The organism is Paenibacillus sp. W4I10, assembly GCF_030816325.1.
In the GTDB taxonomy this organism is placed as follows: domain Bacteria; phylum Bacillota; class Bacilli; order Paenibacillales; family Paenibacillaceae; genus Paenibacillus; species Paenibacillus amylolyticus_B.
This window is the reverse complement of record NZ_JAUSXX010000001.1, coordinates 4,037,006-4,094,676: the sequence shown is the minus strand read 5'-3', so window position 1 is coordinate 4,094,676 and position 57,671 is coordinate 4,037,006. Positions and strand designations below refer to the sequence as shown.

Here is a 57,671-nt window from a genome sequence, read left to right as displayed (position 1 = left end):
ATTCCGTCGCAGAAGGAAGGACTTCGACTATTCAAAGAAGCGCGTGAGGTATACATGACGGATCTTCCGGTAGGAGAGGGTGTTACCCATTCAGAACATATGCCGCAGCTACCCAAGGAGCTTCAGGTGAAGTTGACCAATGTGACAACAGCGATCAACGATATTTTTACCCGTTCCATCATTGGCGGAAGCAAATATACAGTCGAACAGGCTGCAACGGAAGCACAGCAGAAGTGGGAGCAAGGCGGTGGCCCAGAGATTGAAGCATGGTACAAAGACTGGTGGAGCAAGGAAAAGGATAATGTACTCGTCTGGGACGATTTCTATGAAATCTATGAACAACAACAGGCTGAATTTGAAAAAGCAGAGTGAATTCATGGATTCAAATTATTCATAAAATTTATAATTTTGGTGTTGGTAGAAATAAGCGCTCTGATCCCTGATCAGAGCCTTTTTATGTTTGGGCTTCAAATAGGGGAATATTTGACTGAAAAATGAAGTGAATAGAAAGTTCTCGCATCTCGCTTGAAACCATATCCAGAACGATGCGTATCATAAGGTATTAATTGTTTTTTAATGTAGAATATTGCCGTATTTCAGAGTATAGTTAAGGAATAATTTAACTTATATTCAATCATGATGTAAGGATGAAAATTACTGAAAACCATGAAAAAAAGTGAAGAGCACCATGTATGAAACTATTGGAGGTTGAGTATGAGTTCATTTAAAAGTTGGTTAAATTCAACAAAACAAGGACTTGAAGAGCAAGTCAAAAAGTTTAAAAATAAAGATTTTATGGATGCCGTGGTTGCAGGTTGTGCACTGGTTGCTTTTGCAGATGGTTCCATTGACGAAGCTGAGAAGAACAAGATGGCCGGTTATATCAATCTGAGTCAGGAATTGAAAGTATTCGATATGGCTGAAGTGATTACACGCTTCAATCATTATGTCGCGAACTTTGAGTTCTCTCCAGAGATCGGGAAGCAGGAAGCACTGAAGGCCATTGGGAAATTCAAAGGTAAGCCAGATGTAGGACGCGTTATTGTGGGCGTATGCAGTGCAATTGGTTCAGCGGACGGCAACTTTGATGATCAGGAGAAAAGAGTTGTTGCCGAGATCTGCAATGTACTTGGACTGAACCCGGGTGAATTCAATCTCTAAGTAGAGTAGATATTTTACATGTGAAGGGAGGTGAAAATCAGTGGCAAGCATTAATTTGGTCAAAGGACAGAAGATTGATTTAACCAAAGGCAATGCAGGACTTACGCAGGTGATTGCTGGTCTCGGTTGGGACCCGGTAACTGCCAAAGGGTTCTTCGGAAGAAAAAAACAAGCGGATATCGATTGTGATGCATCGGCGATCATGTTGAATGAAGAAGGCAAGTTGGTTAAGGACTCCAACCTAGTTTGCTTCCACAACAAGCAAAGTGCATGTGGTTCGGTTATCCACTCAGGTGACAATTTAACAGGACAGGGAGACGGTGACGATGAACAGATCAAAATGGATCTGTCCCGTATTCCTGCTGATGTTCATAAAGTATTAATCGTTGTTAATATCTACGATTGTGTCAATCGCAAGCAAGATTTTGGCATGATAGAGAAGGCTTATATTCGTATTCTGGATGGTAAAAACTCCAGTGAGCTCGTGAAGTTCAATCTATCCGATAACTACACAGGTTCAACAGCGTTGATCTGTGGGGAATTGTATCGTCATGGAGGCGAATGGAAATTCTCGGCAATTGGAGAGGGTTCCCATGCGGTACATATCAATGAACTCGCTCGCAGGTACTCCTAAGTACAAGATTTAACCTAAATCGACAATAATCCTGATATTCATATGTCACGATAACTACAATACACTTAAATAAGCGAGGATGATCATACGATGGCAATTAATCTCTCTAAAGGTCAAAAAATCGATCTGACTAAAACGAACCCAGGTTTGACAAAAATCACAGTAGGCTTGGGCTGGGATACCAATAAGTATGATGGTGGAAAAGACTTTGACCTGGATGTATCGGTATTCTGTGCCAATGCAAACGGTAAAGTAGAAGGCGAGAAAAACTTCATCTTCTTCAACAATCCACAAAATGAAAATGGTTCTGTTGTTCACACTGGTGACAACCGTACAGGAGATGGCGATGGTGATGATGAGCAGATCAATATCGACCTGCCTAACGTACCCGCCAATGTAGAGAAGATTGCATTCTCCATTACGATCTACGAAGCTACAGAACGTAGCCAGAACTTCGGACAAGTCTCTCGTGCTTATGTGCGAATCGTTAACGAAGCAAACAACGAAGAACTGATTCGTTTCGACCTGGGAGAAGACTTCTCCATCGAAACGGGTGTAGTTGTTGGTGAATTGTATCGTCATAGCGGCGAGTGGAAGTTCAGTGCCATCGGTAGTGGTTACCAGGATGGATTGGTTGGATTGACACGCGATTACGGTTTGCAATAGGACGTACAGAACGACTTACAGGATGGGAAGAACCGTCTCCTGGGCGGTTCTCCTTTTCATTTAATCACATATCTTGGAAAGGTGGAAAAACAAATGACGATCAGTCTTGCCAAAGGACAACGTATTGACCTGACTAAGACGAATCCGGGCCTTACCCGTGTGGTAGTTGGTTTAGGTTGGGACACGAACAAATATAGTGGTGGAGTCGATTTTGACCTGGACGCTTCGGCTTTTTTGTTGTACGAAGATGGAAAAGCCAAAGGTACGGATGACTTTGTTTTTTACAACAATCCAAGCGGCGGTGCGGGTTCAGTGACACATACCGGTGACAATCGTACGGGTGAGGGTGACGGCGATGATGAGCAAGTTGTCGTTGACTTCAGCAAAATCCCTGCGCACATTCACCGGATCGGTATTACGGTAACCATCTATGATGGAGATGGACGAGGGCAGAATTTTGGACAAGTCTCCAATGCTTTTGTTCGTGTTGTAGATGCTGCAAGTGATCGGGAAGTGCTTCGGTTCGATCTCGGAGAAGACTACTCTACAGAAACAGCAGTAGTGTTCTGTGAGTTCTACCGTGCAGGTGCGGACTGGAAATTCCAGGCGGTAGGCAGCGGCTTCACAGGTGGACTATCTGCTTTATGCAAAAATTACGGACTGGATGCACAATAACTTGGCATAGAAAGGTGATTCTGCTATGGCGATTTCTGTCGTGAAAGGCCAGAAGAGTGATCTGACCAAAACCAATCCAGGCTTGTCCCGTCTAACGGTAGGCATTGGTTGGGAGGCAGCCTCGGTTGTGGAGCTGGACACATCAGCATTCCTTCTGGGTTCAGACAATAAAGTGGCTGGAGATGAGGATTTTATCTTCTATAACCAGCCCTCTACCGCGTTTATCACGTATATGGATGGTGGGCAGGTTAGCGGTGAGAAGAAACAGTTCGCCATTGAACTTGGCAAAATCCCTGCCCGAATTGAGAAAATCGCCTTCAGCCTGACGATTCATGACGGTGAAGCACGACGCCATCATTTTGGACAGGTTCAGCATGGTTTTCTACGGTTTGCCAATGCAGCTACAGGTCAGGAAGTGATGAGATATGATCTGGGAAGCGGTTTTACAGTGGAGACCGCGATTGTCATTGGTGAATTGTATCGCCATAACGGAGAATGGAAGTTCAATGCAATAGGATCGGGTTTTGCAGGAGGTTTGAATGCACTCTGTGCTAACTTTGGTGTGGATGTGGATGGTGGATCAGACGCTGCGCCAACCACATCAACCGTTCCCCCGACAGCTGCACCGACTCCACCACCCCCGGCACCCGCACCAGAACCGACGCCTGCTCCTGTCAATTCGATCAATTTCAGCAAAATTGAATTGAAGAAGAAGGGCGACACCATTAACCTCAAGAAAAATGCGGGGGGACTTGGTGAAATCCTGATTAACCTCAACTGGAATCAACAGGGTAGCAAAGGGTTATTTGGTCGCAGCAAGAGTGTGGATCTGGACTTGGGCTGCCTGTTCGAGATGAAGGATGGTACACGAGATGTGATTCAGGCATTGGGACAGACGTTTGGTTCACTCAACCGTTTCCCTTATATTGCACTGGATGGGGATGACCGGACGGGATCGGTTAAGACCGGAGAGAATCTACGGATTAATGGTGCCCGTATCTCGGAAATTGAGCGCATCTTGGTATTCACCTATATTTATGGTGGTGTGGCCAACTGGTCTCAAGTAGACGGTGTGGTAACCATCCAGCAGAAGGACGGCCCGGATATCATTGTCCGAATGAATGAATACGGGAGCCCGCTTGGCATGTGTGGCATCGCGATGTTACGCAATGTGAACAATGAGACATTCAGTATTGAACGAATCGTGCAGTTCTATAATGGGCATCAGGCGTTGGACGAGGCTCATGATTGGGGAATGCAGTGGGTTGCGGGAAGAAAGTAATCATTCGTATTTATTGAATATATAAACGCTGTATCGGTCAGCACCATTGCAAGGATACTGTTGACCAACGTTATCCTCGATAATAGACCATCAATCCCTCCAGACTAAGGAGGGATTGGTTTTTATGCCCCGACAGCTGGAATCAACTATTGCAGATTGGCTATTGCCAAAGGTGCGAGGAGGAGACAATCCTGAAATATTTTAACTTTTTGAGTCTGGAAGAAGAAGATACTTTATTTTTCTCTTCACCCGTCTCGTTCAATCACCGGACTTCCAAAGATCTACTGGCATATGCTGTTGGGGCTGCTTTATATATGCCCGCGACGCGCACACATATCGCGGTCGACATTATGAATGGTAAACATGAAGGTCTGACGACCATTATTATTGATCTGGAGGATGCTGTGGGTGACGACCAAGTGGAGTTCGCCGAGCAGTGTCTGGTACAGCATCTAACTCAACTGATGACTTATATGGAGACAGGCATGCTGAGTCAGGATCAAATGCCTCTTTTGTTTGCTCGTGTACGTTCACCACAACAGTTGGAACGTCTCATTGATACGTTGGGAGAATTGGTGTCCATGCTGACAGGCGTGGCATTGCCCAAGTTTTGTGTGGGCAATGGAAGAGACTATTTTGACCAGATCCGCAAGTATAATCAACGGAAACCGGATCATTATCCCGTTCTCTATGGAATGCCTATATTGGAAACGGCTTCAATTATATATCGGGAGACACGTTGGGAGACCTTACTGGGCCTTCGAAACATCCTCGATGAAAATGTTGAATATGTGCTCAATGTACGCATTGGTGCGACCGATTTCTCCAGCCTGTTTGGACTACGCCGAAGCCCGGAATTGACCATATACGATATCGCCACGATCCGTGACTGCATCTCCGATATTATCAATCTGTTTGGACGAATGGACAAGCCGTATGTGATCTCAGGTCCTGTCTGGGAATATTTCAGTCAGCGGGAGCGTGTGTTCAAACCTCAATTACGACAGACTCCATTTGAAGAAACCCTGGGCAAATCAGGGCTACATCTGAGAATGAAATATATTACGAATACAATGGATGGATTGATGCGTGAAGTCATGATGGACAAGGAAAATGGAATTGTAGGTAAAACGATCATTCATCCTTCTCATATTAAGCCCGTACAAGCCATGTACGTTGTTACACATGAGGAATATTCCGATGCCCAAGACATCATCGCCCGTAATGACGGTAGCCTGGGTGTGTTCAAAAGTAATTACTATAACAAAATGAATGAGATTAAACCACACTTGAGCTGGGCGAATCGAATTCTAATCCGATCACAAATATATGGGGTGTTACATGAACAGCAGCATTTTGTCGGGCTCTTGCCCAAGCACGAACAACAACATAACTACGTTCCCAATTCTTGATCAATTCAGTCTGAACGTTCAGGTTACACATAACCCGCTGCAACTTCCACTAGAATCTCTATTTTCCATGGCTGCACGAATCAATAAGAAACGTTCATTTCTGTTTGTAAGCAGACTGCTGGGCAAGCACATCCCGGTTAACCCGTATACCTCGCTTCTGAGCGGCGCAGCATTGGCTGTTCTGTTATATGAGCACCTGACTGAGGAGACGGAAGAGACCAAAGATCAGATCACCGAGTGGAAACGTGAAATGGTCGAAGGATTGATTGATCCCCAGCAAGCTCGGCAAGTGTACAACATGCTGTTGCAAGAAGGCTTGAGCTTGCCGGAAACGATTCGTTTTGTTGGTTTTGCGGAGACAGCGACAGCGCTGGGCCACAGCATGTATGAGATGTTTGCTGATCAAGCTTCCTATATTCACACCACTCGCGAATATGTTCCAGCGATGCATCCAGATATTCAATTTGAAGAAGAACATTCCCATGCGATGGCTCATCGTTGTTATGCGCTGGATCATGAAGCCTTTGCAGGAGAGGGCCCGATTGTTCTGGTGGACGACGAGATTACGACGGGCAAAACGACGTTGAATATCATTCGGGATATTCAGGCCAGATACCCCCGGAAGCAATATGTGATTGCTTCGCTGTTGGACTGGCGTACGGAAGCGGACGAACTTCGGTTTGCCAAGCTGGAAGCTGAATTGGGGATTACCATTACACCGTTAAGCCTGTTGAAGGGCCGCATTGAAGTGGTGGGTACTCCACAGTTGGAACCAACACAGCAAGATGAGCAGCTATCTCATCCTGCCGTAACGCTTCATACCTCTACCGTTGCAGATGCCTTCGATCAGCTGCATGCCACTTCGGAGGATGGAGAAGGTAAACGTAGCACAGCGAGCTACGTCCAACATACGGGCAGGTTTGGTATGCAATCCCGACATAATGACGTATTGCGTGAAGAGATTAGCCGGATTGCAGAACGACTTCGGTCACAGCGTACGGGAGAACGGACTTTGGTGATGGGAACAGGGGAGTTCATGTACATTCCGATGCGTATTGCTGCCGAGATGGGAGAAGGCGTGTTGTATCAATCCACTACTCGCAGTCCAATCCATACACATCCAGCTCCAGCATATGCTGTTCGTAGTGGTGCCGGATATGCTTCACCGGAAGACGCTTCTGTTCGTAACTTTATCTATAACATTGCCCCGGGACAATATGATGAAATCTTTGTTTTGCTAGAGAGACAGATGTCCGAAGAACGAATGGAACCGATGTTGAAGGTACTGGGTCAGTTGGGATGCGGACACATTCATATCATATATTGCGGTTTGCCAGAGAAGACAGGGGACAACGAGCAATGAACTTAACTACACTAGAGCTAATCAGACAACGTGAGATTCCGTCTCCCCAGCCGATGGGTAGTTATGCTGCATCGGACGTTGTTTTCCTACTGAAGGATATCAGCCATGTGGATCTGGAAAAGGGAACGGGTGAACGGGAGCAAGCAATCCAATCCGGGGTTCATTATTCGGAGATGCTGCCCGTGGAATATCAGCCCACAGCAGAATACATCGAGCTGTTCCATCAGACGCTGGAACAATCCGCTGCAAGAATCGCACGTCATACCGCCATTGTGGCTGAGAAGATTGTAGAGCGCAGGGGACTGAATCTGGTGCTGGTATCTCTGGCTCGAGCCGGAACGCCTGTAGGCATCCTGATCAAGCGTTATATTGAATTGAAATACAAAGTGACGATTCCGCATTATAGCATTTCAATTATTCGTGGCAAGGGTATGGACGAGAACGCAATTTTATATATTTTACAGCAGCATGGTCTGGAAACAGCCATTCAGTTTGTAGATGGTTGGACAGGAAAAGGGGCTATTCGCAAAGTGCTGAAAGAGTCCTGTGACCAAATGGAACGGACTTACGGTGTAAGCCTCGATGATGATCTTGCCGTGTTGGCAGATCCGGGGCAATGCTCAGGCACCTTTGGGACGAGGGAAGATTATCTCATTCCTAGCGCTTGTCTGAATTCCACTGTCTCTGGACTGGTTAGCCGTACAGTACTTCGCGATGATCTGATTGGGCCGGCAGATTTTCACGGGGCCAAATGGTATCGTGAATGGTCCTCTGCGGATGTGTCGACCCAATACGTGGATACTATTGCTCAGCATTTTCCGCAAATGATGGACCTGGCGGAAATTCAAACGGAGGACAATGCTACTGGTACTTCGGAAATTACCTGGAAAGGCTGGCAGGATATTGAGTCCATCCAGCAATCCTTTGGCATTACGAACATTAATCTGATCAAACCTGGAATTGGAGAAACAACCCGAGTGTTATTACGCCGGGTCCCCTGGAAAATTCTCGTTGATCGACTGGACAATCCGGATTTACAACATATTATGATGCTCGCCAGGGACAGAGAGGTTCCGGTTGAGGTATACCCGGGATTAACCTATTCCTGTTGCGGTATTATTCAATCCCTGGGAGGTGGAGGAGAATGATGATCTACGCAAGTGATCTGGACCAGACGCTGGTGTACTCCCGTCGTGCGCTCCGTATTCCCGAAGATACACCGGGACTTGTTCCCGCAGAGTGGATTAACGGCAAGTTGTCCGCTTTTATGTCAGCATATGCACTGGAGCGGTTGCAGTCTTTGCCACAAGACATTGTATTTATGCCTGTGACGACACGTACCGTGGAGCAGTACCGACGTATTCATATTTTTCAGAACGAATGTATTCCAAAATATGCGGTGACGAGTAATGGTGGCAACATTATTGTTGACGGTCAGGTAGACGATGAATGGAATCTGCATATTCGTTCTTTGCTTCGTCAGCAGGCAGCTGCTCCCGAAGAGATCCTGGATTTATTTGACGATGTACTGAGCCCGGAATGGGTGATTAACCAGCGATTGTGTGATGAGCTGTTCTTTGCATTGCTAATCGAACGTGACAAGCTTCCTATGGAGCGCATTGCCGACAAGATTCGGGTGTTAGAGACACTTGGATGGGAGAGTTCGATTCAGGGGCGGAAGCTCTATCTGGTGCCTTCGGCCGTGAACAAACGAGCTGCAGTGGAGCATATTAGGCAACGCATTGGCGATGTGCCTGTGATTGCTTCGGGTGATTCCTTGCTGGATCGTTGTTTGCTGGACTTTGCGCACCACGCCATTGCTCCGTCTCACGGAGAGTTACATGTGGAGAGACAGCGTGTACCTGAGCAGGTACCGTATCAATTTACGAAACAATTCGGTGCTTTTGCAGCAGATGAGATTCTCGATTACGTTCACCGTATTCATAACGATCAACAGACCCAGATAGACCATGCCGACATAAGGGAGACCGTATAAATGAAAAAAATGAAGATTTACTTCAACCGTTGGTTCTCTGTAACGTATCATTATATGAATGCGATTCGGGACAATGAGGACGGCATGGAATTTGAGATCTACGGTACTCATCCTGATCCGGGACACATGGCATTACAGGGCTGTGATGTTGCAGAAGTTGAACCGCGTGTAACGGGACGGGAATATGTTGATTTTTGCCTCGACTTTTGCCGCCGTCATCAGATTGATGTATTTATTCCACGCTGGAACATGCTGGACATCAGCAGACATATCTCCCTGTTCGAAGAGATCGGTACACGGGTTATCGTATGCTCGGACACGGAATTGCTGGAACAATTGATGGAGAAAGACCGGTTCTATGAATCGGTGCGTGAGAAAGGCATCATGGAGATTCCGGATTATTTCACGGTTAGTAATGCTGCACAATTCCAGCAAGCCTATGAGGCGCTGCGTGCACGTGGACATGATGTATGCTTCAAACCATGTAATGGTGAGGGTGGTATGGGATTCCGAGTGATTAACAATGAACGTGATCCGTTGCAGGAGTTGTTCGGGTATGCGCTTAACTCGATTTCATATGAAGATGCCCTGCGTGCGTTCTCTTCTGCTCCGTCCTTTCCCAATGTCATGGTGATGGAGGTACTGGAAGGATATGAATACAGCATTGATTGTCTTTCGGATCGCAATGGGAAACTATTAACGGCTATTCCGCGTAGAAAAGAAAGAGGACGTTTGCGCTTGCTCGAAGAAAACGAGGAATTGCTGGCGATTGCCCGTAATGTGGCAGAAGTATATCGGATTCCTTATAATTTTAATATACAGATGAAATATCGCAAGGATACACCGAAGCTGCTGGAGATCAATCCGCGTATGTCGGGTGGGTTGCACATGTCTTGCCTGTCGGGCGTGAACTTCCCTTATCTGGCGGTCAAGTCTGCACTTGGCCATGATATTGGACCACTTCATCCGAAGTTTGGCATACTGGGAAGTCATATCGAACAGCCATTTATAATCGACGTTCAGAAGGTAAGCGGAGTACACCACGTCTAGCTGAGAATTTCCCTCAACATTGACACCTTCTGGATGGTTTTTTTACAATACGGATATGTGTTGTTAAGGCAGGAGGACAAGTAATGTTACGGAAAACGAAGATAGGTATTGGCGCATTGGTCGGTTATGGTCTCGCGGCCATCTCGAGTCCCTTTCTACCGGATGTCATCACGTGGGCAATTCCGGCACTGGCAACTGTGGTCGGGGGACTGATTCCTTCACGATCCACGTCACGTACACAGGTTCAGGGTTCGTCTTCAGCCCCTGTACCCATTACAGATATCGGAAATGAACCATCCCGCTTGAATGGTGGACAAGCACCGAGCGCAGTGCCAACAGGGGCAAGAGAAGCTTCTCTGGTACAGCCTCATTCGAGCTCCACTCCCGCACAACATGCGGGCTCAGAACAAGCGAAGCCTTCCCGCACCGAACCAGATCCTGTATTTGATCCGGTGATTGAATACCTGGAGGTTCTGGAGGACATGATCATCTCCGAAGGTCAGAAGAACGAGCTGGATAATGAGATCGTGGAAAAATCACTGGCTTTGTTTGCCCGTCTGCAGCGTGTGATTCCTTCTCTTCAGGAGCTAAACAACGGGGATATCAACCATACGGTGCGCAGACTGATTTTGAAAGACCTGAACGGGTTTATTAATCCATTTCTACGTTTAAGTGGAGAAGCCAAACGCAATAATCGGCGTATGCTTCTGAATGGTCTTCGAGACGTAGATTCCAAGATATCGGATATTGTTTCAACGATTGAACATAAAGACTTAATGGAGCTCCAGAACAAAGCGGAACTAATACATCAACGGTATAACAGCTCTGAATTATAGGAGGGATTGGCATGGCAACGGAATGGGCTCAGTTGAAGCAGGAAGATGAGCAACGGATTAACCAGGAAGCAACGCAGCTTATTCAGAAAGTGTCCCAAAGTGATCCGGCTCATCTGGATACCTTAATGGATGATATCGGCAAGTTGGGCGTGAAAACACAAGAGAGAGCAGGACAGACTCTCAAGCTGCTTGATCGTCCAGTCAATGAACTGATGTCCGGGAATCGGGCAGAGGTATCCAACATGATCCTGAAGCTCCGTGATGAATGTGAGAGTTTGCAGCAGAGTAAAAATGTGAGTTTTGTCGGGAAGTTGTTACGTAAAAGCCCACTGAAAAACTATGTATACCGTTATCAATCCGTTCGCACGAACATTGATGCCATCATTAACGGGTTGCGGGACGGCAAGGACAACCTGGAAGAAAGTATCGTGAACATGCGTCAATTGAAACGTTCTTCCATTCAGGAGATCTACAATCTGCAGACCAAAATCTCTTTTGGTAATCAATTGAAAGCATTGTTTGAAACCGAGATCGCCAAGCCGGAGAACGAGAATCGTAAAGCACATCTGGAGCGTGGGTTGCGCAAAGTGGTAACACGTACCCAATCCATGACAGAGATGATCATGCTGTACAATCAGGCGATTGCAGCTACCGACATCATTAATGATAACAATGACAAGCTGATTGATTCCGTTAATAACGCCATTGATAAAACAGCGAATCTGATCACCGTTTCGGCCATGATTGCGATGGCTCTTAATGATCAGGAGAAGGTTATTTCCGCTGTGGAAGCTACGAATAAGACGATTGAAGATCAATTCAAGGAGAACGCCAGATTGTTGAAGACAACAACTGAGAAAACGAATGAACTGTTGTCCAAACCGGCCATGTCCCTTGAAGCGGTCAATCAGGCGATGGGTGATCTGATGTCTGCACTGGATCTGTCCGAGCAGTCTAATCGCCGGATCATCGAGAGCTGTAATGACTATACCAACAAGATGACAACACTTAACGCCAAAATGAGTGATCGACTGGGTCTGGAAGGGCCGAAAGCTGCTGCCATTCCGGAGAAAAATAAACCGGATTCCAGTGCATTAGGATCTTTCCTGGATTAGTTAATAGAGTAGGGACTCGCTGCATATGGCATGGACATCACTACATGTATTTATTTTCTACGAGGGACGCTGAGTGCGTCTCTTTGTTTCATTTGTTTGATAAAATGAAGTTAAAATCTGGGGATGTGCAAAGGAGCTTGCTGAATATGCTGGACTTTTCATTCGAGATTATTGATGAGACCAAGATTAATATTCAATACAAATATGGCAGTGAGTTCTTTAACTTTAACCTGTATTATGCAAACGGGGAGTGGACACTGCATCCATTTGACGGCATACTGATCCAAAACCGTGAAATGTGCAGTCTGATTGTATCTGAGCTGCTTCGTAACAAAGATTTCCATGTCATGCTGGCCAAAGAGAAAATCATTTTATCCCAACTACGTACGAGTGTTAATCTCCAGCCCGACGAGCCGGATGAATGGGTTGCAGATCGGAGAAACGCAGATTATTCCAGACATGATGATGAGTTGATGGATTACATAGGGAACCACAGTTTCGAAGACATATTACAGCTTGAGCAAGAACAGCTTGAGGCCAGAGTGCAATTCTTCCAACAGATTATTCAGAGAATGTTTATGGAGGGACTTGGACCGGAGGATGCCGATTTTATCAGAGTTCAGGCCGTGATACGGATATATAAAGAGACATACGATCGCCTGGGAGAGTTGAATGATGACTATCGGGGTGAGCGTGGACGTAGAAGATGGTAGTAAGTAAAGTTGAAAAAAAGGTTCATCAGCCATAGGCAGATGAACCTTTGTGTTCTTCTGATACTCAAGGGAGATGAATGGTTTGGATATGATCGGTATGCATAATTAAAGAAGTCCCATCTGCTTCTACCAATGCAAGCAAGTGGCTGTCTGCATTCTTTAATAACCCTGCTCGGTAAGGCTTGCAACCGAGGTTGAGTACAACAAGTTCACCTATCATTTTATGAAGTTGCTGATCGAGTGTACGGGAAAGTGACATGGACGAAGGTTGCATAGGGAAATGTTGCTGACTAAGGGAGTAGGGTGTGCTGTTAGTAGGGCAGGGGATAATATACTTCAGATGATTGATCGAAACGTAGATAGAATGATATAACGGAGAGTAGAACATAAAGTAGTCATTCATAATATTCGTGACATAACCATGCAGCGTGCGCCCTGCGATGGAGATTTCGCTGAATCGTCCACGGGCATTCATCAGCATTTTGCGGTATGAAATGTTGTTGTGATCCATCTCCGGATCAGGCATCGGCACAGCCGCAGTTGAATCATCTGATGTGAGGATATGCATGGATTGAATATGATGAAGTGGAACATAGATAAATCGCTGGTTTCCGTAGACTACAATCAGATCCTGGCCTACATCAATGATCTCACCCTGGATCGGTAGTTTACAGCCAGACAGCTCCAATTCGATGGATTTACCCAGCCAATGCGTAACGAGTTCCACAGTACTCCTCCTCTCAATAGAGTATAGATGTCCAAATATATAATGAAATTAGGCTAACAATCAGACTGATGGGTATCACAATGATGGTAACTTTCATATACTGTTTCCAGGAGACTCGAATTTGATGTGTCTTTAATATATACATCCAAATTAACGTTGCCAGAGTACCTATCGGTGTCAGCAATGCTCCGATATCACTTCCCAGAATGTTGGCAAGATATGCAAGATGCAGTTGAGATTCACTTAGTGGAAGATCTGTAACAGCAAAGGTCCCAATCATGACGGAGGGCAAATTGTTGAATAGATTGGAAAGCAGAGTGAGCATTAACCCTGACACAGCAATGATGCTGGCATTTCCTCCTTCTATTATAGGTTTCATCCACTGAATGATCGACGCGGTCATGCCTGCCCGGTGAAGACTATCCACAATAACATAAATGCTGAAGGCGAAGAGTAGAATGTGCCAAGGTGTTTGTGTTATAACATCTTTGAGTCCAGTCCGGGTGCGATACCAACGCACAGCGAGCATGAGAATAACACCAGTGATAGCGACAACCTCCATGCGTATACCGACTTGCTCAGCTAGAAAATATTCCTGCACGGATAAATACAACGATGCCTATACAGACACGGAACAGCCACCAGTCTACTTTATTCTCGGATTCAGCCGTCTGTAGCGGATGATATCCTGAACCTGATGAAGACTGCAGGGATACAGGGAAATGATGAATAACTTTGGGAATACTTCTGCGAAAATAATAGAACAGTAGTACGGTCATCACCATAATCGCAAGCATGGATGGCACAAACATCATCTGAGTATAAGTATTCAGATTTAAGCCTACCATTTGCAAAGCAATCAGATTAGCCAGATTACTAAGTCCAATTGGCGCACTGGAAGCCGTAGCGATGAGCGCACCGGAGATCAGGTATGGCAACTGTTGATGCATTTTCAGACGAAGCATGGAACAGATTCGAATAATAATCGGAGTTGTGATCAGAATACTGCCATCATTGTTGAAGAAGATGGTCATGAGAAAACAAAGTAATAGAATTAGCCAGAACAATCGAAAGCCGGAACCTCTCGCTTTCTCAATCATATTGAAGGCGATCCAGCGAAAAAAACCGATGCTATCAAGAATAATCGACATGACAATGGTAGAGAGAATTGTTACGGCTGCACCAGATACGATCCCGAAGATTCCAACAATATGAGCATAGCTGCTCACTCCAGTTATAATAAGAAGAAGGGCGCCAAGCGAGGTAGGTACAGATTCGTTTAATCCGCCAGGACGCCACATCAGGAAAATGACAGTGATGATAAAGACCCCGAAGGTTAACCACAACTGGTAGTCAGGCATTTACTGTGATTCACCTCCCAGGGGGAGAAGTCCTGACGAAGCCTGAAGCAGATGTTCATGGGATGGAGTGGGCCTTCCGGGTGCAACGATCCAGTAAAAAGGTACACCAATCAAGACTAATGCGACGAAGATCAACATGATAATTCCCCCCTTTAAGCTGGTAGATAACTTAAGTTGTCAGTTTATTTTAGTTACTTCTTTTTACCGCCGGATTTGTTACCACGGGATTGACTGCCTTGATTTCCTCGTGACTTGTTGCCTCCTGATTTATTGCCTTGGGATTGGTTCCCTTGAACTCGTTGCCCCTGAGAACGATTGCCTTGATTGCTCCGTGACTTGTTGCCGCTGGACTTATTACCCTGGGATTGGTTACCTTGAGTCGCTTGGTTGCCTTGAGAACGATTGCCACGAGACTGGTTGCCTTGAGCCGTCTGATTACCTTGGGCTGCTTGGTTCCCTTGACTTGTATTACTACTGTTATTGTTATTGTTATTGTTATTGTTGTTGTTCCCACCACCACGTACGAGGGATACAGACTTCACATGTTGCATCGGAATACGAACAATCTCCTGATTTTTCAAAGTCATGATCAATTGGTTCTGGTTGGCATCGGCCAGAATGCCTTCCACTTTTTCAGGTCCTCCCCGGTTAATCTGAACACGGCGGAAGCGGAGTGCTTGCATAACGCCCAGAAACGTGTTGGAAGGGATAGGGTTCCCCATGGCTGCATTTCTGTTACCACCGGAACGGCCTGTATCTGTTATGCTTTTAACATGTGATTCATTAACGTAGACAATCCCTTCTTTGCAGTTCATTGCCATATAGTCCCAGCGAACGTCCGTAAGTGTACCTTGTACTGAATCAGGTCCTCCCCGGTTAATCTTAATCTCTCTTCCCAACAAACCTCTCATTCCTTGACCATTCATAGACATTGTGTTTTACCCCTTCCATGATATAAGTTCAGATGGACAAAAATGGTGGATGTAATTGTGATCCCTTCCATTCGTCATTCGTGTCTGTCTGTAGTTTAAGCATATGTGACATGCTTCTTGGAGGGACTAGCCAGGTAACCATTTTTATATCATTTTGGCTATAATCTATGAAAATGGTGTAAATTTATAGATTAATAACTCGGTTTTCCGCTTATGACAAGTGAAGTTGGATGTGATAAGTACCAGGACTGTGCATTCGCCCGTACGACTTTCTGTGCTTCTGCATAGGATGATGCAAGAGCCTACGGGCGAATCTTACAGGTACTCGAAAGGCGGATGGAAATGGCTCTACCTGTCTACCATATCAGCTTGTCTCCAACCGAATATCAACAGTTAACGTCCAATATATGGTCAGAGACGTTTGTAAACAGCACGATGCAGATGGACGGCAAGCCGTTTCCGATCCGGATTCGATACCGGGGAGGACATACACGTGGCTATGTGAAAAAATCATTTGAGATTCGTACATCCAGCCGGACGTATCATTTTAATGCGGAGTATGATGATCCTTCGTTGCTGCGCAATGCACTTTCTTTTCGTTTTTTTGAGTCGATTCGTGTACCCGCACCGTCTACACAACACTGCGTACTCTATCTGAACGGGCAGCTTTTGGGTGTATACCTGCGGATTGAAGGGGTGAAATCCTTCTTTTTTCGCCAAAGGAAAATCCCTGTGCGCAGTATCTTCTATGCGGTGAATGATCATGCTGGTTTTACGGTAAATTCGGATAACTCCTCAACAAGTACCGATCTATTGTCCGGTTACAGCTTAATTCGGGGCAAAAATGTGGATCGCACAAGGCTGCGTAATTTTATTCAGCAGTTGAACACTAAGTCCAAGCTGGAATTGTTTCGTTTTTTACAGTCGAGGGTGGATACGGACAATTATTTACGCTGGTTAAGTGGAGCTGTGCTCACAGGGAACTTCGATGGATTTCATCAGAATTACACATGGTATGAGAAAATCAAAAGTGGGAAATATGGCATCCTGCCTTGGGATTATGAGGGTACATGGGGGAGAAACTGTTATGGAACACGAGTTGACGCCAATCTTGTTCGTATTCAGGGGTATAACAGACTTACCGGACGATTGCTGGCATTTCGTAGTTTCCGTCAACAATATAAGAAGCTGATGCGCCAGCATCTGATGAATGCTTTTACAGAGAAGCGAATTATGCCTTTAGTCCATCGGTTACACAATGAGATTCGGGAAGATGTCAACAAAGATCCTTACATGAAATGGCCCATGGATGTATTTGCGGGTGAACCGGAAAGAATTCGCGAATATGTGGTGAAACGTCGGGAGTATCTAAGTGAAAAACTACATCAGCTGTAAGCACTTAACTAACGTGGGGAAGGGAGACCTTCCTTTTTTTACTGCCAAAATGAAGAGGAGTTTATTGTATTGGGAAAAGTAGGGTAATAAGAATAGAAGCGGCATTGTAAAATACGCTATAATAACCATATGTGTACATAGAAATGATTATATATTGGACGCTGTGGAGAAAACAACATGTCTAATGGAGGCTCTGAGCTGGAACGTGTTATCGGTTTAGGGTGCTCCGAGCCGGAGGAATGCTTATGATCAAGCTGTTGTACCACCTGAAGAAGTACCGAGTTGCCGCAATTGCAGCCCTGGTCATGATGTTAATTGAGCTGACGGTTGAGTTGGCTCAGCCTTACTTGATCTCCAAGATCATTGATAACGGGATTCAGCAGGAAGACCTGTCAGTCGTCTGGTTGTGGGGCGGCGTGCTCGTGGGCAGTGCTGTTGTGGCTTTTGCTGCCGGAATTGCAAGTTCGTTCTTTGCATCCCATGCGAGTTTGGGGTTCGGATACGATCTGCGCGAGAAGTTATATGAGAAAGTGCAAACGTTCTCTTATGCCGTATTCAATCGTTTCGCAACGTCGTCTCTGATTACGCGATTAACGGGGGATGTGACCCAGGTACAGGACACCGTCTTCATGAGTCTGCGCTTCATGACGCGTGTACCGCTGGTGGTGATTGGTAGCATGATTATGGCAGTGATCGTGAACCCGAGGTTGGGTCTGCTGCTGGTTGTCATGGTGCCTGTACTGCTCATTGTTGTGGTGTGGATGATCAAAAAGGCAGCGCTGCTGTTCCGCAATGTGCAGCGCAGACTGGATGCCGTCAATGGAGTCATCCAGGAGAATCTGACAGGCATCCGGCTGATCCGTGTTTTCGTACGGATGGGCCATGAGATTGAACGCTTTGCCGGATTCAGCGGCAAGCTGATGAAAGGCACAATCTCCGCGCTGCGCCTGACGGAGACCACGATGCCGTTCATGCTGCTGATGATGAACGTTTGTATCATCGCCGTGTTATGGTTTGGACGAGTCGACATTGCCTCCGGTAATGCAACCGTGGGTGAAGTGGTCGCCGTCATTAACTACCTGCTTCGCACAATTGGTGCCATGTCTGCGTTGTCATGGATTCTGGTAACCTTCTCGAGAGCAAGCGCTTCGGCGCAACGACTGAATGAAGTGTTTAATACGGAGGATACATCGGAGACTGAACAGACGAAGTCGTTATCAACGTCTGCACCATCTGCTGGATCTATGAAATCTTCGCATTTTCCGCAATCTGTATACCCAGCGAAGAAACAGCGGGCTGTGCAGGGAGCGGTTGAATTCCGCAGTGTGGGCTTCAGTTATCCGAATAGTGAAATTACAGTACTGGATAACATCACATTCACGGCAAAAGCGGGGGAGCGCATTGCCATTATGGGAGCAACTGGCTCAGGCAAATCTTCACTGGTGCAGCTTATTCCGCGGTTATACACAGAGGATCAAGGAAAGGTACGGATTGATGGTGCTGATGCATCAGAGCTGGATCTGTCCATGCTGCGTGGTGCGATTGGTTATGTGCCTCAGGAGGTTGTCCTGTTTACCGGTTCCATACGGGAGAATATTGCCTGGGGTCAGGAAGATGCTACCTTGGATGAGATCGTGGAAGCCGCGAAGCGCGCGCAGATCCATGAAACAATTGAGAATTTACCAAACGGTTATGATACATTGCTCGGTCAACGGGGAGTGAATCTCTCCGGTGGACAGAAGCAGCGACTTTCCATTGCACGAGCACTGGTACGTAGACCAAGAATTCTGATTCTGGACGATAGCACAAGTGCGCTGGATGTAGCTACGGAAGGCAGACTGCTCGATGCGCTGGAGGAATTGTCGTGTACCACGTTTATCATCACCCAGAAGATCAGTTCGACCACTTCGGCGGACCTGATTCTACTGCTTGATGATGGACAACTCATTGGGCAAGGAAAACATGAAGACCTGATGGAGTCGTCAGAGCTGTATCGTCGAATCCATGAATCACAATACGGGGAGGGTGCGCAGCATGTTCAAAGCATTCATTGAGCCTTTCCGTCAGCCGCCACCGCCGATTGATCCGGAGACGTTACGATCAGGCGGTGGTCGCAAACCCAAGGCACGGGCGAAGAACTGGTCAGGTACGCTAGGTCGTATCTGGACCTATCTGGCACGGCGCAAGGTTAAACTGTCCATGGTACTGTTGATGGTGTTAGCCAGCTCCGCACTTGCTTTGCTTGGCCCCTACATGGTAGGAGTGGCCGTAGATGATTTCATCGCGGGTGAAGCCGGCTCAAGCTGGACTCGGTTTCTGATTGGATTAACCGCAGTGTATGTCTTGTTCTCTCTTACATCCTGGTTACAAAATATATGGATGATCGAAATTGCACAGGAAACTGTGTTCCGCATGCGGTATGATCTGTTCTCCCATCTGCACAAGCTGCCGATTCCATTCTTCGGTAAACGCCAGCAGGGGGAGATTATGAGTAGGGTGACCAATGATATCGAGAATGTCAGCGGTACGTTGAACAGCTCGGCCATCCAGATTTTCTCAAGTGTATTGACGCTGCTCGGAACGTTTGGGGTTATGCTGTGGCTCAGTCCGCTACTGACCCTGCTTACCTTTATCGTTGTGCCTTTGATGGCCATCGGCATGCGTTGGATTACGCGCAGAACGGGACCTCTCTTCAAGGAGCGGCAGCGCAATCTCGGTGAACTTAACGGTTACATTGAAGAGACATTATCCGGGCAGCGGATCATTAAGGCTTTCTCGCAAGAGGAACGGGTGATTCGCGGTTTTGAGGAACGAAATACCCGCATCCGGATTTCCGGTTTCTGGGCACAGACGATCTCCGGTTTTATCCCGAAACTGATGAATGGGTTGAACAACCTGAGCTTTGCGATTGTTGCGGGTATTGGTGGTATTCTGGCGATTCAGGGTTCTGTTACCGTCGGGGTGATTATTATCTTTGTGGAATATGCCCGTCAATTCACCCGTCCACTGAATGATCTGGCGAACCAGTGGAATACGTTATTGTCCGCGATTGCGGGGGCTGAGCGCGTATTCGAGGTGCTGGACGAAGATGAAGAAGCGAAGGACGAAGGGGCAGCGGTATCTCTGGATAAGGTGGAGGGAGCCGTTCGTTTCGACAAGGTATCCTTTGGATACGATGAAGGACGTAACATTTTGCATGACATCAGCTTTGAAGCCAAACCTGGTGAGATGATTGCCCTTGTAGGTCCGACCGGAGCGGGGAAAACAACATTGATTCAGCTATTATCCCGTTTCTATGATCCGACAGGTGGCATATTAACGGTAGATGGTCGCGATATGACCACCATTCGGCGTGAGAATCTGCGGTCACATATGGCATTTGTACTACAAGATTCATTTCTGTTTCAGGGTACGATTCGAGAAAATATTCGGTTTGGCCGTCTCGATGCGACGGATGAAGAGGTGGAGGCAGCCTCCCGGCTGGCCAATGCTCACTCCTTCATCGTGCGGATGAAGGACGGGTACGACAAAGTGCTCCAGGCCGACGGGAGCGGCATTAGTCAGGGACAAAAGCAATTACTCGCCATTGCCCGGGCAATTCTGGCCGATCCATCGATACTCGTACTGGACGAAGCGACGAGCAGTATTGATACCGTCACAGAGATCAAAATTCAGGAAGGGCTACAACGTCTGATGCAAGGCCGCACCAGCTTTGTCATTGCCCACAGGCTGAACACGATCCGTCAGGCTGACCGAATTCTGGTGCTGAAGGATGGACATCTACTAGAGCAAGGATCGCATGATGAGTTGCTGGAACAAGGCGGTTTCTACAGCGAGCTGTATTACAGTCAGTTGCGTAAAAAGGCTCAATAAGGCAATAAGGTGCAGTAAGGGAAGGCAACGTGACGAAGGAATGCAGGAATTGGTCCTGCTGACGATCCCTTTGCGCTCAAGTTTGGGAAATGACTTGAGCAGTACCTTTTATTCTGGTGAGGACGTTAACGTGGACAAGGCTCAAATATTGAAAAAAAGGATTGGAGACCCCAGACGGGGCCCCAATCCTTTTTGTTGATATGTGCGATATGAAGTGGAGATCGTTCGCGGTTGTCATATAGTCAACTTGCCCGATGGTATTGTAATGCAGACTCAGCAAGGGTTGTACCAACTTTAACGAACATGACAGACGCTATTTGGCGAAATAAAAAGGTTGTGATATTCTAACGAACCTCAGAGATGCTATTGACCTGAAGGAGTCCTGTAAATTTGAATATAAGGTTTCTGGTGTTCGTTACATTTTGAGATCATGCCCAAAACCCTCGAATAAGGTGCCTGATGTTCGTTAGCGTTCGGACCTACCCGCGAGTTGCCCTTGTCGGAAGCTGAAGCTGAGGAAATAAAAGTATACGTTAAAAAGGGTTGATTGAGGGAAAGCGAGCTGCCGAGCCGTCGGGGAGTTGGTCACTCGTGCAATCAAAGGGAGAGCAGGAAGGAGGGCATGGGGAGTTATGCCTTCTTTCCTGCTCTTGTAATTTACACGTACAATGTCGAGTGCATTGCATCATACAACGTAGCACCTGACATTACTTCGTTACACTGCTCAACTTGAATGATCCGTCCGTCAGCTTATTCGTATTGGCGAAGTCCACGCCAGGCTGATTTGTTGATGGATCGATGATCGTAATCGCGATATCATAGGAGCCAGTAGCAAGACCGGAGACCGAAATGGAGTCGGTCAAGGTGTAGGTACCCGTTTTCCATGTGGTCAGATTAACGTTTGTAGTTTTCTTCGCAACAACGGTATTGCCGCTGCGGAGTTGAATCTCAACCGGCCAAGCAAACGGGAAATGCTGTACGCCTTTATTTTCCACCTTAATCGTTGTGGTAAACGTGCTTCCGCTAATGGTGGATGGATGCGATATTTCCTTCACGACAAAGTGGTAACCCATTCGTTTCTTGAGTGCGTCAATATTGGCCTGTAATGCATGATTCAGAGGAAGCGAAGCAGGGGAATTCGGTCCCAGCCAGCTTGGTTTACTAAGCTCAGTTTGACGCAGCGTTTCCGTGAAGCCGCTACCGGTGGTTAATGCCGCAAGCATGCCGGAAGCTCCCCCATAAAATTCACCACCAGAGATTCGGGTTTCCCAGAAGTTCGGGTGTCCTGGTTGCTGCTGGCCGATGTCATCCCAATAGCCATTCTGGGTGCCCGTGTACCAACCCCAATCCGCATCGAAGCTGTCTTTATGTCCAAACACATCGTTGAACATGCCCATAACCATGCCTTTATTGTTGGTTTTCGCCAAGGCGATACTACGGCGGATCAGAACCTGCATTTTGTCCTCTTTGCCAGCAAAGGCATCAATGTAATGCTGAACATACTTGTTCGAGATGTCATTGGTAGGGAAAGCGCCTGTGTAATTGGTTTCACCATTGGGTCCGACATAAGGCCACGTATGGAACTCTCCCCAGTGTCCGAGGGAACCAATCTGGACAAAAGCGACCGGACGATCATTGGTGTTGTACCTTGCCGCAATGGCTTCGATGGCTAATTTGTGCCGGTCTTGCAGATAGGTGGAGTTGTAGTTGGGGGAGAAGCCCATGTTGTTGCCTGTACCCATGCCTCCGGTTGTATCGTTGTATACGGTTCCGGGTGATTCTCCACGGGCAACCATGTCATTGTAGAGCCAGTCGGGAATATCCCGATGAGCCTGCCCTGTCGGGCTGTCCAGAATGAAGCGAAACACCACTTTGACGCCTTTACTTTTCCAGTAGGCAAAATTATTGGTGGCTTCAATTGCACTAAAATCATATGTGCCTTTGGTGGACTCTAGCTCCTTCCAGGTTACACCGGCATATACGAGCCTGTGTGGCTGTGCATATGTCGTGCTCTTGGCCGAAGGCGCCCAGCCTTTGAATGGATTGTTGAGTGGGCTGTCCAGCTCTACAGGATTCACCACGGTATTGTTCCCCGTACCCCCACCCGATCCAGACGAGGTCAGGAGATAAGCGGGCAGTGTTTGTCCAGCGGCGGGCAGTCTGGATGTATCCGAGCTGTTATCGATATACCCGACTCGCACTGTACTGCCTGCACTGATTTGCAGTGTTGAGAGAGGAATAGCAACCTCGATGACGGAGGAGCTACGGTAGAATTGGGAGCTGGTTAATGTGCTGTTGAAATTCCAGTGCCAGTCGGTCCCGCTGCCGCCATAGCGGTATAATCCCGTATTTTCAAGGAGCCACTCCACACCTGTAGTCCCCCAGCCCGCAGCCTGGTAACCGGTTGAAGTATTGTTATCGGTGTTAATCCAGAAGTTGCCCATCGCTGTACTCAGACCTGAGCCTTGAACGAGCAGATAGAGGTTGGTCCCATCATTAGTTACTTTGAGCGTCTGGGCTGTGCCACTATTGGTCGTGAGCGCACTAACGCTGCTCCAGTCGCTCACATTGCCATCAATGGTGATGGTTGCAGCAGAGGCTTTGGGTAAGGCTCCCGCAGGCAAAAGCAGGGTAATCATGAGGACAAAAGCCAAAAACAGTCCAAAACTCCTCTTATTTCGATCAAATAATCTTGTCATGGTATACCTCCTGAATAATGGATTATGGATGATTAACTCGTTCTGTCACACTTGCATGTCATGAGGGAAAGTTAGGGAAGTTCAACTCCTTTCGAATCCGCATTGAGCGGTACGATAATGACGTTGTATGTAAGAATCATGGTAGTAAGTGAGGATAAACAACTGAAAAGATGAGGAAATTAGTTTGCGGCAAATATAAAATATGATATTAGTTCTTGAATTCCGCGTCTAAATTGCATTATAGGGGATGAATAAAGGAGATTCAACAGATTTTTTTCCAGAATTTATTGAGTTTTCTATTGAAAATAAGAGTGTCTGATTGAAAAATAAACAGAAATTTTTATAAGTTTAATGTCATTTTTGCCGCAAAAAAAATATAATTACATTAAATTATATGACATAAAAGTAAAAATGTAAACGCTTAATTTGCGATAAGTGCAGAGTTAAATAGTTTATTTGTATACAAAAACTCTTAAAAATATGTTGCGGCAAAATAATAAAAAAATTAGCCAAAACCAATTGACAAGCAAATAAAACTATTTTACTATCGTTACATAGTCATCGTCTTGTTAGATTTCTTTACATCGAATTGGTGTCAAGGTATTTGCCGCAAATTTACGAGCAACGGAGAGTGTAAGCATGGGGAAGATAAAAATGGCTTTTATCGGTGTAGGAGACATGGGGTCACATCATTGCATTGGTTTTGATTTGCTCGAAGAGAGTGAGGTTCGTTATATCTGTGACATGAATGAGGCCAATGTGGCACGTACGCTGGCTGAACTTAAAAACAGTAACCCCACTATAGTTAGTGATTATCATGAACTGCTTGCCAATGAAGATTTGGATGCGGTGGTCATCAGTGTGCCGAACTATCTGCATCGTGAAGTAGCGGTAGCTTTTTTGGAAGCAGGCAAGCATGTATTTCTGGAGAAACCCGTCGCCCATACCATTGAGGACTGTGATGCCATTATAGAAGCGGCTGAAGCCTCGGGACGGGTATTGCAGATCGGATTGGTTTATCGGTATTCGAATCTGTATCGCCGAATGGAGAAGGAATTGGAGAACGGCCGTCTTGGTGACGTGAAATTGATGTGGTGCAAAGAATTCCGTGACCCGTTCCCACCTGCCGATTGGTTCTATGACAAAACCAAGTCCGGGGGAGCGATTGTAGAGAAGGATTGTCATCACTTCGATATTTTCAACTGGATGATCCAGGCGAAGCCTATCCGCGTGTTTGCCTCTGGAGGCCAGCATGTCATGAAGCAAGGAGAACGCAATCAGATTCAGAATTCATACAGTCACTATCCGACAAAAGAAATCTCGGATACCTCCATCGTCGACCATGCCTTTATCACCATTGATTATGACAACGGCAGCAAAGCCAATCTGGGTCTGTGCATGTATTTGAAACCACGCAATCTGATGGAAGAAGGGCTTGAGATTGGCCTGATCGGAGAGAACGGCGGACAGATGGTGGCTCGCAATGACAGAACGATTGATATCGTTGGTGGGCAAGACTGGACGAAGGATCATCTGGAGATTGATGTGACGTCGGATTCCATTATGGGCGGTCATACTGGCGGACAGACTCAGCGTATTGATTTTCTGAAATGTGTACAGGAAGGCAAGCAGCCTTTTGCGAGTGCACAGGTTGGTCGTAATGCGTTGCTTATTGCCCTGGCGGCAGAGAAATCCATTTTGGAAGAACGGTATGTCTATTTAGAAGAAATTTCAGGCTGAGGGGTGTCATCATGAACAGGTTGAGAAAATATGACACGCTGCTGTTCTTTCTCTTCATTTTGCCTTGGATCATTGGATTTATCACCTTTTTTATGATTCCTTTTGGAACCTCGGTATTCTATGCCTTTACGGATGCCAGACTTCCTGGAGCGACTAACTTCAACTTTGTCGGGATCGATAATTTTACACACATGATGGACGATCCCATCTTCTTGAAAAGTCTGCTGAACACGATGTATTTTGTAGTATTTGGTGTTCCGATTGTAACAGCAGGCATGCTTGGTCTGGCAATGCTGCTTAATTTTAATGTCAAAGGAATTGCCTTGTTCCGCACCTTCTTCTATTTGCCGACCCTGGTGCCGATTGTGGCAACGGTCATAATCTGGCGGCTGGTATTCAACTCCGAATTTGGCATCTTGAACGCTGGACTTGGCGCACTTGGTATAGGCAAAGTGGACTGGATTGGCGGAGAACATACGATTAAGCCGGTCATCATCATGCTTCAGGTCTGGATCTCCGGCAGCGGGGTACTGATCTTCCTGGCTGCACTGAAGAATGTACCCAGACATTTGTATGAAGCGGCAGCCATCGATGGTGCCAGCGGGGTTCGCCGATTTTTCCAGATTACGCTGCCGATGATCAGTCCTTCCATTCTGTTTGTCATCATTATTCAGACAATGTATAACTTTCAGATGTTTACGGAAGCACTCCTGTTATCCAAGGGTGGTCCGAACTACTCCGCCTATACATTTGTCTACAATATCTACAAGTCGGCCTTTACCGATCTTAAATTCAGCATGGCGATGACACAGTCCATTTTCCTGTTCGCCGTGATCTCACTTGTCACCCTGATCCTGATGAAATTATCGAACCGCTTTGTGTATTACGAGGGAGAACGATAGGAGGAGAGTTACATGAATAGCCGAAAAATAGCGGTTAAAACGTCCCAATATACGTTGCTGATCGCAGCGTTAATGCTATTCGCAGGGCCTCTTGTATGGATGCTCTCGACCATGCTGAAAACCAAAGCGGAAACGTATAAGGTACCTCCAACCATCCTGCCAGACACATTCAGTCTGGAAGCCTTTGAACGGTTGTTCGCTGTACAGCCGATGATGTGGCAGTGGATTCAAAACTCATTTATCATTTCCTTTTTTGTTGCAGCGGGAGCGGTGGTGTCCAGTTCACTTGTCGCTTATGGTTTCTCCCGCTTTGTGAACAGATACCGTAATATTTTGTTCCCGGTTGTACTCGTTACGTTGATGATTCCCCCGTCCATTATGATGATTCCCTCGTACGTCCTTTTTTCCAAGTTAAACTGGATTGACACCTGGTTGCCGCTCATTGTGCCGGCCTGGCTCGGAGGCGCCTATTATATCTTCTTGTTTCGCCAATTCTTCATGACCATTCCCCAGGAGCTGGATGAAGCTACATATCTCGATGGCGGCAATCGCTGGACGGTATATGCACGAGTGATTATGCCGCTGTCCAAACCCATTATTATGACAACCATCATTTTTGCCTTTGTGAATTCCTGGCTAGATTTTCTGGGGCCCTTCCTGTATATCAAAAATGCAGAAATGTTCACCCTGAGCGTAGGCTTGCAGCTCCTGATTGGTCAGACGAGCCAGGATCTGCCGGCACTTGCGGCGGGAGCATTCATCAGTATTGTTCCGATCGGTCTGCTATATCTGTTTGCACAACGTTATATCGTTGAGGGGGTGGTGCTCACGGGCACCAAAGGGTAGAGAGGCTGCCTGCTTTCCGGTTTTCAGGTGAACAGGACTTATTGATATGACTTAAAGGGGAGCTGTGTATATGAGAGCGAAGAGCAAACGGCTATTCAATGTGTGGGCACTTGTACTTGCTACAATGGTGGTCATCAGTGGATGTGCGAATGGAGGATCGTCGGAAAATGCCAACTCTGGAGGTTCCGGTAGCAGTGAAGGCTCAGGCGAGCCGGTAACTATCACGTACTCACAATGGGGGACGGCAGAAGAGCTTCATCGTACACAGGAACTGCTGGATCAGTTCATGAAGGCCAATACCGATATTAAGGTCAAACTGGAAGGTAAGGATTGGGGCAGTTACTGGGACGGACTGACAGCGAATGCGGCGGGGGGCACACTTCCGGACGTGTTCAAAACGAGTTATGCATACGTGGAGAAATACGCCGAACTGGGTATTTTCAAGGAATTGGATGGCTTGCTGGCGGAAAATCAGTTTGATCTGAACAATGTGGACAAAAGTCTGCTGGGTCTCCACCAGTATCAGGGTAAACAAGTATCCTTACCTATCGATGCCAACGTCATCGTATGGTATTACAACAAAGCGATCTTTGAGAATGAAACCACGAATCCTCATGATGCTCCCGTTCCTTCGCTCGAGCCCACATGGGATGAAATTACCGATATTGCAACCAAGCTAACGCTGGATAAGAACGGGAAAAGCGCAGACGAAGCGGGTTTTGATGCCGGAAACATCAAGCAGTGGGGCTTGTCCATTTCACCAGGATCAACGATGGATTGGTTTCTGGAGCCGGAACTGTGGTCCAATGGTGCGAAGCTGGTGAATGATGATGGTTCCCTTGCGCTTGAGACACCTGAAGCGATGGAAGTGCTGAACTATTTTATCGACTTGACCAAAAATAAAAAGATCAACACCACACCTGCACAGATTGAAGGTTTAGGTGGACAGGTGAATCTTGCGATTACGACATCCAAAGTAGCCATGAATCCGGGTGGAAGCTGGAATACAACCAACTACCAGGAGGCTGGCGTAGATTACGGCATCTCATATTTGCCAAAATTCAAAACAAACCAAACTGTTGTTCAGCCGGCAGGTCTTGCGATCAGTTCCAACACAAAGCATGAAGAGGCAGCATACAAGCTGCTTGCCTGGCTTGCGGGTCCGGATGGACAGACTGAACTTGCAAAGCAAGGATATTCCATTCCGGCTAACAAGGCCGCAGCGGATGCTTATATCGCTACTGTAGGTGAAGATAATAAAATCTTCCTGGATGCGCAGCAGTATGGCATTGTATCCCCATTTACAACCAAGAAAACTGATCTGGTCTGGACGTACGGCGAGCAATCGCTTAAACTTCCACTTGCCGGAGATGGTGATCTGAACGCAGCGCTTAAGGATTTGGCCTCCAAGATGCAATAAGCAGATAAAGAGGTGGAAATGCGTCATACGTTTTCTTAAAAAGGGTTAAAATTGCGGCAGTTATGGGGTACAGCAGGCTCCCTGACTGCCGCTATTATTTTATAAAAGACTGCGCCCGTGCACCATTTCATTGACTTCTGGTCAGTAGAAATATAGAATTATATTTGCCGCAAATTTGTGTTATCAGAGATGAAATTGCCCCAATACGAATGGGGTTTAAATACATAGTTAGAGGAAAGGTGGGGACTTCACATGGCAAAATTGAAGGATATTGCAGACCGAGTTGGTGTATCGATCTCTACCGTTTCGCGCGTGATGAAGAACGATGTCAATCGATCGGTCAGCGATGAAACCCGCAAAAAGATCTGGGACACCGCTGAGGAGCTGGGTTATCGCTCACAGCGTCCGGCCAAGAAAAAGAAGATTGAACCTAAAACGGCTTATGCAATTGGTTGTGTGGTCGCCATTCCGCAGAACAAATACAACAGCCCTTATTTTTCAGTCATTATGGAAGGTATTGAGAAGCAGCTTGCCGAGGCGGGCATGCGGCTGGAATTTGTGTATAGCATTGAGAACGATGGAGATACCGTACAATTGCAATCTCTGGTGAAGGAACATCGGATTGATGGCATGATTGTAGTGGAACGAATTGACCCGGAAGCTTATCGCTGGCTCAAAGCCAATGTACGGACTGTTGTTGGAGTGGACATTACGGACCCAGACATTCCAGTCGTTGGTTATGACCGTGAAGAGGCGGCGAGAGAGGCCACGAATCATCTGATTGAGCAAGGACATCGGATCATTGCCTACATTGGCGGTGCGGAGTACAAGAATGATTTTCGTGAGGAAAAACGTTTCCTTGGTTACCAACGTGCGATGAATGGTGCGGGATTAACGATTGATGATCACTGGGTCATTGATGTGAAATGGGATGTTTCGCTGAGTTATGAATTGACCAAGCAGGCATTTACCAATAATGCAAACAGGCCTACAGCTATTTTTGCTGCCAGTGATATGATGGCGATTGCCGCCATGCGTGCTGCAACAGAACAGGGACTCCGCATCCCGGAGGATATCGCCTTTTTTGGGGTGGATAATATTGAAATATCCGAATTCACCTCTCCGCCATTATCGACCATTCATGTACCCAAGTTGGAGATGGGTATGTTTGCGGTTAAACAGTTGCTCGATTACCTGGATCATCAGTATGAAGTTGCTGTCAAAATGATCGTCCCATACCGCTGCATATTCCGCCAATCTTCCAATGGAAAAATAGAATAGCTTTTAACCCAAGAGTTCCCTTGTCCAAGTTGGACGAAGGGGACTTTTGGTTTAAGAGATTAATCGTAGATCACATTTTTCCCTTCTTCACTTAATTTTTTCAAAGATGTAAGCATATGATTGATCTCTTCATCGGAGTGTCTTTCCCAGGAAGCTAATTCCGCTACTATTTTTAGAGGTGATTTAGATCTATATGAGCGTGTTGGGTTGCCGGGGAATCTTTGATCCGTTAAGTTAGGATCATTTTCAAAATCTCCTAATGGTTCTACAATGTAGATTCTTTCTTTGGCATTCGTTTTTGCTAATTCAGCACCCCACTTGGCAGCATTTAATGTTCCCGTAAAGTAAATATGGTTAGATTTTTTATCTTGGTAGTTGGATAAGTATTGCGGTTCTAATAAATCTCCAATGTTCAGTTCTGCTTTAGTACCATGAAAAAAGGGTCCATGATCTAAGAGATTTTTTTGGTCATCCATACTGATGCACCTCTTTTTTTAGATTTGTATTTAGCAGTATAGTGTAGGAATCGCCAAAAAAACAGTCTATAAAAAACATGAAAATAACGTTACAATATAAATAGAGAGAATGATATTGAGCGGAAATTACCTATATAGGCTGAATTAGGGGTATGGTTTTGGTACGGAAAAATGAACTATTTATGTTGTTAGCGATATTTTAAAAAGCAAGGAGCAGACTGCACTCGGCAGTCTGCTCCTTTTTTATAGCATTCTGGACAACTTCCGGTATTCCCGGGGGGAAATGCCTTCATATTTGCGGAACATGCGGCTGAAATAATGAATGTCCGGGTAACCGCTTTGTACACCGACCGCCTCAATGGAATGATCGGTTTCCCGCAGCAACTTACGTGCCTCGCTTAGACGGATGGATTGAATGTATTCATTGGGCGGCATGCCCGCAATCTGTTTGAACAATTTGGCCATGTGATCCACACTCAGGTTTAATTGTTTGGCGATGCCCGAATTGGTCCACGGATTGGAAGGGGCGCTCTCTATACGTTTCATGAGCTCAAGCAGCTTCTCTCCGTGTACCGAATCATGGCGTGACGAACTTCGCCAGGATGAACGCAGCAGATGGGTCAATATCTGAAGCATCAAGGCTTTGCATACCAGTTCATATCCCGGTGGGCGCATCGTAAATTCATGGACTAATTGTTCCATAAGCTGCACGGCAGCTGGAGAAGGGGTATAGGTCGGGTTGAAGGATAGCGGCGTCATGCCCTCTGCGCAAGCTTCCACTGCGAATTTATGAGGCAGAACAGTCTCTTCGTTCACAACCATATCTGCCTCGGTCTGAATGGTCAATTCGTTGAAGAAATCAAAATGAATGCCAATGAAACGTGCTTCCGGGCTGGAAACCACCTCATTCTGATGATAGACACCGGCAGGCAGCAAGATTAGCTGACCAGCCTTCAGAACATGGTGTTTATCGTTCATATAAGTTGCAGCTTCGCCTTGAGAGACGTACAGAAGTTCAAAATCATACAAACGCCGCTTTGCCAGCTTGCCGGGAGGAAGGCTTTGAAACTGAGCATAATGCACGTTGGGGGACCATTCCTTGTAAGTGGCGGTTCGTTGCAGAGGATATATCGCTTGTTGCAGAGACATAAGTTCCATCTCCTTTTTCAATGAGATTGGGCCAAATAGATCTAATTAAAACTGAACGGAATTGTGCAAATAATCTCTTTATCTTCTAAATAAATAATCACGTAATTTATTTATAATATATGTATTATCACATGTTCTTACGAGAGAGACAACATCACGGATTAAGCTAAAAAAGGAGAGGATGGACATGAACTCTCTCCCGGTGGAACGGAGCACGAGTTATCGCTGCGAACGACTCAGGTCCGTTGCACAGAATGGATTTCCCACGGCTGCGGATTGGGAGCGATGTGTTCCAGTGGAACTGGTGGACACGGTAACAGGCAGAACACCTCATCAATCTACAGAAGTTCGATTTGGCTGGAGTCCCGAATACTTGCATATTCGTTTTGTATGCCAGGATGATCACGTCGTATCTGATTTCACGGAAAGGAATCAGCCATTGTATGAGCAGGATGTGGTTGAACTATTCATTGATGAACAGGGTGATGGTAGAAACTACATGGAACTTGAGATCAGTCCGCACAACGTGATATTTGATGCACTCATTCACAATAACGACGAAGGTTCAGCATTCCAGGCAGATGTAACCTGGCAGCTGAAGGGGTTGCAAACGTCTGTAGAAGTGGATCATCAGGGCCATCGGGTGTATCTGATCCATATTCCCGCCAGTAACTTCAAGTTTCCCCTGACTAAAGGGATGTGCTGGAGGGTCAACGTGTACCGTATTGATGAGAATGTGCAGGGAGATCGGGAGTATCAGGCATGGCAGCCCACGGGGGCTGTAAACTTTCATTTGCCTGCCCGGTTTGGTTATTTTCAATTGGGATAGCTGTGCATCACTGAAGAACAGGTTTGTATATTTTGGAGGAGGGTATTCGGATGAAAAAAGGGATTAATATATGGTCGTTTCTAGGAGATGTCTCTATTACGGATTGTATTCAGACAGCGAAGTCAGCTGGCTTTGAGGGGATTGAACTGTCGCTTAATGGAGAAGGTGAACTGAGTCTGTCTGCCACAGATCAGGAGGTTCGTGACATTCAGGGACGTCTGGAGGAAGCTGAACTCGAAATCGCGGGACTTGCAACCGGGTTGTACTGGGATTACCCGATGACGAGCGCCCGCCCGGAGATTCGCACGAAAGCACTGGATGTGTGTAAAAAACAGTTGGAACTTGCTGCGGCATTTGGTGTGGATACCATTCTGGTCATTCCGGGTGCGGTTGGTGTAGACTTTATTCCAGACAGCGAAGTGACGGATTATGAAGTTGCCTATGAACGGGCGCAAGAAGCCCTTGCGTACCTGCTGCCGTATGCGAAAAGTGCAGGAGTATCCATTGGCATTGAGAACGTATGGAACAAGTTTTTGGTATCACCGTTAGAACTGCGTGCCTTTATTGATTCTTTTGGCTCAGAGTATATAGGTTCGTATTTCGATGTGGGCAATGTCGTGCAGAACGGTTACCCGGAGCAGTGGGTTCGCATTCTGGGTCATCGGATCAAAAAAGTGCATTTCAAGGATTACCGCCGTCAAGCGGGAGGGCTTCATGGATTTGTGGATCTGCTGGCTGGAGATGTGAATTATCCGGCGGTGATGCAGGCATTACAGGCTATTGGTTACGATAACTACGTGACGGCCGAGATGATTCCACCTTACACTCATCATTCGAAGCAGATCATATTCAATACATCCAAAGCGATGGATGCCATTCTTGGAAGTTCTCAGTAATAAATTCGGATAACAACGTTTTTGGAGTATTCATTCTATTTTGATATGGGAGGTAGAAATATGTTAAAAGTGGGATTGATCGGTTTTGGGTTTATGGGACGTATGCATTTTGATAACTATGTACGCCTCGCCTCAGAAGGGGAACCCGTTGAATTGGTAGCCATCTGTGATCTGAGAATAGAGGAACTGAAGCGCGGTAAAGCTGCCGGCAATATGGCAACAGAGCAAGAGGTATATGATCTCACACCTTATCGGTTGTACGACAATATTGACGCGATGCTGGAGCAAGAGGAACTGGATATCATTGATATTACGTTGCCTACACCATTGCATGCTGAACTAACGTGTTCCTTGCTGGAGAAAGGTTATCATGTGTTGTGTGAGAAACCGGTTGCGCGCCATTCGGCGGAAGGCTGGAAGATGGCAGAAGCCGCCAAAGCGACAGGAAAAACACTGATGATTGGGCAATGTTTACGCTTCTGGCCAGCCTATAGCTATCTGAAATCCGTAGTAGAAGACGGTCGTTACGGAGCGGTCAACGCAGGTTATTTCTTCCGCGGTTCGGGTTTGCCTCAAGAGTGGTTCCTGGATGGGGAGAAAAGCGGGGGCTGCATATTAGATATGCACATCCATGATGCGGATATTATTCACTGGGTGTTTGGCAAACCGGATCAAGTATCCACGCTCGCTCGTAATGTTATTCCGGGAAGCGGCTATGATACCGTGTCTACCAATTATGTGTATCCTGACGGAAAAGTGCTGAATGCCCAAGCCGACTGGACGCTAGGGGGAGACTACGGTTTCTCGATGACGTATCGGGTTAATTTGGAGCAGGGGAATCTGGTCTTTGAGAATGGTGAGCTGAAAGTAAATCCGAACCATGCTCCAGGCTTTGTCGCTGAGCTGTCACCCGACTCAGGATATTATCACCAACTTAAATATTTCATTCAATCCGTTCAAGCGGGTACGCCTGTATCTGTATGTACACCAGAGAGTGCAACAGGCACGCTTGAGTTAATTGAAGCCGAGATACGTTCAGCAGATGAGCGTGGCACATTGGTTACGGTAAAGTAGGAGTAGATTGAGAAGTGATGCAGCATGAATATCGTAAAAATGAAGAAGGGGCTGTCCCATTGTCATGAATATGACGGGACGCCCCTTTTAAGCATCAGTGTAATGACTCGTCGCCTCATTCGAGAACCTCGTCTTAATTCTGCCCGCCAACAACCTGCCAGTTATTCGCCTGCTCCACCGTTAACGGTTGGTGTCTGCGGATGTAATCCTCCACCAATGTAGCCATATCCATGGCGCCTTCATGCAGTACCTTTTTGCCCGGATACATCGCATAATCCCCGCCGCCAGCAGCGCGGTAACTATTCATTACTACCGAGTACATGCCATCCATGTCCATTGGCTTGCCTTCATGTTCCAGCTTCACAACTCGACTACCTACAGGTTTGGAGATATCCAACTCGTATTCAATACCAGCCCACATATCGTAATTATAATGCTGGGGTTTCGGTTCCATATAAGCCGGATTGACTGCCACCTCACCAGAGGCATTTACTTCAAAATAACGTGCCGTTTGTTCCAATGCCTCCCGGATATCCTGACCACTCAGCTCCAATACGGTCAGTGTATTAGGGTAGATGAAGTTGGATAATACGTCTCGAACAGTGATGTGACTCCCGAATCCTCGTGCTTCTTCACTCAGCATGGCGGTATTGGAGAGCTGCGCTCCAGTCGCTTCCATCTGCACTTGATGTACAAAAGCAATGAATGGATGTGCCTTGAGTCGCAGGGCCGTAGCATTGGTGATGGATAAATCCCCAGCCACCTGGCCAATGGGTTGATCAAGCCATGCTTGTGCCTCAGTTTCCAGATCATCTGTCAGTTTCATGACGGTTGCATCAGGTTCAATCTCATTATGTTCATCCAGAAGTAACAATCGAGCCTTCTTATCTGTAATCTGCCATTTCCCGCCCGATGATTGTTCCAACTGAACGGATACATGCCCCGCACCATTTCCGCTGAAGCCCGGCTGAATGACTGTTACACCATGAATATTAGCGGTAAGCTGACGATGCTGGTGTCCGGTAAGCAGCACATCGATACCTTCGATGTCCCGGCAGATGGCATAACCTTGATTTTCTCCAGTTAACCGTTCGGTGGGCTCGCCTGTCTCCAGATCACTCTCGAATCCGCCGTGATAACTGACAACCATTACATCTGGTTGTTCATGCTCATGGATATAGTTAACCCATGCACGAATAGTCTCTAAGGCATCAAGGAACTGTAACCCCTCAATATTTTTCGGATGCTCCCAGTTTGGAATGTAATGCGTAGTTGCGCCCAAGAGTGCAATTCGGACCCCGGAGGAGAGTGTCTTGATCAGATATGGAGGCCCGAAGGCTGGTAGACTTGCACCTGGTGGAAGATCTGTCCGAGATTCTGATCCATTGGCTCTGTCGTGCTCACCATGAACAATATTGGCTGACAGCCATGGGAAATTGGAAGCGCCAACTGCTCCGTGCAACAGATTCTGACCATAGTTAAACTCGTGATTGCCCATCACCGCCGCATCATAACCCAGTTCATTCAGTACTGTTATGAATGGATGCACTTCGTTGTTGGAAACCTGTGAAGCTGCATAGGAGGCCAAGGGTAATCCTTGCAGCAGATCCCCGTTATCCACCAGCATCAATTCAGGTGCACGTTCACGTTCCTTACGAATCAGGGAAGCCAGCAGGGCAAGTCCAGCCGGGCGGTAGGCGTTGGTATTGTAATGAATGGGACGGATGGCCCCGTGCAGATCACTGGTGAACAGAATGTCGAAGCTTGCCGTATGGTTTATGGATGTCATTTTACAATCTCCTCTAATATATAAGTTCAGATATATGGAATTACCATAAAACGGAGAAGACAGAATAGGCTGAAGAACCGAAGTATATGCCGTTATCTCCGATGTTCTTCCTAATATCTTCAACCATAATGAGCCTATTCTAACAGATACAAGTCCCGCTGACAGCCTGACAGGAAACTTTACAAAACTCCAAATTTCGTTTCACATCGCGCAAATATTTGGCAATTATAGTAGACAAGTACTGAAAAATAGAAACTCTTTGGAGGGTGTTCGTTTGAAGAAGTCTGCTTTATTTTTACCATTGTTGATTTTGGTTCTGTTTCTGAGTGCTTGTGGGTCTAGCAGTAGTACAACAGGTTCGGCTAACGGGGAAAATGCGAGTTCGAATGCATCCGGTACGTCTACGGCAGAGACAGAGAAAGCTGTCGAAGGTTATGTGCCAACTGAATTGACGGTTCAATTTGTTCCTTCCCAGAATGCAGATACGCTTGAAGCCAAAGCGAAACCGCTGGAGAAGCTGCTTGGTGACAAACTGGGCATTCCGGTAAAAGTCAGCGTATCCACCGACTACAACACAATTATTGAAGCAATGGCTTCCAACAAAGTAGACGTAGGTTTCTTGCCTCCGACAGCTTATGTACTGGCTAAAGAAAAAGGCGCTGCACAAGTTATTCTGCAAGCACAACGTTTTGGTGTTAATGATGAGACTGGAGCTCCTACAGAGCAACTGGCAGATTCATATAAATCCATGTTCATTGTAAAAAAAGATTCTCCGATTCAATCCATCGAGGACCTTAAAGGTAAAAAAGTCGCTTACCAAAACGTAACGTCTTCCGCAGGTTATGTATGGCCAGCAGGTCTGTTGCTGGACAGAGGGATTGATCCATTAAAAGATGTAACACCTGTAACGTTGAAAGGTCATGACCAAGGTGTTATCGCTGTATTGAACGGTGACGTTGATGCAGCAGCTATTTTCCAAGATGCCCGCAACACGGTAGCCAAAGACTATCCGACTGTATTTGAAGATACACGTGTACTGGCGTTCACTGAGCCTATTCCTAACGATACCATTGCCGTTCGTACAGACATGAATGCAGATTGGACTGCGAAGATCAAACAAGCCTTCATCGATATCGGTAAAGATACTGAAGGTCACCAGATCATCAAAGAAATCTATACGCATGAAGGTTATGTAGAGTCCGATGATAGCAAGTTTGAGATCGTTCGTCAGTATGGCGAAAAAGTGAAAGGTGAATAACTCTGATCCAAAAGTAGTTCGGGATCTGTTCACTTTGTAGTAGCTTTCTTGGATGGGAACAGCTTAATCGTAGCAATGGACAGGCCAGTTCAGCGTGATCTACGCTGCGCTGGCTTGTGCCATTATAGCAAGGACTCATGTATGGTTGATCATTATGAATGAAAGAAGGATATTGTCATGATTGAGCTTCATAACGTTACCAAAACTTACGCTAACGGCACCAAAGGCCTGGATAATATTAATCTGAAATTTGAGCAGGGGGAATTCATTGCTGTAGTGGGTCTGTCGGGTGCGGGTAAATCAACTCTTCTGCGATCCATTAATCGGCTGCACGACATTAGTGAGGGCGAGATTCTGATTAACGGAAGTTCCATCACGAAGGCGCAAGGCAAACGGCTACGCATGATCAGACGTGACATCGGCATGATCTTCCAGAGTTTCAATCTGGTGAAACGGTCCAGTGTACTTCGTAATGTACTCGCTGGACGCGTTGGATATCATTCCACCATGCGTACCATTCTGGGTCGTTTTCCAAAAGAGGATATTGAACTGGCATTCACTGCGCTGGATCGTGTGAATATCTCGGAGAAAGCTTATTCCCGTGCAGATCAGCTGTCTGGTGGACAACAACAGCGTGTGGCTATTGCCCGTGTACTGGCACAGGAAGCAAAAATCATTTTGGCCGATGAACCGGTTGCTTCACTTGACCCGCTTACAACAAAACAGGTCATGGATGACCTGAAACGCATCAATCAAGACCTTGGGATCACGACCATCGTCAACCTTCACTTTATTGATCTGGCGAGAGAGTATGCGACCCGTATTGTCGGATTGAGAGCAGGCGAGGTCGTATTCGACGGTCCGGTGGAAGAGGCAACGGATGAGCGCTTTGCAGAAATATACGGCAGACCGATTCTGGCTGACGAATTGTTGGACAAGCAGGCTGTGCATGAGCAGGGAGAAGTTGTGGTATGAAGGGGCAGTCCAACGTTCCATTTCAGAATTCAGGCGGAGTGGGGAAGGAACCTGGTTCCAGCCCGGCTCAGGTTGTGAATCGCCCAAAACCGCCTGGGCGTACGAAACATCTGCTCACCTTAGTTATCATTCTGCTCTTATTGTGGGCAAGTGCGAAACAGACGGATGCCAGCTTTACGGAGTTGTTTGAAGGTTTTCCCAACATGTTGGATCTGCTGAAGGAGATGTTCCCACCCCGGTGGAGTTACTTTGATAATATCGTGCAAGGCATGCTGGAAACGATCCGAATGGCCCTGATTGGGACAACCATTGGTGCGATTATTGCGATTCCGGTCTCGATCATCTGTGCCGGTAACCTGATGCCAAGTCGCTGGATCTACTATCCGGCACGTTTTCTGCTGAACCTGATTCGGACCGTGCCAGATCTGTTGCTTGCTGCTTTGTTTGTTGCTGTGTTTGGTTTGGGGCCCATCCCCGGAATCTTGGCACTGGCTGTGTTCTCGATAGGTCTGATTGCTAAGTTGACCTATGAGACGCTGGAAACCATTGATCAGGGGCCACTGGAAGCGATGACGGCTGTTGGTATGAATCGGATTCAGCTCATTGTATATGGCGTGGTGCCGCAACTGGCTGCCCAGTTCACATCGTATGTGCTGTATGCCTTCGAAATTAATGTACGTGCTGCTGCCATTCTGGGACTGGTGGGAGCCGGAGGAATCGGGCTCTATTACGAGGCCACACTTGGATTCCTGGAGTATGACAAGACCAGTGTAATCATTCTGTTTACCCTCGTCATTGTTCTAATCATTGATTATGTAAGTACTAAGCTGCGGGAGAAATTGCTATGATGAAAAATGAAACAAGCCGCATCCGGCCTAAACCACGGAAGAACCCACTTCGTTGGGTCATTGTGTTACTGCTGATCCTTGTGTATGTCTGGGCGCTTGCTGGTGTACCGTTTACTGGTTTCAAGGAAACCGCTGCTCAGATTATGAAGGCCATTGTAGCCGGGATTTTCTCACCGGATTGGGATTTTGTATATTTGCCTGAGGGGGAAGACCTGCTGCGAGGACTGCTGGATACACTGGCGATTTCCGTGCTGGGTACCGTAATCTCGGCTGTGCTCTGTATTCCATTTGCCTTCTGGTCTGCCCGTAACATGAGTGGGCATCGTTCCATCTCGGGCGCAGGTAAAATGGTACTGAGCTTTATCCGCACGTTCCCTGAGATTATCATGGCCTTGTTGTTCATTAAGGCAGTAGGTCCCGGATCGTTTGCAGGCGTACTCGCCCTTGGATTACACTCCATCGGCATGTTAGGCAAATTGTACGCGGATGAAGTTGAGAATATCGACTATGGCCCATCTGAGGCGCTGCTTGCCTCCGGAGCCAATCGTATGCAGCAGTTGTGGTTCGCGATCCTGCCGCAGGTGATGCCTGGATTCTTGAACTATACGTTGTATCGGTTCGAGATTAATGTACGTTCCGCGACCATACTGGGTGTAATCGGGGCAGGGGGGATTGGTACACCGTTAATCTTTGCACTTAGCACACGGAACTGGCCGCGAGTAGGTATTATCCTGTTGGGTATTATCGTGATGATCACGATCATCGACTTGATCTCGGGGTATATTCGTAAGAAGCTAGTGTAGAGTTAATGTGGAACTACGAATATATTAGATGATAAATTAAGATAAGTTGATAGAGGAAGAAGAGAGGGCTATTCGGTGCCAGAATATTGGCAGGGATAGTCTTTTTTTGTGTCTGCAAAAAAACAAAGGTGCATTCTTGTTGCTCAGCTAACCGTCGAGGAATAAGAGTGTTCAAAGAATATGCATTACAATGATTGAATTGTTTTCCAAATCCATGTAATATTAATAGGTTTCTATATAAAGGGAATTAAGGATATTAATTAATACTCCTCTTAGATACCCATACAAAAAATGAGTTTTTTAAAGGAAGGTGACCTATGGAAACATTTTATTTTATATGGATTGGGTTTATGGTGCTCCTATTACTGTACAGAATGATCTTTCAGAAGTTTAAAAAACATAACAGAGAAAATATTGGGCTCAGTGCAATTCTGATTATTTTTACAGGAAGCAGTTATACTTTTACACACATGAACTTAATTCTTGTCATTAGTGTCATCGCCGTGGCCGCTTATTGTGCTGTATGGAACAGCATTCTATTTGTTAGAAATGGATATGAGCCGGAACGATTGAAATGAGCTTATACTATTACCAAAAAACCGAAACCGATTTGCCCTGTGAATCAGGCAATGTTGGTTTCGGTTTTTTAGTTGCTTGGTTAAACGTTAGGCTTCTTTATTGAGACTTAGCTAGCCAAAGGCAATGCTTTGGTAACTTGGACTGTAATCGTCTCGGTGCTTGTTACGCCTGCGGCGTTGATCAGCTCAGCACGGTACGTATACGTTCCGTTAGCGCGACCGGACAATTCAGTTGTAGCACTTTGAGAAGCTGGTGTTGCTGCGTTCAACGCTTGTGTATCAATCAACACATCATTCTCATAGAGACGGTATTCGGTTGCGTTTGTACCCCACCAGAGGTTCATGGATACGTTATAGTTGCCATCACCATCCCAGTTGTTTTGGGACAATGTAGCTTTGCCTGGAGCGGCATTGGTTACTTGTACCGTCAGCACGTCACTGCGTGTTGTACCTTTGTCATTGGTCAGCTCAGCTACATAAGTATACGTGCCGTTGGCTTTGCCTGTAATAGCTGTTTTGGAGGACTGAGCCGATGGTGAAGCTGCAGTCAACTTCTGCGTATCGATCAGAACGCCGTTCTCATACAGTTTGTACTCGGAACCATTTTCGCCCCACCAGAGGTTCATGCTTACGTTATACGAACCTTCGAACAGGCCAGTGGTATATCCATTATCAGAAGAAAGCACCGGTTTACCCGGTGCTCCTGCAGCTGGAGTGGAAGGCACTTCGCCGCCACCTTGCTCTTCAGCAGGTACAAAATCATTCAAGCTTCTAGGTTTCAATTGATATACGTCTTTGAAAATAGCGGAAATGCCTGTGATATCGATTTTATCACCAGCAGCATAAGGGAAGGAAGTCTCCGTCACACCTGTACGGGTATCTACACGGATATGTGTGCTTGTTCCGTCTGCTGCTACGGCATCGAATTCAAATGATCCAACTGGTGTAGCACTGATGATATTCTCGATCGTTACATTTTTCAATTGAACCAGTTGACCCTGGTTCGCATCTGTAATTGCAGTAACTTCGATTGGCGCAGGTACGGAAGCCGTACCTGTTTTCTCAATCGCAACGATATCGGTAAGCTCGAACTCGCTGTTATAGATGGTTGTTGCTGCCGTTACTTTCACCTTGTCACCTGCATGGAAGCCGCTAGTATGCTGGAATACGTAGATTCCAGCAGTTTCATCTTGAAGATAGAAGGCTTGTCCACCAAATGCACCCGGCTCTGTCGTCACAACACCTTCGATAGTTACGGTAGTGCCAACGGCTTTAGTACGTGCTTCAGCAACTGTGATAGCTGCTGGAATCGGTCCTTCTTCTTCCGGAAGCTGTTCTGCTGGCACATTGCCAACAGTCACGGCATTGGTGATCAGGTTGCTGCCATTCAGACGCAGACGCAAGCTCGCAGCGCCAGTTGTACCTGGTTTGATACGGACGTTCAGATCTTTGATCCCACGACCTTGGCTGTCCGAGGTTACACTGAATGTGGAGCTATAACCGTACGAAGTCGGCCAAGTACCACTTTCATTCTGTATCATGGCTACCTGTGTTCCGCCAGTCAGATAGATGCCGGCACTATAACCGGATACGGTTGTGTTTGGAGCCATGTTCTCCACAACGACACGAATCTGGAAGTCTTCTGCGTTTGGAAGTGTATCCTGTTTCACGAAGCTGTAAGCAGCGTTCGCGCTGGATGCAGGTCCACCGTAAGAACCAGCCTTGAACGTGGAACGATCGTACCACTTATATCCGGCAGCAGGTGCAGACCAAGGTTCAGCCTGTGGTTCTGTGGAAGCAGCCGGCTCTTCGAATGGCAACAGCGCTGTAGCTGTGTCCAGTTCAAGTCCGTTCACTTCAGTTAGGCTTGTGTAGTTCTCTTGTGTAGCAAGCCAGTTTACGGTGTTCACGAGCAACACGGCATCATCGGCTTCTTTAAAACCATCATAGGTCGTTTTGCGTGTGCCTGTCTCTTCACGCAAGTATTTTGGTGATGCATCTTCTACTGGAGAGGAGTCACCGATGAAGGCAGCTTTACCTGCGCCCAGTTTGGATACAGCCACATAAGGACCTTCTTCGATCCCGCCACCGTTGTAGACACCTTGGTCTACCGCGTTATTCCATTTTGCGTTGGTTTTTGGCAAGTATACAATACCTTTTGCCTTTTCCGGATCAGTGATTGCGAGGGTTGAGCCGGCATGCATGGCTACACCCGACACCCCTTCTGTGATGCCGAAGGCTTGATCTCCCGGTACTACGATATTGGCGTTGATATCGCCAAGTGCGTTATAGCGGAATCGTACGCCGAAGTTATCGGACAACCAGTCCGAACTGGTTATATTTTGCATCGCTTCAGAATTACGCTCATCTGTGCTCATGCCTTTGGCCGGATCTTCGAATGCTCCCCGACGATAGCCGTTGATGACTTCAGAGCCATCCCAGCGGTTTTTGTTACGGTCTGCATTATAGTGATCTCCCACAAAGAAGATGCTGCCACCCGTTTCAACATATTGTTTCAGTGCTGCTTGTTCGGATGTTTTGAAAGGAATTTGAGGCTCTGCAATAACGAATACGTTATACTCTTTCAGATCATCATAGGTAAATGGAGTTGTCTTGCGAAGTTCTTTGACATAGTAACCATCATTCGCGAGTGCATTCCCGAAGTCGGAGAAACCTCCATCAATGACCCAGTCTGCAGCTCCAGCCGTTTGGCCGTGAGAGTTGTCGAATAATACTTTCTTACCTGCATTTTGGTTCACAACCTTTGCCTGGATGAACGGTGCCGGGTCTGTCGGTCCTTCCGCATGAACCGATGCATCTCCGTTCCATAATCCGATCTGAAGCGGCAAAGCCATGGACAATGCCAGGAGTGATTTTAGAAATACTCCTCGCATACCTGTTAATTTACCCAACCAAATCCCTCCCAAATATTAGTTGATTCATGAGTTCGTCCATATTCTACCACATGAAAATCTCACATAGTCATAACAATTTGTAAAAATTAACTCGATATTTGTAAAATTGGGTCTTTTGACATATCCAAAGATAATTCGGTCCCGTCATAATCCATTCATTTCTGCGTGCATATTGATTTCGGCATAAAAAAAGCCATCTCTTATGAGATGACTTTGGCCCGAATTCGATTGACGGCATGGAAGACAGAGGATTTAATCATACCTTCACTGCGATTCACCAGTTCTGCCGTTTCCTTAATGGAGTATCCGTGGATGAGGCGAAGTTCTAATATTTTACGATGTTCGGTGTTGTTAATATGGGAAACAAGATCATGAACACCTTCGCTAATTTCAAGGTGGGATGTATCGACGTGATGGGTAGGCACCTCCAGACGACTGTCTCGTCTGAGTGTACGGGTCCGCCTGCGGAAGCTGTCCATCGCCAGGTTACGGGCAATGCGTTTGAGATAATAGAGAATGCGATCTTCAGGGATATCCACGGTAACGTTCATTAGTCGAATGAAACAATCCTGTGCCAGATCTTCTGCATCTTGCGGTTGTTTGACGATATGGGATAGATACCTTGTGATTTCTGATTTATAGTTGACATAAGCATCATTAATTTGTGTGCTGTTCATATGATGTGAATCCCCCTTGGATACAGATCAGGCTTGGGTCCGGTCTGGTATGAGTCTCTTATGATCCAAGTATATCGGGAGGTTGTTTCCAAAAGGTCCAGAGTTGTATCGGAGTTGTAACATTTCGTGCTTCCCTCTATTCAAGCATACGGCTTGGGATACAAAATATAGGCAGATGAAGGAAATTCATAGAGCAGGGAGATTACGAAAGTATCATGAGACAAAAAGAGATTTTAATTATTGAGGACGAGGAGTCCATTCGCGATATTTTGTCCTATTCGTTACGTAAGGAAGGATTTGAGATCAAGGAAGCAGCTACGGGAAAAGAGGGCCTGGATCTGCTTCGGGATTCGAAGCCGGATCTGATCCTGCTGGATCTGATGCTGCCAGATATGAGCGGTTTTGATGTGTGCAGGCAACTATCTGTGAACTCCAAGATCCCCGTCATCATGATCACTGCAAAGTCGGACATGCTGGACAAGGTACTTGGCATGGAGCTTGGGGCGGATGATTATATCACGAAGCCTTTTGATATCCGTGAGGTGGTTGCGCGCATTCGGGCGATTTTTCGCCGGATTGATCTGATCAGCGAGACACTGGAGAATCAGTCCTATGAGGTGGTAAGGCTAGGCAAGCATATTGAGATCCGCAAGGATGAACGGGAAGTGTGGAAAGACGGGGAACGGGCAGGACTCACGAATAAAGAATATGATCTGTTGTTATTTCTCGTGACCCATCATCGTAAGGTTCATACACGTTCTGAACTGCTGGACAAGGTATGGGGATTTGATTTTGCAGGGGATACCCGAACGGTGGACATTCATGTGCAACGGATTCGCAAGAAACTGGATAGTGGTGTGCAAGGCATTTCGATGATTGAAACGGTTTTCGGTGTGGGGTACAAGCTGAATATTCAGGTACAGACATGAAGTGGACGATCCAGTTCAAAATGGTGGTGCTATTCTCGGTCATTGTATTTATCGGATTCTCCGTCCTGCTGATTCTGTCCAATAAGGTAGCCCAGGAGAATATGTACCGGGAAGTGCATGAGGATATGGTGCAATCCAAAAGAAATCTGGATATCGCGCTGAATCAGTACTTCTTGATTCATAACAAACGCATGAGCAGAGACTCGCTCGAAGCAGGAAGTCGCGAGCTCGCGGAGCAGATTGGATCAGCCGTTGGTGGGGAGATTACGGTATACCGTCCCGATGCTTCGCCCTACGGATCTGCTGGTAGCAAGGTTAACGTTGCTAAGCGCTCTGACCATCCTGATGTGGAGGAAGCCATACAATCCCGGATCGCTTATACCACAGTTGTGGATAAAGGTCGGGTCACCTCCAGTCTGTCCTTCCCGCTTCAGATGGATCAACAATTGATTGGAATTGTGCAGTTGGAGAAGGATTACACCGACTTGTACAAACGCAATCTCCGGTTCCAGAATACGATCAAGCTGTTTGCAGCGGTTATTTTTGTATTTGTATTTATCGCATCCATCTTTATTTCCCGGAAAATTACACAACCCATCCGTGTACTGACGAAACGTTCTGCGGAAGTGGCCCATGGAAGTTTGAATGCGGACATTCAGATTACAACCAAGGATGAGATCGGTGAATTGGCTTCAAGCTTCACCGTCATGATTGATCGGGTTCGGGAGCAGATTGATGTGATTGAGCGAGAGCGGGACGAAGTGAAGCAAGTACAGGCGCGAAGCAAAGTTTTTTTTGACAATGTGACGCATGAATTGAAGACACCCTTAACAACGATTCTGGGGTACGCCCAGATTTTACGGGATAACGGGTTTACCGACCCGGACTTTTTCGACAAAGGCATGAATTATATCATCAAGGAAAGCCAGCGTCTCAACACGATGGTTGCGGATATTCTGGAGGTCTCGGTCTCCTCTGCGGTCATTCAGGCGTACCGGTTCGAACGTATCGATATATCAGATATTATTCGTGAGGCTTGTGAGGACATGTCGATTAAGGCGAGCAAGTACAATATAGGCATCCACTATGAGCTGGAAGAACACCAGTATCTACAGGGAGATCGTGATAAGTTGAAGGAGGTCTTCCTTAACGTTCTGGATAACTCGGTCAAATACAGCGATGTGAATTCAATCATCGAGGTGCAATCCTTCCGACTAGGTGATTCCATCGCTATTGTGATCCGTGATCAGGGAGAGGGAATCGGTGCTGAAGCACTTCAGCATGTGTTTGAACCCTTTTACCAGGATAAAGGAATCAATAGGGCGGAGAAGGGCAGCGCCGGGTTGGGCTTGTCTATTGTGAAGAACATCGTTGAGCGTCATGGAGGAACAGTGGAGATGAAGAGCATCATGGGGGAAGGGACACAAGTAAATATCAGTCTTCCGGGGGAAATGAACGCATGAGACATCCCGGATTTTGGCGTAAAAATCGCGACAGATTGATGCTGTCAGGGCTGTTAATCGCATTTGTCAGTGGAATTTTCGGTATTGGTAGCCTGTTCAGTATCGCAAATCTCAAACCAAGAACGGTGATTTTGCCAGGTGAGCAATTCAACAGCCGTTTGGCGCCACCACCGAGCAGTACGATTCAGATCGAATCGGCCACCAAGATCCCGAATGACTTCGCGATTTATGATTTTGAAGTGGTGAACCGGAACACGATTATATTGAATCAACCGGATTCTTCCTATTCCGGGATTCAACTGTCTCTGCTGCATCTGGATGATAATGAGGTCAAGAACATTGCAGGTAATACCGATTACGGCGTTGCGATCAGCCCGGACCTCAAGAAGATCATTTATTCTCAGTACCGGGCAGGTCAGGCGCAAAAGACAACGTATGAGTATGTTATTCAGACCGGAGATCGTCGCAAGCTTCCGAATGACAACTCGTATTACAGAGTGTTTGCAGGGAATGAATCCTACATTGGCCAGGATGATCTTTTGTTTAAGCAAGTGGATCTGAACAACGGCACGAGTCAAGTGATCTACACTCATGAAGAGCTGATGAGCATGTTCATGGGTTCAAGCCAAGTGAAGAGTTCGAATGACACGTTTATCATTATAGATGCCCTGGAAGTCAGTAAAGATCTGAAGCAGGTTTATGTGCTGGTCATGCTGAAGGACAAGTACGCCATTTATCGTGTTTCGCTTGATGACAAGCATGAAGTGACGGCGTATGCCGCAATGGAAGACATTCAACAATTCAAGTTGTTGAAAAATGGTGACATGCTCATCCAGGGAACGGTGAATAAGGTACAAGGCCTGTATCGATATCGCGCAGCAGAGGGGCAGTATGACCTGTTATTACAAGGTTCGATCTGGAGCTTCGATCTGGATGCAGATGAATCGCGAATAGCTTACTTTTTCCCGATGGACAGTCAGAATCAAAAGAATGAGTTGCATGTTGCCTACCTGAATGACAGCAAGATTTCGTCCGATACGGTGATCTATCGCAATATTGATAACTTCATCAGTCTGAAATGGAATGACGATGAATTATTTGCTGTAAGCAGCTCAGTGGATAAAAGTGAAATGTACCGCTTTAGTTTCAGAGCCTGGTAAGCTGCGGAAAGTATACGAATATAAGACCTTGGTCTGATGGAGCTGGCGATATCTGCTCTGCGGACAAGGTCTTTTTGTTATGACATGTTACAAGTTGGATACAACTCCGGCCAGCCCGGATACATCTCCACCCTATAATGAAAAGGGAATGTGCTACGCGAATCTTTTTGAACAACCTCTGTACATATTTAGCAAGTAGAAAGGAAGAAATGTAGCAATGCTTCAAGTTGAACAATTATCCCACTCGTTCCGCAATGGCCAGGGGACCGTTCCGGTGCTTCAGGATATCAACCTGACGATTGGAGAAGGCAAGATGGTAGCCTTGCGTGGGCAGTTCTGGTTCGGGTAAATCCACACTGCTGAATCTGATGGCGGGGCTGATGAAACCGGATCAGGGCAAGATTTGGATTGCGGGACAAGATATTGTACGTTTCAGTGAAAATCGTCTGGCTGAGTTCAGGCGCAGTCATATCGGGTTTATTTTTCAATCCTATGAGCTGCTGTCCAATCTTACGATCCGGGAAAATGTAGAATTACCCTTGGTGTTCATGGGGATAAGCCCTTCGAAACGCAAAGCAAAAGCATTGAAGCTGTTGGAACAGGTTGGACTGGGTGAAAAAGCAAGCTTGTTCCCGTCCCAGTTGTCGGGCGGTCAACAACAACGTGTCAGTATTGCACGTTCGCTCATTACCGAACCCTCGGTGATCTTTGCAGATGAGCCTACCGGGAATCTGGATACCGAGACGGAGGAAGAGATTATTGCGATTTTGCAGCAGCTTAACCGGGATATGAATACAACCTTTGTCATTGTGACACATGAAGCAGAGGTCGCAGAGCAGATGCAAGTTGTGCTTACACTGCAACATGGAATACTTGTCGAAGAGGCTGTAAGGGAAGTTTGAGGCAAAAGGAGAGGAAATGTGAGAATACGGGATGTAGCACGTATGGCCTGGGGACAGATCATTCGCAGAAAAATGGTCACACTGCTGTGTATGATGGGGTTGTCCATCGGCTCTGCCGCCATGATCATTGCACTTAGCGTGGGGCAGTCCGTACAGACCTATAGCGAGAAAACATTGAACGACAATTACAAGATGGATGAAATCACGATTACGCCCAATGAAGGCATACGTACTGGGAACGGCAAGGGGAATGGTCAGACATCGAAGTTTGAACGGGGAGCTTTGACGTTGGAAAAGATTCAGATTATCCAAAGACTTCCCCATGTTGCTGCCGTGGCTCCTATGTTAAAGCTGGATTCGCTGGAAATGGTGCTTCCGGATGGTCGCAGCACGTATGTTGAGGTCATTGGTACCCAGCTGGAGACCCTGGGCGGGTTTGGATACAAGTATGCTGAGGGACGTGGGGCAGAGGATGGTCGTATGGCGGTGACCAGTTATGGGACCGCATTCGGACTCGTAGATCCCAAAGTAACTCAGAAGTTATTCGAGCAGTTGAATGCTGATCCATATAACAATGCGCTTTTGGAAGAGTATATGACGATTGCATCGAAGCAGGATCAGCTCGTCCAGCAGCATGTTCAGTTTCGATATGAAGACTTTGTGAATGCGGGCAAAACCAGAATGAGCGGCTCCATACGTGTATCTGGAGAACTAATGAAACCCTCCAATATGGATGATATAACTGCTCAGGGTGACAAAAAAGTATATCTGCCACTTGATACAGCTCGTGCATTGCAGGATGAGCTTGGATTGCAACAGGCAGACAATAGTTCGGCCAAGCATCTTAACTCGGCTCTGGTCAAGGTTGAGGACAAACGTTATGTATCCCAGGTGGAAGAACAGATTAAAAAGCTGACGTTAAACACACAGAGTAATCTGTTCCAGGAGGAAGCGATGGCGGGTCAATTGGCGATGTACCAAAAAGCGGCATTGGGGATCGGTGGTTTTATCATGCTGCTTGCCTCATTATCCATTATTGTAGCGATGATTATGTCCACGCATCAGCGTCGTAAACAGATTGGTGTGATGAAGGTGCTGGGCGCAAATCTGTGGCAGATTCGACAGATGTTTATTACGGAAGCAGCGATGCTTGGATTAATGGGCGGCGTGGCTGGTGTGGGGATTGCCTTTGCTGCCCTCGGCGGGGTGAACAGTCTGCTGGCGAGTCAGATGGCAGATCAGATGAATGGTCCGATGACCGTCGTTATTCAGCAGTCGGCTCTGCCACTGGGCATCGTGTTTGCTGTTCTGGTTGGCATTGTATCGGGTATATATCCGGCAATCAGCGCATCCCGAACCAATGCATTAACTGTGATCAAATCAATGTAATTTTATCAGCGAAAGGGAAATTGGGCACATGAAGAAATGGATTAAAATCATCATCACCGTTGTACTTTTGGCAGGTGCAGGGTACTGGTTGTATGAAAAGTACAAGCCAAAACCGGAGGCACCTATAGAGATTCCGCCCCCGATTACTTTTGATGTGACACAGGAAACGATGACGCAAACGATACAGGTGAAAGGGAAATCCGTATACACCGATCAGACGGATATTTTCGCTCCGTATGCTTCCAACATCAAGCAGTGGCACGTGAAAAGTGGTGAGCAGGTGAGCAAAGGCGATATCCTTTTTACCCTCGATACTTCCACGTTACAAACGGAAGTAGAACAGTTGCAGAGTGATCTGGAGAAAGCCCAGCTGGAAAATAAGATGAATCAGGTTAGCCTGGATCAGGCGAATATGAGTGAGACGCTTGGCGTGACGGAAGAGGAGCGCAAGAAGGCATTTGCAGATCGGGAAGGTAAACGCCTGACGAATGAATTGAATCAAAAAGCGCTGGTCCTCAAGGAGAAGGAGATACAGAAAAAGCAGGCAGTAATAAGTAAGTCTGTTGTGTATGCTTCCGCTTCCGGTATATTTCAGATGAATGAAGAGGACAGCAAGACACGTGCGGTGACGGAAGGACAGCTGATCGGGTCCATTACAAATATCAGCAAACTGAAATTTATGACGATTGTTGGTGAGGAAGAAATGTTCAGGCTCAAGGTGGGAATGCCAGTTAAGGTGCGAATGACAGCACAGAAAGACCTGCAATTCACGGGGAAGGTGAGCAAGGTATCCAAATTCGCCCGCAAGAGTACGGATACGGACCTCAAGCAAGCATCCCAGTTTGACGTGGTCATTGATCTGAAGCCTGACGCCAGAATGTATGGAGGCGTGAGTCTGGAAGGCGATATCGAGACGATGCGGAAGGATAAAGTGACGGTAGTGTCCAGCCTCGCGATCATGCGGGATCAGACCGAGCCTTACGTACTGTTAGACAAAGGGAACGGACAGACAGAGCCGCTGACCATCCAGGCTGGAATGGAATCGGGGGACAAGACGGAAGTGGTTAGCGGGTTGAAACCGGGAGACATTGTCGTTTTGCCCTAGACGTAGGAATTTAAGAACAAGGCATTATATGTAATGATTATCTAGACGAAGGGTTGATTCGACCTTGAAAAACACGAGGTTCATTGTGGCATATAGCCAGGATGAACCTCGTGTGTCTTTTGGAGCAAGGGATGTCCAGATTCCTGCCTGAATTATGGAAAAAAATATAATTAAATTTATATAATTCAATTTACAGTAATATTTACATGTCGTATAATCAGAACATAAGGAGGTGAAACCAAACATCATGTTTGTAGATGGATAGGCGAAGACCTTTTTTTTTAACTGTTTGAAGAAAGCGCTTACCGAATTTAGGATTCAGACATCCCGTAGGTCATTATTCACACTTCTTCATGTCTAACACACGTTCAACCACACCCACCATATTATACTCATTCACATGATTCGCCCTCACACACCATTTGTTTGCTCAAGATTCCAGTTATACAACCAATTCTTTTGGAGGTGATACAACCAACTCATCCGAACGTTCTCTTCGTGCTAAGCATCATAATGACACAGAGGATCAGACATGAGTACAACCCAATCTAACTAAAGGAAAGGTGGAACTATGAAGACTAAATTGAAAACCAAATCGAGAGGTAAGAAGATCCTGCGCAAAGGTGTAAAACAAATGCTGGCAGCAACGCTGCTCGCTGCGGGGATTTTCCCTGGATTGTCTCCAGGCTTGACTCAGGCGGCTGAAGCACATGTGGATAATCCATTTGTAGGGGCAACGGCCTATCTGAATCAGGACTATTCAGCTCTCGTGGATACGTCCATTGCACTGACCAACGATGCGTCGTTGAAGGCCAAGATGGAGACGGTCAAATCGTATCCAACCGCAGTATGGGTTGACCGGATTGCTGCAATCTATGGCGGCACGGACAACGCTGGTCGCAAAAGTGTAGAGCAGCATCTTGATGCCGTTCTCGCTCAAAAGAAACCGGGTACACCGATCACCGCTTCATTTGTTATTTACAATCTGCCCGGACGGGATTGTCATGCACTTGCATCGAATGGTGAACTTCCACTAACACAGGCGGCACTGCAGACCTATAAAACGGATTATATTGATGTGCTCGCAGATATCTTCGCAGATCCGAAGTATCAGGACATTCGCATTATTGCTGTCATTGAACCGGACAGTCTGCCTAACCTTGTGACCAACCTAAGTACACCAGCTTGTGGTCAAGCCAGCTCAACAGGTATCTATGAGGCGGGTGTGAAGTATGCATTGGACAAGCTGCACGCCATTCCGAATGTGTACAACTATCTGGATATCGGCCACTCCGGCTGGCTCGGATGGGATAACAACCGTTCTGCAGCAGTAGCGCTGTATACAAGTGTTGTGCAAGGGACAGCCGCGGGTCTGAGCAGTGCAGATGGCTTCATTACAAATACAGCGAACACTACACCGCTGGGGGAGCCGAACCTGTCTAACCCTGATCTCAATATCGGTGGACAACCGATTAAATCTGCCAAGTTTTATGAGTGGAATCCTTATTTTGACGAAACCGATTTCACCGCTGCGCTGTATGCCGATTTCGTACAAGCTGGCTGGCCAAGCAGCACAGGTTTCCTCATTGATACTAGCCGGAATGGGTGGGGCGGGGTAGACCGTCCAGCATCTGCTACGGGCAGCAACATCAATGACTATGTGAATTCCGGACGTGTAGATCGCCGGGAGCATCGGGGGAACTGGTGTAATGCCAGTGGTGCAGGTATTGGTGAAGCACCTAAGGCTGCACCAGGACCAGCGCATCTGGATGCTTATGTATGGGTGAAACCTCCGGGTGAATCCGATGGCTCCAGCTCCGAAATACCGAATAACGAAGGCAAAGGTTTCGACCGGATGTGTGATCCAACCTTCACAACTCGGGATGGTGTATTAACAGGTGCGTTGCCTAATGCTCCGGTATCGGGTCACTGGTTCCATGATCAATTCGTGGCACTGGTGAAAAACGCATTCCCTGTACTTCCTGCAAGTAACGGTGGAGGCAATCCTCCGGGGGGAACAACAGCTCCGGCAGCACCAGCAGCATTGACGGCTTCTGCCGGTAACGCTCAAGTCTCCTTGACGTGGACTGCTTCTACAGGGGCTACAAGTTATAGCGTGAAGCGGGCACTGAGTGCTTCAGGTCCATTCACAACGATTGCAGCTAATGTAAGTGGAACATCTTACAGCAACACCGGCCTGATCAATGGTACAACCTATTATTATGTGGTAACGGCAACAAATGCAGTAGGTGAAAGTGTTAACTCTGCAACAGCAACAGCTACACCGGTTGCAGGTGTAACGGCGCCAGCTGCACCGACTGCTCTTACAGCAACTGCAGGCAATGCGCAGGTGAGCCTGACGTGGACCGCTTCTACAGGTGCAACAAGTTATGATGTGAAACGCGCACTGAGTGCAACAGGTCCGTTCACAACAATCGCGGCGAATGTGAGCGGTACGTCCTACACCAACACTTCCCTGACGAACGGCACAACGTATCATTATGTGGTAAGTGCAGTGAATGCAGCAGGGCAAAGTGCCAATTCTGCTGTAGCTTCCGCGACACCTCAAAGTGTCGTTGTTCCAACGAGTAATCTTGTCGTGCAATATCGTGCTGGAGATACCAATGCTCAAGATAGCCAGATCAAACCGTATTTCAACATCAAAAATCTGGGTAGTACTGCTGTGAATCTGAGTGATCTGAAGATCAGATACTACTTTTCCAAAGAAGGCTCGGCTGCGATGGATTCTGCCATCGATTACGCTCAAGTTGGTGGAGCCAATATCCAGCGGACCTTCACAGACTCGTATGTGGAACTGAGCTTCACATCTGGCGCTGGCAGCATTCAGGCTGGTGGACAGACTGGAGACATCCAGCTTCGCATGTACAAAACAGACTGGTCCAACTTTGACGAGACGAATGACTACTCTTTCGATCCAACCAAAACATCCTACCAGGATTGGAACAAGGTAACACTCTACCAAGGTGGAAACCTGGTATGGGGCATTGAGCCTTAAACTTTATTTGTAACTGTCTTAACCGCGATCCTCAGTGTGTTAGAGGATCGCGGTTTTTGCTATGCATTACAAGAGTCATTCTAGATTGAAGTTCTTGATCATAAGAACGATTCGTAACCGGAACGGATAACCCTCAGAGTTGCAAGTACTTATTTCCTAAATGAGACTCCTAAAAACACTGATTATTAATCGTTTTGGACGGATATTTGCCTAGGGTCTGGCAGGCAGGATGTCTATAATAGAACCCGATGGGCGGGATCACCTCGCTCGGATTGGAAAGAGAATGAAAGGGGGACCGCACTCCGGTAGTCGGGCAAGCTGATTTCTCTTTTTTAATTTTGTAAGCGTAATCATTATGGATTGGAATCTTTCGTTGAAGAAGGCCTGTATGGATTATCGAACGTATAATTATCATCGATGTGTATAAGCGTTACCCATTCTGTCTCAAGGAGCGTGAAGGTGGATGAACTCAGAAACAACAGCGCCGGTACATAAGGGATCGGTGTCAGGTCTGCAATCCGGTCGCAGGAAGGCTCGTATGCCACTTGCAGCCAAGGTGCTCTCTTCGGCACTTAGCGTAGCTTTGCTCATTGGAGGAACAGCTGGCGTTACGGGAGCAGCAGCTTCGAACGGTAATGGGGCGACAGAGGCTAGCCTGCAATCACATAAGGGAGGCAGTCACGTGAAAGAGATTCAACTGGAATATCTGGATCGGGGACTGGTGGCTGCTTCGACATCTGAAGGGGTGTTTCTCAGCTGGAGATTGCTTGGTGACGAGGCCACAGGGTACAGCGACAAAGGGCTGACAGGTACGGACTTTAATGTCTATCGTGATGGCAAAAAGATCGCAACCGTCACCGACAGCACCAACTATGTAGATGCCACAGGCAAATCATCGTCTCGTTATGAAGTGGCAGCGGTGAACAAGAAGGGCAAGGAAAGCAAACGCAGTGCATCCGTCAAACCTTGGGCGAACGGCTATGTGGACATTCCACTGCAAAAACCCGCTGATGGTGTGACGCCGGCCGGAGAAGCTTATACTTATTCTGCCAATGACATGAGCGTAGGTGATGTGGACGGGGATGGCCAATATGAGTTTTTCGTCAAATGGGACCCTTCCAACGCCAAGGACGTATCGCAAAAAGGATACACCGGTAAAACTTACATTGATGCTTACACCCTGGATGGACAATTACTGTACCGGATCGATCTTGGGGTCAACATCCGTGCAGGTGCTCATTATACACAGATGCTCGTTTATGATTTTGACGGGGATGGCAAAGCCGAGATGATGTTTAAGACCGCTCCGGGCACAAAGATTATCAAATATAACAAAAAAGGAAAAGTGACATCCGAGAAATACATTACACTTCCCAAGCAGGATCGTAAGGCAGGGTACACGAACGAAGACGATTATCGTTTAAGTGCTGACGGTTACTACGATCATGTGGTGGATATGTTCAGGAACTGGCATAAACACGACGAGGTTGTGAAAGGGAACTGGCCTGCGACATTGGAAGAGGCTTTTGGAATGGAGAAAAAATATAACTACCCATTATCTCAGCAGGATGCCGAGAGCCTGGCCGACTACTTCATTGATGTATATGCGGTAGAACGCAGCAACCGAAATGAGTTGCGCAAGTTCGAAGGTTTTATCGTGGATGGACCGGAGTACGTTACGGTATTTGAAGGCAAATCAGGCAAAGAGCTGGAGACCATCCCATATGAACCTGAACGTCATGATGACGGCCTGATGTGGGGAGATTATGCCATGGCACGGATCGAACCGGGCAATCGGGTAGACCGTTTCCTGGCAGGTGTGGCGTATCTGGACGGCAAGAAACCGTCTGCAATCTTTGCACGCGGATATTATACACGTTCGACCATGGTTGCTTACAACTGGGATGGCAAGAAGTTGAAAAAGGAATGGAAAGTGGACAGCGGCTGGACACCGATGAAGAACCCATTCAATGACGGACCGCACGGCGTGGATGGTACAGATCCAGAGTACGGTTCCATAACAACCCAGGGAGCGCACTATTTTAGTGTGGCGGATGTGGATGGAGATGGCAAACAGGAGATCATCTATGGCTCCGCTACAATTGATCATGACGGCAGCGTGCTTTACAGCTCAACAGACCTAATGCCTGCCGAGAGTGCTGCACCGGGAACCATTGCTCGACTGGGTCATGGCGACGCACTTCATGTGGCAGATATCGATCCAGATCGTCCGGGACTTGAGATTTTCATGGTTCACGAGGGTGGCCCTTGGGCGCCGTACGGCTATTCCCTGCGTGATGCGAAGACCGGAGAAGTAATCTATGGCGGATACACAGGGAAAGATACCGGTCGCGGCATGGTGGGGGATGTTGATCCGACTCGTCGTGGACTGGAGACATGGGCTGTAGGTTTGTGGACAGCTAAGGGTGAGAAAATCAGTGATCAGATGCCGGGAACAAATATGAATATCCGTTGGGCTGCCGATATGACGACACAGATCGTTGATGGTGCGATTGATGTTACACCAACCATCAAAGACTGGAATCGTGGGACGTTGCTGACGGCAACAGGCACCCTGACCAACAATCACACCAAAGGTACGCCTTCTCTCGTAGCTGATATCTTCGGGGATTGGCGGGAAGAGATGCTGGTGAGAACCACCGACAGCTCAGCAATTCGTATCTATCTGAGTACCGAGAAGACGGACCGCAAGCTGTACACGTTGATGCATGATGCGATGTATCGTGTGGGCATTGCTGGACAGAACAGTGGATACAACCAGCCTTCCTATCCGTCCTTCTACATGGCATCGGATATCGACTGGTCGAAGGTAACGCTACCTAAGTTCTACACGCCAGGTAAGGGCGGGAAATAAGCAGGCCGGAGTAATAATAGCTAGCAATAGCAACATAACATGTGTTCATGATCAGCCTGTAACGTAACGCAGCGTCGTTAGTTTTAAGAGTTGGCATCGAAGCTTGGAAGCTCTGGAATCCCAATGTGTCCCGCACATGGAGGTTTCAGAGCTTTTTTCACATAAGGATCTGCGGATAAAGCTTGGCGTTTTCTCAGCCATCCGTGTTACGTCTTTCTTTTACATCGTTGGAGTCTAGATGCTCGGTAGCAGCGAACGCTTTAATGGTGCAGTTTCCTTGATCATGGATCAATGTGGTGATGAAGCACTTGGAGATCAATTGTTCTATAAAAGAACCGTACGTAAAATTGCACCTAACATACTCAATCGTAACTTCCAATCAAAAACCAAAATGTGGCTGTTATTTCTCAAAGACAGGTTAAATTATTATATTGTTCATTAGTAATGAACCCTGATAAGGCAAGACGAAGAGGCTTTACTCATTTT

General features: G+C 46.8%; 47 protein-coding genes and 1 pseudogene (1 of these 48 cut by a window edge). 37 read left to right on the top strand and 11 right to left on the bottom strand.

The features are described from left to right. The 14 genes from QF049_RS18460 to QF049_RS18395 form a co-directional block, all read left to right on the top strand. Nucleotides 1–372: the 3' portion of an extracellular solute-binding protein gene (locus QF049_RS18460; RefSeq protein ID WP_307539528.1), read on the top strand. Its footprint begins 1,284 nt before the window's first position; the window shows 372 of its 1,656 coding nt (coding positions 1,285–1,656); its start codon lies beyond the left edge, outside the window; the stop codon is at nt 370–372. Between the two features lie 342 nt (nt 373–714). Next, a complete protein-coding gene (locus tag QF049_RS18455; protein WP_091015805.1) occupies nt 715–1,161 on the top strand; it encodes a tellurite resistance TerB family protein in 447 nt (148 codons plus the stop codon). A gap of 40 nt (nt 1,162–1,201) precedes the next feature. Then, nucleotides 1,202–1,795, top strand: a complete 594-nt coding sequence (locus QF049_RS18450; protein WP_091015803.1) for a TerD family protein — start codon at nt 1,202–1,204, stop codon at nt 1,793–1,795. Nucleotides 1,796–1,885: 90 nt separating this feature from the next. Next, nucleotides 1,886–2,461 carry a TerD family protein gene (locus QF049_RS18445; RefSeq protein WP_076213449.1) on the top strand — a complete coding sequence of 192 codons (576 nt, stop codon included), beginning with the start codon at nt 1,886–1,888 and terminating at the stop codon, nt 2,459–2,461. A gap of 93 nt (nt 2,462–2,554) precedes the next feature. Then, nucleotides 2,555–3,136, top strand: a complete 582-nt coding sequence (locus QF049_RS18440; RefSeq protein WP_036606267.1) for a TerD family protein — start codon at nt 2,555–2,557, stop codon at nt 3,134–3,136. A 25-nt stretch (nt 3,137–3,161) separates the two neighbouring features. Next, nucleotides 3,162–4,418, top strand: coding sequence for a TerD family protein (locus QF049_RS18435; RefSeq protein ID WP_307539523.1), 1,257 nt, complete (start codon nt 3,162–3,164; stop codon nt 4,416–4,418). Nucleotides 4,419–4,627: 209 nt separating this feature from the next. After that, nucleotides 4,628–5,830: an HpcH/HpaI aldolase/citrate lyase family protein gene (locus QF049_RS18430; protein WP_307539521.1), complete on the top strand. Its 1,203-nt coding sequence runs from the start codon at nt 4,628–4,630 to the stop codon at nt 5,828–5,830. Beyond that, nucleotides 5,760–7,193 carry a phosphoribosyltransferase family protein gene (locus QF049_RS18425; RefSeq protein WP_307539519.1) on the top strand — a complete coding sequence of 478 codons (1,434 nt, stop codon included), beginning with the start codon at nt 5,760–5,762 and terminating at the stop codon, nt 7,191–7,193. The genes QF049_RS18430 and QF049_RS18425 overlap by 71 nt, the downstream gene beginning before the upstream one ends. Next, a complete protein-coding gene (locus tag QF049_RS18420) occupies nt 7,190–8,341 on the top strand; it encodes a cysteine protease StiP family protein (RefSeq protein WP_307539517.1) in 1,152 nt (383 codons plus the stop codon). Before QF049_RS18425 ends, QF049_RS18420 begins: the two co-directional genes overlap by 4 nt. Further along, a complete protein-coding gene (locus QF049_RS18415) occupies nt 8,341–9,189 on the top strand; it encodes an HAD family hydrolase (RefSeq protein ID WP_307543325.1) in 849 nt (282 codons plus the stop codon). The genes QF049_RS18420 and QF049_RS18415 overlap by 1 nt, the downstream gene beginning before the upstream one ends. Further along, a complete protein-coding gene (locus tag QF049_RS18410) occupies nt 9,190–10,239 on the top strand; it encodes an ATP-grasp domain-containing protein (protein ID WP_124117250.1) in 1,050 nt (349 codons plus the stop codon). Nucleotides 10,240–10,322: 83 nt separating this feature from the next. Then, nucleotides 10,323–11,075: a hypothetical protein gene (locus tag QF049_RS18405; protein ID WP_307539514.1), complete on the top strand. Its 753-nt coding sequence runs from the start codon at nt 10,323–10,325 to the stop codon at nt 11,073–11,075. A gap of 11 nt (nt 11,076–11,086) precedes the next feature. Next, nucleotides 11,087–12,190: a toxic anion resistance protein gene (locus QF049_RS18400; protein WP_036606281.1), complete on the top strand. Its 1,104-nt coding sequence runs from the start codon at nt 11,087–11,089 to the stop codon at nt 12,188–12,190. Nucleotides 12,191–12,336: 146 nt separating this feature from the next. Next, nucleotides 12,337–12,903: a hypothetical protein gene (locus QF049_RS18395; protein WP_307539512.1), complete on the top strand. Its 567-nt coding sequence runs from the start codon at nt 12,337–12,339 to the stop codon at nt 12,901–12,903. Nucleotides 12,904–12,967: 64 nt separating this feature from the next. Here QF049_RS18395 and QF049_RS18390 read toward each other — a convergent pair whose 3' ends face one another. The 5 genes from QF049_RS18390 to QF049_RS18370 are packed head-to-tail and all read right to left on the bottom strand — an operon-like array spanning nt 12,968 to nt 15,923. Further along, a complete protein-coding gene (locus QF049_RS18390) occupies nt 12,968–13,630 on the bottom strand; it encodes a DUF2642 domain-containing protein (RefSeq protein WP_307539510.1) in 663 nt (220 codons plus the stop codon). Between the two features lie 13 nt (nt 13,631–13,643). Then, on the bottom strand, nt 13,644–14,192 hold the full coding sequence (locus QF049_RS18385) for an ArsB/NhaD family transporter (protein ID WP_307539508.1): 549 nt from the start codon (nt 14,190–14,192) through the stop codon (nt 13,644–13,646). A gap of 16 nt (nt 14,193–14,208) precedes the next feature. Next, nucleotides 14,209–14,991 carry an ArsB/NhaD family transporter gene (locus tag QF049_RS18380; protein WP_307539506.1) on the bottom strand — a complete coding sequence of 261 codons (783 nt, stop codon included), beginning with the start codon at nt 14,989–14,991 and terminating at the stop codon, nt 14,209–14,211. Then, on the bottom strand, nt 14,992–15,129 hold the full coding sequence (locus QF049_RS18375; protein ID WP_161799422.1) for a hypothetical protein: 138 nt from the start codon (nt 15,127–15,129) through the stop codon (nt 14,992–14,994). Nucleotides 15,130–15,182: 53 nt separating this feature from the next. Then, nucleotides 15,183–15,923, bottom strand: coding sequence for an LSm family protein (locus tag QF049_RS18370; protein WP_307539503.1), 741 nt, complete (start codon nt 15,921–15,923; stop codon nt 15,183–15,185). A gap of 342 nt (nt 15,924–16,265) precedes the next feature. On the opposite strand from QF049_RS18370, the gene QF049_RS18365 reads away from it, so the two are divergent. The 3 genes from QF049_RS18365 to QF049_RS18355 all read left to right on the top strand — a co-directional run bounded on the left by QF049_RS18365 (nt 16,266) and on the right by QF049_RS18355 (nt 21,191). Further along, nucleotides 16,266–17,318, top strand: a complete 1,053-nt coding sequence (locus QF049_RS18365; protein ID WP_307539501.1) for a CotH kinase family protein — start codon at nt 16,266–16,268, stop codon at nt 17,316–17,318. A 245-nt stretch (nt 17,319–17,563) separates the two neighbouring features. After that, entirely contained in the window at nt 17,564–19,372 is a 1,809-nt protein-coding gene (locus QF049_RS18360; protein WP_307539499.1) for an ABC transporter ATP-binding protein, read from the top strand. Then, entirely contained in the window at nt 19,353–21,191 is a 1,839-nt protein-coding gene (locus QF049_RS18355; protein WP_307539497.1) for an ABC transporter ATP-binding protein, read from the top strand. Before QF049_RS18360 ends, QF049_RS18355 begins: the two co-directional genes overlap by 20 nt. Nucleotides 21,192–21,898: 707 nt before the next feature. Here QF049_RS18355 and QF049_RS18350 read toward each other — a convergent pair. Further along, a complete protein-coding gene (locus QF049_RS18350; RefSeq protein ID WP_307539496.1) occupies nt 21,899–23,890 on the bottom strand; it encodes a DUF4832 domain-containing protein in 1,992 nt (663 codons plus the stop codon). Nucleotides 23,891–24,529: 639 nt separating this feature from the next. Between QF049_RS18350 and QF049_RS18345 the strand changes: the two genes are divergently transcribed. The 5 genes from QF049_RS18345 to QF049_RS18325 all read left to right on the top strand — a co-directional run bounded on the left by QF049_RS18345 (nt 24,530) and on the right by QF049_RS18325 (nt 30,079). Next, nucleotides 24,530–25,630: a Gfo/Idh/MocA family protein gene (locus QF049_RS18345; protein ID WP_307539494.1), complete on the top strand. Its 1,101-nt coding sequence runs from the start codon at nt 24,530–24,532 to the stop codon at nt 25,628–25,630. A gap of 11 nt (nt 25,631–25,641) precedes the next feature. Next, nucleotides 25,642–26,532 carry a carbohydrate ABC transporter permease gene (locus QF049_RS18340; RefSeq protein WP_307539491.1) on the top strand — a complete coding sequence of 297 codons (891 nt, stop codon included), beginning with the start codon at nt 25,642–25,644 and terminating at the stop codon, nt 26,530–26,532. Between the two features lie 12 nt (nt 26,533–26,544). Next, complete coding sequence (locus tag QF049_RS18335; RefSeq protein ID WP_307539489.1) at nt 26,545–27,378, top strand: carbohydrate ABC transporter permease; 834 nt, start codon at nt 26,545–26,547, stop codon at nt 27,376–27,378. Between the two features lie 70 nt (nt 27,379–27,448). Continuing rightward, the gene (locus QF049_RS18330; RefSeq protein WP_307539487.1) at nt 27,449–28,798 is read left to right on the top strand and encodes an ABC transporter substrate-binding protein; all 1,350 of its coding nucleotides are present in this window, start codon (nt 27,449–27,451) and stop codon (nt 28,796–28,798) included. A gap of 252 nt (nt 28,799–29,050) precedes the next feature. After that, complete coding sequence (locus tag QF049_RS18325; protein WP_307539485.1) at nt 29,051–30,079, top strand: LacI family DNA-binding transcriptional regulator; 1,029 nt, start codon at nt 29,051–29,053, stop codon at nt 30,077–30,079. Between the two features lie 59 nt (nt 30,080–30,138). On the opposite strand, the gene arr is transcribed toward QF049_RS18325, so the two are convergent. After that, the gene (arr, locus tag QF049_RS18320) at nt 30,139–30,555 is read right to left on the bottom strand and encodes an NAD(+)--rifampin ADP-ribosyltransferase (protein ID WP_307539483.1); all 417 of its coding nucleotides are present in this window, start codon (nt 30,553–30,555) and stop codon (nt 30,139–30,141) included. A gap of 243 nt (nt 30,556–30,798) precedes the next feature. After that, nucleotides 30,799–31,704, bottom strand: a complete 906-nt coding sequence (locus QF049_RS18315) for a helix-turn-helix transcriptional regulator (protein ID WP_307539481.1) — start codon at nt 31,702–31,704, stop codon at nt 30,799–30,801. A 187-nt stretch (nt 31,705–31,891) separates the two neighbouring features. On the opposite strand from QF049_RS18315, the gene QF049_RS18310 reads away from it, so the two are divergent. From QF049_RS18310 to QF049_RS18300, 3 genes are read left to right on the top strand one after another with little or no spacing between them, the layout of a single operon-like run. Next, nucleotides 31,892–32,533, top strand: a complete 642-nt coding sequence (locus QF049_RS18310) for a carbohydrate-binding family 9-like protein (RefSeq protein WP_307539478.1) — start codon at nt 31,892–31,894, stop codon at nt 32,531–32,533. A gap of 50 nt (nt 32,534–32,583) precedes the next feature. Continuing rightward, a complete protein-coding gene (locus QF049_RS18305) occupies nt 32,584–33,429 on the top strand; it encodes a sugar phosphate isomerase/epimerase family protein (RefSeq protein WP_307539476.1) in 846 nt (281 codons plus the stop codon). Between the two features lie 60 nt (nt 33,430–33,489). After that, the gene (locus QF049_RS18300; protein ID WP_307539474.1) at nt 33,490–34,503 is read left to right on the top strand and encodes a Gfo/Idh/MocA family protein; all 1,014 of its coding nucleotides are present in this window, start codon (nt 33,490–33,492) and stop codon (nt 34,501–34,503) included. A gap of 133 nt (nt 34,504–34,636) precedes the next feature. Here the strand turns inward: QF049_RS18300 and QF049_RS18295 are convergent, their stop codons facing one another. Continuing rightward, nucleotides 34,637–36,292 carry a bifunctional metallophosphatase/5'-nucleotidase gene (locus tag QF049_RS18295; protein ID WP_307539472.1) on the bottom strand — a complete coding sequence of 552 codons (1,656 nt, stop codon included), beginning with the start codon at nt 36,290–36,292 and terminating at the stop codon, nt 34,637–34,639. A 259-nt stretch (nt 36,293–36,551) separates the two neighbouring features. Here QF049_RS18295 and QF049_RS18290 point away from each other — a divergent pair, with 259 nt between their 5' ends. The 4 genes from QF049_RS18290 to phnE (QF049_RS18275) all read left to right on the top strand — a co-directional run bounded on the left by QF049_RS18290 (nt 36,552) and on the right by phnE (QF049_RS18275) (nt 40,176). Continuing rightward, a complete protein-coding gene (locus QF049_RS18290; protein ID WP_373428267.1) occupies nt 36,552–37,550 on the top strand; it encodes a phosphate/phosphite/phosphonate ABC transporter substrate-binding protein in 999 nt (332 codons plus the stop codon). Nucleotides 37,551–37,727: 177 nt separating this feature from the next. Then, nucleotides 37,728–38,525: a phosphonate ABC transporter ATP-binding protein gene (phnC, locus tag QF049_RS18285; protein WP_062837418.1), complete on the top strand. Its 798-nt coding sequence runs from the start codon at nt 37,728–37,730 to the stop codon at nt 38,523–38,525. Beyond that, a complete protein-coding gene (phnE, locus tag QF049_RS18280) occupies nt 38,522–39,373 on the top strand; it encodes a phosphonate ABC transporter, permease protein PhnE (RefSeq protein WP_307539468.1) in 852 nt (283 codons plus the stop codon). Before phnC ends, phnE (QF049_RS18280) begins: the two co-directional genes overlap by 4 nt. Continuing rightward, a complete protein-coding gene (gene phnE / locus QF049_RS18275; protein WP_017690380.1) occupies nt 39,370–40,176 on the top strand; it encodes a phosphonate ABC transporter, permease protein PhnE in 807 nt (268 codons plus the stop codon). Before phnE (QF049_RS18280) ends, phnE (QF049_RS18275) begins: the two co-directional genes overlap by 4 nt. Before the next feature lie 685 nt (nt 40,177–40,861). Here the strand turns inward: phnE (QF049_RS18275) and QF049_RS18270 are convergent. Continuing rightward, nucleotides 40,862–43,648: a DUF5689 domain-containing protein gene (locus QF049_RS18270; protein ID WP_373428352.1), complete on the bottom strand. Its 2,787-nt coding sequence runs from the start codon at nt 43,646–43,648 to the stop codon at nt 40,862–40,864. A 221-nt stretch (nt 43,649–43,869) separates the two neighbouring features. Then, on the bottom strand, nt 43,870–44,346 hold the full coding sequence (locus QF049_RS18265; protein ID WP_076253376.1) for an RNA polymerase sigma factor: 477 nt from the start codon (nt 44,344–44,346) through the stop codon (nt 43,870–43,872). Between the two features lie 215 nt (nt 44,347–44,561). On the opposite strand from QF049_RS18265, the gene QF049_RS18260 reads away from it, so the two are divergent. The 8 genes and pseudogenes from QF049_RS18260 to QF049_RS18225 all read left to right on the top strand — a co-directional run bounded on the left by QF049_RS18260 (nt 44,562) and on the right by QF049_RS18225 (nt 57,185). Beyond that, nucleotides 44,562–45,275, top strand: a complete 714-nt coding sequence (locus tag QF049_RS18260; protein WP_036606313.1) for a response regulator transcription factor — start codon at nt 44,562–44,564, stop codon at nt 45,273–45,275. Beyond that, on the top strand, nt 45,272–46,738 hold the full coding sequence (locus QF049_RS18255; protein WP_307539465.1) for a sensor histidine kinase: 1,467 nt from the start codon (nt 45,272–45,274) through the stop codon (nt 46,736–46,738). Before QF049_RS18260 ends, QF049_RS18255 begins: the two co-directional genes overlap by 4 nt. Further along, nucleotides 46,735–47,898 (top strand): hypothetical protein, encoded by a 1,164-nt coding sequence (locus QF049_RS18250; protein WP_307539463.1) that lies wholly within the window; start codon nt 46,735–46,737, stop codon nt 47,896–47,898. The genes QF049_RS18255 and QF049_RS18250 overlap by 4 nt, the downstream gene beginning before the upstream one ends. Before the next feature lie 217 nt (nt 47,899–48,115). Further along, a pseudogene (locus QF049_RS18245) lies at nt 48,116–48,800 on the top strand (ABC transporter ATP-binding protein). Between the two features lie 18 nt (nt 48,801–48,818). After that, complete coding sequence (locus QF049_RS18240; RefSeq protein WP_307539461.1) at nt 48,819–50,189, top strand: ABC transporter permease; 1,371 nt, start codon at nt 48,819–48,821, stop codon at nt 50,187–50,189. Between the two features lie 28 nt (nt 50,190–50,217). Further along, nucleotides 50,218–51,294: an efflux RND transporter periplasmic adaptor subunit gene (locus tag QF049_RS18235; protein WP_192132791.1), complete on the top strand. Its 1,077-nt coding sequence runs from the start codon at nt 50,218–50,220 to the stop codon at nt 51,292–51,294. A 571-nt stretch (nt 51,295–51,865) separates the two neighbouring features. Then, nucleotides 51,866–54,310, top strand: a complete 2,445-nt coding sequence (locus QF049_RS18230) for a glycoside hydrolase family 6 protein (RefSeq protein ID WP_307539458.1) — start codon at nt 51,866–51,868, stop codon at nt 54,308–54,310. Between the two features lie 538 nt (nt 54,311–54,848). After that, complete coding sequence (locus tag QF049_RS18225; RefSeq protein ID WP_307543318.1) at nt 54,849–57,185, top strand: rhamnogalacturonan lyase; 2,337 nt, start codon at nt 54,849–54,851, stop codon at nt 57,183–57,185. Nucleotides 57,186–57,671 lie beyond the last annotated feature (486 nt).

Bases quoted from the DNA above. Each gene is read 5' to 3' on its own strand.
- QF049_RS18370 (WP_307539503.1), bottom strand. From the start codon at position 15,923: ATGTCTATGAATGGTCAAGGAATGAGAGGTTTGTTGGGAAGAGAGATT.
- QF049_RS18325 (WP_307539485.1), top strand. From the start codon at position 29,051: ATGGCAAAATTGAAGGATATTGCAGACCGAGTTGGTGTATCGATCTCT.
- QF049_RS18455 (WP_091015805.1), top strand. From the start codon at position 715: ATGAGTTCATTTAAAAGTTGGTTAAATTCAACAAAACAAGGACTTGAA.
- QF049_RS18375 (WP_161799422.1), bottom strand. From the start codon at position 15,129: ATGTTGATCTTCGTCGCATTAGTCTTGATTGGTGTACCTTTTTACTGG.
- QF049_RS18310 (WP_307539478.1), top strand. From the start codon at position 31,892: ATGAACTCTCTCCCGGTGGAACGGAGCACGAGTTATCGCTGCGAACGA.
- QF049_RS18295 (WP_307539472.1), bottom strand. From the start codon at position 36,292: ATGACATCCATAAACCATACGGCAAGCTTCGACATTCTGTTCACCAGT.
- QF049_RS18300 (WP_307539474.1), top strand. From the start codon at position 33,490: ATGTTAAAAGTGGGATTGATCGGTTTTGGGTTTATGGGACGTATGCAT.
- QF049_RS18230 (WP_307539458.1), top strand. From the start codon at position 51,866: ATGAAGACTAAATTGAAAACCAAATCGAGAGGTAAGAAGATCCTGCGC.
- QF049_RS18420 (WP_307539517.1), top strand. From the start codon at position 7,190: ATGAACTTAACTACACTAGAGCTAATCAGACAACGTGAGATTCCGTCT.
- QF049_RS18425 (WP_307539519.1), top strand. From the start codon at position 5,760: ATGAACAGCAGCATTTTGTCGGGCTCTTGCCCAAGCACGAACAACAAC.
- QF049_RS18445 (WP_076213449.1), top strand. From the start codon at position 1,886: ATGGCAATTAATCTCTCTAAAGGTCAAAAAATCGATCTGACTAAAACG.
- phnC (WP_062837418.1), top strand. From the start codon at position 37,728: ATGATTGAGCTTCATAACGTTACCAAAACTTACGCTAACGGCACCAAA.
- arr (WP_307539483.1), bottom strand. From the start codon at position 30,555: ATGGATGACCAAAAAAATCTCTTAGATCATGGACCCTTTTTTCATGGT.
- QF049_RS18255 (WP_307539465.1), top strand. From the start codon at position 45,272: ATGAAGTGGACGATCCAGTTCAAAATGGTGGTGCTATTCTCGGTCATT.
- QF049_RS18400 (WP_036606281.1), top strand. From the start codon at position 11,087: ATGGCAACGGAATGGGCTCAGTTGAAGCAGGAAGATGAGCAACGGATT.
- QF049_RS18260 (WP_036606313.1), top strand. From the start codon at position 44,562: ATGAGACAAAAAGAGATTTTAATTATTGAGGACGAGGAGTCCATTCGC.
- QF049_RS18270 (WP_373428352.1), bottom strand. From the start codon at position 43,648: ATGCGAGGAGTATTTCTAAAATCACTCCTGGCATTGTCCATGGCTTTG.
- QF049_RS18265 (WP_076253376.1), bottom strand. From the start codon at position 44,346: ATGAACAGCACACAAATTAATGATGCTTATGTCAACTATAAATCAGAA.
- QF049_RS18385 (WP_307539508.1), bottom strand. From the start codon at position 14,192: ATGGAGGTTGTCGCTATCACTGGTGTTATTCTCATGCTCGCTGTGCGT.
- QF049_RS18225 (WP_307543318.1), top strand. From the start codon at position 54,849: ATGCCACTTGCAGCCAAGGTGCTCTCTTCGGCACTTAGCGTAGCTTTG.
- QF049_RS18395 (WP_307539512.1), top strand. From the start codon at position 12,337: ATGCTGGACTTTTCATTCGAGATTATTGATGAGACCAAGATTAATATT.
- QF049_RS18360 (WP_307539499.1), top strand. From the start codon at position 17,564: ATGATCAAGCTGTTGTACCACCTGAAGAAGTACCGAGTTGCCGCAATT.
- QF049_RS18440 (WP_036606267.1), top strand. From the start codon at position 2,555: ATGACGATCAGTCTTGCCAAAGGACAACGTATTGACCTGACTAAGACG.
- QF049_RS18340 (WP_307539491.1), top strand. From the start codon at position 25,642: ATGAACAGGTTGAGAAAATATGACACGCTGCTGTTCTTTCTCTTCATT.
- QF049_RS18380 (WP_307539506.1), bottom strand. From the start codon at position 14,991: ATGCCTGACTACCAGTTGTGGTTAACCTTCGGGGTCTTTATCATCACT.
- QF049_RS18330 (WP_307539487.1), top strand. From the start codon at position 27,449: ATGAGAGCGAAGAGCAAACGGCTATTCAATGTGTGGGCACTTGTACTT.
- phnE (WP_307539468.1), top strand. From the start codon at position 38,522: ATGAAGGGGCAGTCCAACGTTCCATTTCAGAATTCAGGCGGAGTGGGG.
- QF049_RS18345 (WP_307539494.1), top strand. From the start codon at position 24,530: ATGGGGAAGATAAAAATGGCTTTTATCGGTGTAGGAGACATGGGGTCA.
- QF049_RS18410 (WP_124117250.1), top strand. From the start codon at position 9,190: ATGAAAAAAATGAAGATTTACTTCAACCGTTGGTTCTCTGTAACGTAT.
- QF049_RS18250 (WP_307539463.1), top strand. From the start codon at position 46,735: ATGAGACATCCCGGATTTTGGCGTAAAAATCGCGACAGATTGATGCTG.
- QF049_RS18435 (WP_307539523.1), top strand. From the start codon at position 3,162: ATGGCGATTTCTGTCGTGAAAGGCCAGAAGAGTGATCTGACCAAAACC.
- QF049_RS18415 (WP_307543325.1), top strand. From the start codon at position 8,341: ATGATCTACGCAAGTGATCTGGACCAGACGCTGGTGTACTCCCGTCGT.
- QF049_RS18235 (WP_192132791.1), top strand. From the start codon at position 50,218: ATGAAGAAATGGATTAAAATCATCATCACCGTTGTACTTTTGGCAGGT.
- QF049_RS18335 (WP_307539489.1), top strand. From the start codon at position 26,545: ATGAATAGCCGAAAAATAGCGGTTAAAACGTCCCAATATACGTTGCTG.
- QF049_RS18365 (WP_307539501.1), top strand. From the start codon at position 16,266: ATGGCTCTACCTGTCTACCATATCAGCTTGTCTCCAACCGAATATCAA.
- QF049_RS18305 (WP_307539476.1), top strand. From the start codon at position 32,584: ATGAAAAAAGGGATTAATATATGGTCGTTTCTAGGAGATGTCTCTATT.
- QF049_RS18315 (WP_307539481.1), bottom strand. From the start codon at position 31,704: ATGTCTCTGCAACAAGCGATATATCCTCTGCAACGAACCGCCACTTAC.
- QF049_RS18405 (WP_307539514.1), top strand. From the start codon at position 10,323: ATGTTACGGAAAACGAAGATAGGTATTGGCGCATTGGTCGGTTATGGT.
- QF049_RS18355 (WP_307539497.1), top strand. From the start codon at position 19,353: ATGTTCAAAGCATTCATTGAGCCTTTCCGTCAGCCGCCACCGCCGATT.
- phnE (WP_017690380.1), top strand. From the start codon at position 39,370: ATGATGAAAAATGAAACAAGCCGCATCCGGCCTAAACCACGGAAGAAC.
- QF049_RS18350 (WP_307539496.1), bottom strand. From the start codon at position 23,890: ATGACAAGATTATTTGATCGAAATAAGAGGAGTTTTGGACTGTTTTTG.